The 57671-nt window shown below is 38.7% G+C and carries 59 protein-coding genes (1 of these 59 only partly in view); 41 read left to right on the top strand and 18 right to left on the bottom strand.

Annotated features, from left to right (window positions below; genetic code table 11):
• Positions 1 to 87: 87 nt before the first annotated feature.
• The 21 genes from CXF85_RS14095 (at position 88) to CXF85_RS13995 (ending at position 12758) form a co-directional block, all read left to right on the top strand.
• On the top strand, positions 88 to 987 hold the full coding sequence (locus CXF85_RS14095; RefSeq protein WP_232771204.1) for a virulence factor BrkB family protein: 900 nt from the start codon (positions 88 to 90) through the stop codon (positions 985 to 987).
• Entirely contained in the window at positions 984 to 1421 is a 438-nt protein-coding gene (dtd, locus tag CXF85_RS14090) for a D-aminoacyl-tRNA deacylase (protein ID WP_101229282.1), read from the top strand. Before CXF85_RS14095 ends, dtd begins: the two co-directional genes overlap by 4 nt.
• Before the next feature lie 269 nt (positions 1422 to 1690).
• Complete coding sequence (gene rplN, locus CXF85_RS14085; protein WP_101229281.1) at positions 1691 to 2059, top strand: 50S ribosomal protein L14; 369 nt, start codon at positions 1691 to 1693, stop codon at positions 2057 to 2059.
• A 12-nt stretch (positions 2060 to 2071) separates the two neighbouring features.
• Positions 2072 to 2386, top strand: coding sequence for a 50S ribosomal protein L24 (rplX, locus tag CXF85_RS14080; RefSeq protein WP_101229280.1), 315 nt, complete (start codon positions 2072 to 2074; stop codon positions 2384 to 2386).
• 12 nt (positions 2387 to 2398) lie between these two features.
• Positions 2399 to 2944 (top strand): 50S ribosomal protein L5, encoded by a 546-nt coding sequence (rplE, locus tag CXF85_RS14075; RefSeq protein WP_101229279.1) that lies wholly within the window; start codon positions 2399 to 2401, stop codon positions 2942 to 2944.
• A 4-nt stretch (positions 2945 to 2948) separates the two neighbouring features.
• Positions 2949 to 3254, top strand: a complete 306-nt coding sequence (rpsN, locus tag CXF85_RS14070; RefSeq protein ID WP_101229278.1) for a 30S ribosomal protein S14 — start codon at positions 2949 to 2951, stop codon at positions 3252 to 3254.
• Between the two features lie 19 nt (positions 3255 to 3273).
• Positions 3274 to 3663, top strand: a complete 390-nt coding sequence (gene rpsH, locus CXF85_RS14065) for a 30S ribosomal protein S8 (protein WP_101229310.1) — start codon at positions 3274 to 3276, stop codon at positions 3661 to 3663.
• A gap of 10 nt (positions 3664 to 3673) precedes the next feature.
• Complete coding sequence (gene rplF / locus CXF85_RS14060; RefSeq protein WP_101229277.1) at positions 3674 to 4207, top strand: 50S ribosomal protein L6; 534 nt, start codon at positions 3674 to 3676, stop codon at positions 4205 to 4207.
• Between the two features lie 9 nt (positions 4208 to 4216).
• Entirely contained in the window at positions 4217 to 4570 is a 354-nt protein-coding gene (rplR, locus tag CXF85_RS14055; protein WP_101229276.1) for a 50S ribosomal protein L18, read from the top strand.
• A gap of 9 nt (positions 4571 to 4579) precedes the next feature.
• Positions 4580 to 5089, top strand: coding sequence for a 30S ribosomal protein S5 (gene rpsE / locus CXF85_RS14050; protein ID WP_101229275.1), 510 nt, complete (start codon positions 4580 to 4582; stop codon positions 5087 to 5089).
• A 6-nt stretch (positions 5090 to 5095) separates the two neighbouring features.
• Positions 5096 to 5275: a 50S ribosomal protein L30 gene (rpmD, locus tag CXF85_RS14045; protein WP_033094751.1), complete on the top strand. Its 180-nt coding sequence runs from the start codon at positions 5096 to 5098 to the stop codon at positions 5273 to 5275.
• Positions 5276 to 5277: 2 nt separating this feature from the next.
• Positions 5278 to 5712, top strand: coding sequence for a 50S ribosomal protein L15 (gene rplO / locus CXF85_RS14040; protein ID WP_101229274.1), 435 nt, complete (start codon positions 5278 to 5280; stop codon positions 5710 to 5712).
• 6 nt (positions 5713 to 5718) lie between these two features.
• On the top strand, positions 5719 to 7056 hold the full coding sequence (gene secY, locus CXF85_RS14035) for a preprotein translocase subunit SecY (protein WP_101229273.1): 1338 nt from the start codon (positions 5719 to 5721) through the stop codon (positions 7054 to 7056).
• A gap of 30 nt (positions 7057 to 7086) precedes the next feature.
• Complete coding sequence (gene rpmJ, locus CXF85_RS14030) at positions 7087 to 7200, top strand: 50S ribosomal protein L36 (protein ID WP_011041472.1); 114 nt, start codon at positions 7087 to 7089, stop codon at positions 7198 to 7200.
• Positions 7201 to 7352: 152 nt separating this feature from the next.
• Complete coding sequence (rpsM, locus tag CXF85_RS14025) at positions 7353 to 7709, top strand: 30S ribosomal protein S13 (protein WP_011041473.1); 357 nt, start codon at positions 7353 to 7355, stop codon at positions 7707 to 7709.
• Positions 7710 to 7722: 13 nt separating this feature from the next.
• Positions 7723 to 8112, top strand: a complete 390-nt coding sequence (gene rpsK / locus CXF85_RS14020) for a 30S ribosomal protein S11 (RefSeq protein ID WP_011041474.1) — start codon at positions 7723 to 7725, stop codon at positions 8110 to 8112.
• Between the two features lie 31 nt (positions 8113 to 8143).
• Entirely contained in the window at positions 8144 to 8764 is a 621-nt protein-coding gene (gene rpsD, locus CXF85_RS14015) for a 30S ribosomal protein S4 (protein WP_011041475.1), read from the top strand.
• A 28-nt stretch (positions 8765 to 8792) separates the two neighbouring features.
• A complete protein-coding gene (locus tag CXF85_RS14010; RefSeq protein WP_101229272.1) occupies positions 8793 to 9782 on the top strand; it encodes a DNA-directed RNA polymerase subunit alpha in 990 nt (329 codons plus the stop codon).
• A gap of 43 nt (positions 9783 to 9825) precedes the next feature.
• A complete protein-coding gene (gene rplQ, locus CXF85_RS14005; protein WP_101229271.1) occupies positions 9826 to 10230 on the top strand; it encodes a 50S ribosomal protein L17 in 405 nt (134 codons plus the stop codon).
• A gap of 508 nt (positions 10231 to 10738) precedes the next feature.
• Positions 10739 to 11638, top strand: a complete 900-nt coding sequence (locus CXF85_RS14000; protein WP_101229270.1) for a phosphoribulokinase — start codon at positions 10739 to 10741, stop codon at positions 11636 to 11638.
• A 139-nt stretch (positions 11639 to 11777) separates the two neighbouring features.
• Positions 11778 to 12758 (top strand): FAD:protein FMN transferase, encoded by a 981-nt coding sequence (locus CXF85_RS13995; RefSeq protein ID WP_232771203.1) that lies wholly within the window; start codon positions 11778 to 11780, stop codon positions 12756 to 12758.
• A gap of 324 nt (positions 12759 to 13082) precedes the next feature.
• Here CXF85_RS13995 and CXF85_RS13990 read toward each other — a convergent pair whose 3' ends face one another.
• The 3 genes from CXF85_RS13990 to CXF85_RS13980 all read right to left on the bottom strand — a co-directional run bounded on the left by CXF85_RS13990 (position 13083) and on the right by CXF85_RS13980 (position 18486).
• Complete coding sequence (locus CXF85_RS13990) at positions 13083 to 14666, bottom strand: general secretion pathway protein GspF (RefSeq protein WP_101229268.1); 1584 nt, start codon at positions 14664 to 14666, stop codon at positions 13083 to 13085.
• A 92-nt stretch (positions 14667 to 14758) separates the two neighbouring features.
• Positions 14759 to 17212 carry a LamG domain-containing protein gene (locus CXF85_RS13985; RefSeq protein WP_232771202.1) on the bottom strand — a complete coding sequence of 818 codons (2454 nt, stop codon included), beginning with the start codon at positions 17210 to 17212 and terminating at the stop codon, positions 14759 to 14761.
• On the bottom strand, positions 17212 to 18486 hold the full coding sequence (locus CXF85_RS13980) for a hypothetical protein (protein ID WP_232771201.1): 1275 nt from the start codon (positions 18484 to 18486) through the stop codon (positions 17212 to 17214). Before CXF85_RS13980 ends, CXF85_RS13985 begins: the two co-directional genes overlap by 1 nt.
• A 216-nt stretch (positions 18487 to 18702) precedes the next feature.
• Between CXF85_RS13980 and CXF85_RS13975 the strand changes: the two genes are divergently transcribed.
• The 15 genes from CXF85_RS13975 to CXF85_RS13905 all read left to right on the top strand — a co-directional run bounded on the left by CXF85_RS13975 (position 18703) and on the right by CXF85_RS13905 (position 34931).
• Complete coding sequence (locus CXF85_RS13975; RefSeq protein ID WP_101229267.1) at positions 18703 to 21417, top strand: hypothetical protein; 2715 nt, start codon at positions 18703 to 18705, stop codon at positions 21415 to 21417.
• Between the two features lie 8 nt (positions 21418 to 21425).
• Positions 21426 to 22211 (top strand): SH3 domain-containing protein, encoded by a 786-nt coding sequence (locus CXF85_RS13970; protein WP_101229266.1) that lies wholly within the window; start codon positions 21426 to 21428, stop codon positions 22209 to 22211.
• On the top strand, positions 22181 to 22879 hold the full coding sequence (locus CXF85_RS13965) for an outer membrane beta-barrel domain-containing protein (RefSeq protein WP_101229265.1): 699 nt from the start codon (positions 22181 to 22183) through the stop codon (positions 22877 to 22879). The genes CXF85_RS13970 and CXF85_RS13965 overlap by 31 nt, the downstream gene beginning before the upstream one ends.
• A gap of 56 nt (positions 22880 to 22935) precedes the next feature.
• Complete coding sequence (locus tag CXF85_RS13960; protein WP_101229264.1) at positions 22936 to 23472, top strand: TlpA family protein disulfide reductase; 537 nt, start codon at positions 22936 to 22938, stop codon at positions 23470 to 23472.
• A gap of 12 nt (positions 23473 to 23484) precedes the next feature.
• Positions 23485 to 23724 carry a DUF4266 domain-containing protein gene (locus CXF85_RS13955; RefSeq protein ID WP_101229307.1) on the top strand — a complete coding sequence of 80 codons (240 nt, stop codon included), beginning with the start codon at positions 23485 to 23487 and terminating at the stop codon, positions 23722 to 23724.
• Positions 23711 to 24868 (top strand): DUF3570 domain-containing protein, encoded by a 1158-nt coding sequence (locus CXF85_RS13950; RefSeq protein ID WP_232771200.1) that lies wholly within the window; start codon positions 23711 to 23713, stop codon positions 24866 to 24868. The genes CXF85_RS13955 and CXF85_RS13950 overlap by 14 nt, the downstream gene beginning before the upstream one ends.
• Positions 24869 to 24935: 67 nt before the next feature.
• Positions 24936 to 25502, top strand: a complete 567-nt coding sequence (locus tag CXF85_RS13945) for an AraC family transcriptional regulator (protein ID WP_101229262.1) — start codon at positions 24936 to 24938, stop codon at positions 25500 to 25502.
• Between the two features lie 6 nt (positions 25503 to 25508).
• Positions 25509 to 27611 (top strand): tetratricopeptide repeat protein, encoded by a 2103-nt coding sequence (locus CXF85_RS13940; RefSeq protein WP_101229261.1) that lies wholly within the window; start codon positions 25509 to 25511, stop codon positions 27609 to 27611.
• On the top strand, positions 27611 to 30889 hold the full coding sequence (locus CXF85_RS13935) for a tetratricopeptide repeat protein (RefSeq protein ID WP_101229260.1): 3279 nt from the start codon (positions 27611 to 27613) through the stop codon (positions 30887 to 30889). The genes CXF85_RS13940 and CXF85_RS13935 overlap by 1 nt, the downstream gene beginning before the upstream one ends.
• Positions 30867 to 31754 carry a tetratricopeptide repeat protein gene (locus CXF85_RS13930; RefSeq protein WP_101229259.1) on the top strand — a complete coding sequence of 296 codons (888 nt, stop codon included), beginning with the start codon at positions 30867 to 30869 and terminating at the stop codon, positions 31752 to 31754. The genes CXF85_RS13935 and CXF85_RS13930 overlap by 23 nt, the downstream gene beginning before the upstream one ends.
• On the top strand, positions 31751 to 32098 hold the full coding sequence (locus CXF85_RS13925) for a hypothetical protein (protein WP_101229258.1): 348 nt from the start codon (positions 31751 to 31753) through the stop codon (positions 32096 to 32098). Before CXF85_RS13930 ends, CXF85_RS13925 begins: the two co-directional genes overlap by 4 nt.
• 125 nt (positions 32099 to 32223) lie before the next feature.
• Positions 32224 to 32877 carry a MotA/TolQ/ExbB proton channel family protein gene (locus CXF85_RS13920; RefSeq protein ID WP_101229257.1) on the top strand — a complete coding sequence of 218 codons (654 nt, stop codon included), beginning with the start codon at positions 32224 to 32226 and terminating at the stop codon, positions 32875 to 32877.
• Positions 32878 to 32881: 4 nt separating this feature from the next.
• Positions 32882 to 33436 (top strand): biopolymer transporter ExbD, encoded by a 555-nt coding sequence (locus tag CXF85_RS13915; protein WP_101229256.1) that lies wholly within the window; start codon positions 32882 to 32884, stop codon positions 33434 to 33436.
• On the top strand, positions 33433 to 33963 hold the full coding sequence (locus CXF85_RS13910; RefSeq protein WP_101229255.1) for an ExbD/TolR family protein: 531 nt from the start codon (positions 33433 to 33435) through the stop codon (positions 33961 to 33963). Before CXF85_RS13915 ends, CXF85_RS13910 begins: the two co-directional genes overlap by 4 nt.
• Entirely contained in the window at positions 33963 to 34931 is a 969-nt protein-coding gene (locus CXF85_RS13905) for an AgmX/PglI C-terminal domain-containing protein (RefSeq protein WP_157829109.1), read from the top strand. The genes CXF85_RS13910 and CXF85_RS13905 overlap by 1 nt, the downstream gene beginning before the upstream one ends.
• 149 nt (positions 34932 to 35080) lie before the next feature.
• Here the strand turns inward: CXF85_RS13905 and CXF85_RS13900 are convergent, their stop codons facing one another.
• The 11 genes from CXF85_RS13900 to CXF85_RS13850 all read right to left on the bottom strand — a co-directional run bounded on the left by CXF85_RS13900 (position 35081) and on the right by CXF85_RS13850 (position 48182).
• Positions 35081 to 36685, bottom strand: a complete 1605-nt coding sequence (locus tag CXF85_RS13900) for a putative bifunctional diguanylate cyclase/phosphodiesterase (protein WP_101229253.1) — start codon at positions 36683 to 36685, stop codon at positions 35081 to 35083.
• A 338-nt stretch (positions 36686 to 37023) separates the two neighbouring features.
• Entirely contained in the window at positions 37024 to 37854 is an 831-nt protein-coding gene (locus CXF85_RS13895; protein ID WP_101229252.1) for an S-adenosylmethionine decarboxylase, read from the bottom strand.
• Positions 37855 to 37868: 14 nt separating this feature from the next.
• Positions 37869 to 38273 (bottom strand): OsmC family protein, encoded by a 405-nt coding sequence (locus tag CXF85_RS13890; protein WP_101229251.1) that lies wholly within the window; start codon positions 38271 to 38273, stop codon positions 37869 to 37871.
• A gap of 295 nt (positions 38274 to 38568) precedes the next feature.
• Positions 38569 to 38913: a DUF3802 family protein gene (locus tag CXF85_RS13885; RefSeq protein WP_101229250.1), complete on the bottom strand. Its 345-nt coding sequence runs from the start codon at positions 38911 to 38913 to the stop codon at positions 38569 to 38571.
• Between the two features lie 203 nt (positions 38914 to 39116).
• Entirely contained in the window at positions 39117 to 40280 is a 1164-nt protein-coding gene (astE, locus tag CXF85_RS13880; protein ID WP_101229249.1) for a succinylglutamate desuccinylase, read from the bottom strand.
• Positions 40281 to 41759: a succinylglutamate-semialdehyde dehydrogenase gene (astD, locus tag CXF85_RS13875; RefSeq protein WP_101229248.1), complete on the bottom strand. Its 1479-nt coding sequence runs from the start codon at positions 41757 to 41759 to the stop codon at positions 40281 to 40283. It abuts the gene before it with no gap.
• 130 nt (positions 41760 to 41889) lie between these two features.
• A complete protein-coding gene (gene astA, locus CXF85_RS13870; protein ID WP_101229247.1) occupies positions 41890 to 42906 on the bottom strand; it encodes an arginine N-succinyltransferase in 1017 nt (338 codons plus the stop codon).
• 137 nt (positions 42907 to 43043) lie between these two features.
• A complete protein-coding gene (locus tag CXF85_RS13865; protein WP_101229246.1) occupies positions 43044 to 44255 on the bottom strand; it encodes an aspartate aminotransferase family protein in 1212 nt (403 codons plus the stop codon).
• 665 nt (positions 44256 to 44920) lie between these two features.
• Positions 44921 to 46066 (bottom strand): HDOD domain-containing protein, encoded by a 1146-nt coding sequence (locus CXF85_RS13860; RefSeq protein WP_232771199.1) that lies wholly within the window; start codon positions 46064 to 46066, stop codon positions 44921 to 44923.
• 116 nt (positions 46067 to 46182) lie between these two features.
• Entirely contained in the window at positions 46183 to 46782 is a 600-nt protein-coding gene (locus CXF85_RS13855) for an anthranilate synthase component II (RefSeq protein WP_101229245.1), read from the bottom strand.
• A 203-nt stretch (positions 46783 to 46985) separates the two neighbouring features.
• Entirely contained in the window at positions 46986 to 48182 is a 1197-nt protein-coding gene (locus CXF85_RS13850) for an alginate export family protein (RefSeq protein WP_101229244.1), read from the bottom strand.
• 365 nt (positions 48183 to 48547) lie between these two features.
• Here CXF85_RS13850 and CXF85_RS13845 point away from each other — a divergent pair, with 365 nt between their 5' ends.
• Together CXF85_RS13845 and CXF85_RS13840 are read left to right on the top strand one after the other, a co-directional pair.
• Positions 48548 to 48778, top strand: coding sequence for a hypothetical protein (locus CXF85_RS13845; RefSeq protein ID WP_101229243.1), 231 nt, complete (start codon positions 48548 to 48550; stop codon positions 48776 to 48778).
• Between the two features lie 44 nt (positions 48779 to 48822).
• Entirely contained in the window at positions 48823 to 49047 is a 225-nt protein-coding gene (locus CXF85_RS13840; protein ID WP_101229242.1) for a glutaredoxin family protein, read from the top strand.
• A gap of 162 nt (positions 49048 to 49209) precedes the next feature.
• Here CXF85_RS13840 and CXF85_RS13835 read toward each other — a convergent pair whose 3' ends face one another.
• The 4 genes from CXF85_RS13835 to CXF85_RS13820 form a co-directional block, all read right to left on the bottom strand.
• Positions 49210 to 50541, bottom strand: coding sequence for an O-antigen ligase family protein (locus CXF85_RS13835; protein ID WP_101229241.1), 1332 nt, complete (start codon positions 50539 to 50541; stop codon positions 49210 to 49212).
• Between the two features lie 135 nt (positions 50542 to 50676).
• Complete coding sequence (locus CXF85_RS13830; protein ID WP_101229240.1) at positions 50677 to 51210, bottom strand: hypothetical protein; 534 nt, start codon at positions 51208 to 51210, stop codon at positions 50677 to 50679.
• A 24-nt stretch (positions 51211 to 51234) separates the two neighbouring features.
• The gene (locus tag CXF85_RS13825; protein WP_101229239.1) at positions 51235 to 53328 is read right to left on the bottom strand and encodes a bifunctional diguanylate cyclase/phosphodiesterase; all 2094 of its coding nucleotides are present in this window, start codon (positions 53326 to 53328) and stop codon (positions 51235 to 51237) included.
• A gap of 60 nt (positions 53329 to 53388) precedes the next feature.
• On the bottom strand, positions 53389 to 54063 hold the full coding sequence (locus tag CXF85_RS13820) for a transglutaminase-like cysteine peptidase (protein WP_232771198.1): 675 nt from the start codon (positions 54061 to 54063) through the stop codon (positions 53389 to 53391).
• Between the two features lie 527 nt (positions 54064 to 54590).
• Between CXF85_RS13820 and galU the strand changes: the two genes are divergently transcribed.
• The 3 genes from galU to CXF85_RS13805 all read left to right on the top strand — a co-directional run.
• Positions 54591 to 55487: a UTP--glucose-1-phosphate uridylyltransferase GalU gene (gene galU / locus CXF85_RS13815; protein WP_101229237.1), complete on the top strand. Its 897-nt coding sequence runs from the start codon at positions 54591 to 54593 to the stop codon at positions 55485 to 55487.
• A 250-nt stretch (positions 55488 to 55737) separates the two neighbouring features.
• Positions 55738 to 57012 (top strand): lipopolysaccharide biosynthesis protein, encoded by a 1275-nt coding sequence (locus CXF85_RS13810; RefSeq protein WP_101229236.1) that lies wholly within the window; start codon positions 55738 to 55740, stop codon positions 57010 to 57012.
• Positions 57009 to 57671, top strand: partial view of a glycosyltransferase family 4 protein gene (locus tag CXF85_RS13805; protein ID WP_101229235.1) — the 5' portion only. The gene runs 465 nt beyond the window's last position; the window shows 663 of its 1128 coding nt (coding positions 1–663); it begins with the start codon at positions 57009 to 57011; its stop codon lies off the right edge, out of view. The genes CXF85_RS13810 and CXF85_RS13805 overlap by 4 nt, the downstream gene beginning before the upstream one ends.

Here is a 57671-nt window from a genome sequence, read left to right as displayed (position 1 = left end):
TATGAACACCAGCATAAGCTAGCTTATTAATGTGGCCTATCTTAATATATGCGCTATCTTAGCGAAATCAGTAAATTGTTAACAAATATGAGTTTATTCAAAGAAACATTAATTAGTAAATATTGGCAAGAACATAAAGGGTTGTTATTTTATTTTATTCGCCGAGTTAAACGTGAACAAATACAAGTGGTAGCAGGCTATTTATCTTATGTTTGCTTAATGTCTTTAGTACCTTTGATTGTTGTCATGTTTTCGGTAATGACAGCATTTCCTCTTTTTGCTGAATTACAGGAGCATATAGAACAATTTGTTTATCAAAATTTCGTACCGTCAGCAGGCGATGTGCTTCAGCAATATTTAACTGGCTTTGTTGATAATGCCTCTAAAATGTCGGCGGTCGCGATATCGTTTTTGTTTGTCGCGGCTCTTCTGTTAATTTCATCTATTGATACTACCTTTAATAAAATTTGGCGAGTAACAGATAAACGCCGAAGTATTACGTCGTTTGCTATGTATTGGATGGTCTTAACGCTTGGTCCGATATTAGTCGGCGCAAGTATTGCGTTATCTTCTTATATGGTTTCTCTTGTCGCAGTTGATGAGTATGATGTATTAGGACTATTTGATATCTTTTTACGCTTATTGCCGCTGCTTTCTTCTATTATCGCTTTCATCATCCTTTATATAGCAGTACCCAATAAAGCGGTACCTTTTAAATTTGCTTTATCGGGTGCTATTGTTGCCGGTGTTTTATTCGAGCTCGCTAAAAAAGCGTTTGCACTCTATATAACCGCTTTTCCTTCATACCAAGTCATCTATGGCGCACTGGCCGCAATTCCTATTATATTTTTATGGGTTTATGTTTCTTGGCTTATTGTGCTTACCGGTGCCTTAATAACAGTGTCGTTACAAGAGCATGCAATGTTGAAAGAGCAAAAACCGAAAGAGGGCAGTAAGCCACAAGACAACGATGAGAAAATATTATGATCGCTTTAATGCAACGTGTCAGCCAAGCAAGTGTCACGGTTGACGGAACAATCATTGGCCAAATTGAAAAAGGCTTATTAGTTTTCCTTGCTATTGAGCCATTAGATACAGAACAAAAGGCAAAGCGCTTAGCTGAGCGTGTCGCAGGTTATCGACTTTTTAATGATGATAATGACAAGATGAACTTAAATGTTAAACAAGCAGGCGGCGAACTCTTAGTTATTTCACAATTTACCTTAGCTGCAGATACTTCAAGTGGTATGCGCCCCAGCTTTACATCGGCGGCAAAACCAGAGTTTAGTAATCACCTCTATCAGTATTTTGTTAGTCAATTACGCGACAAAGGTTTTGAAATACCGACAGGGGAGTTTGGTGCTGATATGCAGGTTGCGTTGATTAATGATGGCCCCGTTACTTTTACTTTAACAATCTAGTCGAGCAGGGCACTGTTTATTTTTTAGCTAATTAAACTATCTCTTTTAGATTAGTGGTGTTATAATCTCGCGCCCGTTAAGTTTGAGTTGTGACGTTAATGCCTAAGTAATGTTTAAACATTGTTTAAGTAATGTCTAAATTCTAACCGAAATGGGAGTCTTTCAAAAGGCAGTGACGGGTCGATTTTTGGCCTTAAATTTTATATTATCTTATTGTTTATCTTGTATTTTGCAAGATTTAGAAAAAAGATAACAATGGAGCAAAATCAATGATCCAAATGCAATCACAGCTGAATGTTGCTGATAACAGTGGCGCTAAGCGTGTTCAATGTATAAAGGTTCTTGGTGGCTCGCACCGTCGCTATGCACGCATTGGTGATATCATCAAAGTTGCCGTAAAGGAAGCAAGTCCTCGCGGTAAAGTAAAAAAAGGTGATGTTCACACTGCGGTAGTGGTGCGCACTAAGAAAGGTGTTCGTCGTACAGATGGTTCTGCTATCCGTTTCGATGAAAACGCGGCTGTAATGTTAAATGCTAACTTACAACCAATTGGTACTCGTATTTTCGGGCCTGTGACACGTGAACTTCGTAATGAAAAATTTATGAAGATCGTATTATTAGCACCAGAAGTACTATAAGGAGTCACGATAATGGCATCTAAAATTCGTCGTGATGATGAAGTAATTATACTTGCAGGTAAAGACAAGGGCAAAACTGGTAAAGTTACCAAAGTTCTTGTTGAAGACGGCAAAGTATTCGTAGAAGGTATTAACCTAATCAAGAAACACACTAAGCCTGTACCTCAGTTACAGCAGCCTGGTGGGATTGTTGAGAAAGAAGCACCTTTACAAGTTTCCAACGTAGCGATACTTAACTCGGCAACGGGTAAAGCAGATCGTGTTGGTTTTAGAATTGAAGACGGCAAAAAAGTACGTTTTTTCAAATCTAATAACGAATTAATTTAATTGGAGTAAACGATGGCGAAACTGCATGATTTATATAAAGATACAGTTGTAGCTGAATTGCAAAAGCAATTTGGTTATAAAAGTGTCATGCAAGTCCCTCGGATTGAAAAGATCACCCTTAATATGGGTGTTGGTGAAGCTATTTCTGATAAAAAAGTTTTAGAACACGCCACAAATGATCTTACTGCAATCTCAGGGCAAAAGCCGATCACGACAGTGGCACGCAAATCAGTTGCGGGCTTCAAAATTCGTGAAGGCTACCCTATTGGTACGAAAGTAACTCTACGCGGCGAACGTATGTGGGAATTTTTAGAGCGTTTAATTTCGATCTCTATTCCTCGTATCCGTGACTTCCGTGGCTTAAATCCTAAGTCATTCGATGGTCGTGGTAACTACAGCATGGGCGTTCGTGAGCAAATCATCTTCCCTGAAATCGAATACGATAAAATCGATAAGATTCGCGGATTAGATATCACTATTACTACTAGCGCGAAAGATAACGAAGAAGGACTAGCACTATTGTCCGCCTTTGAATTCCCGTTCAAGAAGAAGGTGTAGAGTTATGGCTAAAACGTCAATGAAAGCTCGTGAAGCTAAAAGAACCAAGTTAGTAGCACAATATGCTGAAAAGCGTGCTGCATTAAAAGCAATCATTTCAAGCGCAGAATCTTCTGAAGAAGCTCGCTGGGAAGCTGTATTGAAACTTCAAAGTTTACCTCGTGATTCGAGCAGTAGTCGTCAACGTAACCGTTGTAACATTACTGGACGTCCACATGGATACTTACGCAAATTTGGTTTGAGCCGTATTAAATTACGCGAAACTATGATGCGCGGTGAAGTTCCAGGTCTGAAGAAAGCTAGTTGGTAATTCACGGGAGTAAATGGTTATGATGACTGATCCTATCGCGGACATGTTTACACGCATCCGCAACGGTCAAACTGCAGCAAAAGTTGCAGTATTAATGCCATCTTCAAAAGTTAAAGTTGCAATTGCTACTTTACTTAAAGAAGAAGGTTATATTTCAGAGTTTTCAGTAACAGGCGAAGTTAAACCTGAACTTGCTGTAACTTTAAAGTATTTTGAAGGTAAAGAAGTAATCGAAAAGATCAAACGTGTATCACGTCCTGGTCTTCGTATATACAAAAGCTGTGATGAACTTCCTAAAGTTCTTGCAGGTATGGGTATTGCGATCATTTCGACTTCTAAAGGTTTGATGACTGATCGCGCCGCTCGCAATGCGGGTATTGGCGGTGAAGTTCTTGGTTTCGTAGAGTAAGGAGAATAATATGTCTCGTGTTGCAAAAGCACCTGTCGTTGTTCCTGCTGGCGTTACCATTACGTTATCAGGTCAAGACATTACAGTTAAAGGTCCAGTAGGCGAATTATCTCGCACGATCCATAGTGACGTTGTTGTTTCTCAAGAAGAAAACAACATCATTACTAATATCGTTGCTGATGTTAAAGGCGCTTGGGCTCAAGCCGGTACTACACGTGCTTTAATCAATAATATGGTTGAAGGTGTTAGTAAAGGTTTCGAAAAGAAATTAGTTTTACAAGGTGTTGGTTACCGTGCTAAATCTGCAGGCAAGTCTTTAGACTTATCTTTAGGTTTCTCACACCCAATTAAACATGCAATTCCTGAAGGAATTACTTGTGAAACTCCTAGCCAGACTGAAATCACTCTGAAAGGTTGTGATAAGCATTTAGTTGGCCAAACCGCTGCGAACATTCGTGCATACCGTAAACCTGAGCCTTATAAAGGTAAAGGTGTTCGTTATGTTGATGAATACGTTCGTCGTAAAGAAGCTAAGAAGAAGTAGGGTAACACTATGGATAAGAGAACATCTCGTTTGCGCCGCGCTAAACGCGCTCGTGCAAAAATTAGCGAGTTGGGTGCGAATCGTTTAGTTGTATTCCGTACTCCTCGTCACATTTACGCTCAATTGATCGCTCCTACTGGATCTGAAGTAATTGCATCTGCATCTACTTTAGAAAAAGAGTTAAGTGCTGAGATTGAAAAAACAGGTAATGTTGCAGCAGCAACTGCAGTAGGTAAAGCAATCGCTGAACGTGCTGTAGCAAAAGGTATCACTAAGATAGCTTTTGATCGCTCTGGTTTCCTTTACCACGGTCGCGTAAAAGCGTTAGCAGAAGCAGCTCGTGAAGCTGGTCTTCAATTCTAGGGGTTGATAATGGCTAATCATAATCAAGAAAACTCACAGCAAAGTGATATGGCTGAAAAGCTAATCGCAGTTAACCGCGTTTCAAAAGTGGTTAAAGGTGGTCGTATTTTCAGTTTTACTGCACTAACAGTAGTTGGTGATGGTAACGGACGTGTTGGTTTTGGCTACGGTAAAGCACGTGAAGTGCCTGCTGCAATCCAAAAAGCAATGGAAAAAGCGCACCGTAACATAGTAACAATTGACTTGAAGGGTACTACTCTTCAACATGTTATTACTGGCAAACATTCTGGTTCTAAAGTCTTCATGAAACCAGCATCAGACGGTACAGGCATCATCGCCGGTGGCGCTATGCGTGCAGTACTTGAAGTTGCAGGCGTTCAGAACGTATTGTCTAAAGCATACGGTTCTACTAACCCAATCAACGTAGTTCGCGCTACTGTTTCAGCTTTAGTGAATATGCATTCACCAAATGGCGTTGCAGCTAAACGTGGCAAAACCGTTGCAGAAATTTTGGGGTAATTGAGAATGTCTAAAACAGTTAAAGTAACTCAACTAAAAAGTTCTATCGGTCGTTTACCGAAGCATAGAGCTACATTAAGAGGCCTTGGTCTACGTCGTATCAATCATACAGTTGAGTTAGAAGATACTCCATCTGTACGTGGTATGATTAACAAGGTTTACTATATGGTTAAGGTAGAGGATTAATTATGCATTTAAATACTTTATCCCCTGCACCGGGATCTCACAAAGCTAGAAAACGCTGTGGTCGTGGTATTGGTTCAGGCATCGGTAAAACTGGTGGTCGTGGTCATAAAGGTCAGAAGTCTCGTTCTGGCGGTAGTGTACGTCCAGGTTTTGAAGGTGGTCAGATGCCATTGAAACAACGTTTACCTAAATTTGGTTTTACTTCACGTAAATCTTTAGTTCGCGCTGAAGTTCGTTTACACGAATTAAACCTAATTACTGGTGATGTTGTTGATATTCACGCACTTAAAGACGCTGGCCTAATTACACGTAATATCGTAGCTGTTAAAGTTATGTTATCGGGCGAAATTACTCGTCCAATTACTTTACGTGGAATTTCGGTTACTAAAGGCGCACAAGCAGCTATTGAAGCTGCTGGTGGCAAAATAGAGGAATAATACACAATGGCTACACCAGGAACGGCTACTTCACAAGGTAGTAAAGGCGCAGGCGGTTTGTCTGAGCTAAAACAAAGATTATGGTTCGTATTCGTTGCATTAGTAGTGCTTCGTTTAGGGTCTTTTGTGCCAATCCCTGGTATTGACGCCGCTGTATTAGCTCAGTTCTTTGAACAACAAAAGGGCACCATTGTAGAGATGTTTAACATGTTCTCCGGTGGTGCACTTGAGCGAGCCTCAGTATTGGCACTTGGTATTATGCCGTACATCTCAGCTTCGATTATTATGCAATTGCTTACTGTGGTTCATCCCGCAATGGCAGAGCTTAAGAAAGAAGGTGAAGCTGGACGTCGTAAAATCAGTCAATACACACGCTACGGCACTTTAGTTCTAGCAACAGTACAATCGATAGCGATTGCCAGAAGTTTACCGGATATGATGCAAGGGCTTGTTGTAAATGCAGGCTTTGGTTTCTATTTCACCGCAGTCATTAGTTTAATCACGGGTACCATGTTTTTAATGTGGTTAGGTGAGCAAATTACTGAACGTGGTATTGGTAATGGTATTTCGATTATCATTTTTGCTGGTATTGTTGCTGGCATGCCATCCGCGGTTGGTCAAACAGCTGAAATGGCGCGTCAAGGTGAAATACACTTATTAGTATTATTGCTAATCGGCGTTGTGGTATTTGCAGTAACTTTCTTAGTAGTATTTGTGGAACGTGGTCAACGACGTATTGTTGTTAATTACGCTAAACGTCAGCAGGGCCGCAAGGTGTTTGCTGCACAAAGTACACATTTACCTTTGAAAGTGAATATGGCCGGTGTTATACCGCCTATCTTTGCCTCAAGTCTAATCTTGTTTCCAGGCACGCTTGCGAGCTGGTTTGGTCAAGGAGATGGCCCGGTTGCTGATTTCTTACAAGGTGTTTCAGGAGCTATGTCTCCAGGACAACCTTTATATGTAATGATGTTAGCGGCAGCAATTATATTTTTCTGTTTCTTTTACACGGCTCTTGTTTTCAATCCGCGTGAAACAGCAGATAACTTGAAAAAGTCAGGTGCATTCATTCCAGGGATTCGTCCGGGTGAACAAACATCCAAATATATAGATAAAGTCATGACACGTTTAACCCTAGCGGGTGCAGCGTATATTACCTTTGTCTGTTTGGTTCCACAGTTTATGATCATGGCATGGGACGTACAGTTCTATTTCGGCGGGACATCTTTATTGATTATCGTGGTTGTGATTATGGACTTTATGGCACAAGTACAAACGCATATGATGTCTCATCAATATGACAATGTACTTAAAAAAGCGAACTTAAAAGGCTACGGTCGTTAGACCGAGCTGATTTAGTTAACGGAGTATAAAATGAAAGTACGTGCATCCGTAAAAAAGATTTGTCGTAATTGTAAAGTGGTAAAGCGTAAAGGCGTAATTCGCGTTCTTTGTGTTGAACCTAAGCACAAACAAAGACAAGGTTAAGCTTAGCTTTTAATCTATAATCTTTTAAAAGTGGCATTATGTGGATTAGTCTGTATAATGCCGCTTTGATTTGCAGAAAAAGAGAATGGTTGGGTATCCTAACGGGCTTTCCAACCAAAGTAATTTTAATTATAAAATAGGAGATGTGATTAGTGGCCCGTATCGCTGGCATTAACATCCCTGATCGTAAGCATGCAGTAATCGCCATTACTGCGATTTACGGTATCGGAGCTACACGTGCGAAAGCAATTTGTGCAGCTACTGGTATTGCTGAATCAACGAAGATCAGTGAATTAGACGAAGCAAAAATTGATTTGCTACGTGCTGAAGTGGACAAGTTTACCGTAGAAGGTGATTTGCGCCGTGAAGTTTCAATGAACATTAAACGTCTTATGGATTTAGGTTGTTACCGTGGCATTCGCCATCGTCGCAGTCTTCCTCTACGTGGTCAACGCACTAAAACAAATGCGCGTACCCGTAAAGGTCCTCGTAAGCCAATTAAGAAGTAAGAGGAACTAGACAATGGCTAAAACACCAGTTCGTACGCGTAAACGCGTAAAAAAACAAGTTGCTGATGGCATGGCTCATATCCATGCTTCTTTCAACAACACAATCGTGACTCTTACAGACCGTCAAGGTAATGCTTTATCTTGGGCGACTGCAGGTGGTTCAGGTTTCCGTGGTTCACGTAAATCTACCCCTTTCGCTGCGCAAGTAGCTGCAGACCGCGCTGGCGCTGTTGCAAAAGAGTTTGGCTTGAAGAATATTGAAGTTTTCGTTAAAGGTCCAGGTCCAGGTCGTGAATCTGCTATCCGTGCCTTAAATGCTGCTGGTTTTAAAATCACCAACATTACTGACGTTACACCTATTCCTCATAATGGTTGTCGTCCTCCTAAGAAACGTCGCGTTTAATCGCTCTTTTTAGGATAGTTGGAGAAAGAAAATGGCTAGATATTTAGGTCCTAAGTTAAAGCTTAGTCGTCGCGAAGGAACAGATTTGTTCCTAAAAAGCGGTGTTAGAGCAATTGACACTAAATGTAAAATCGAAACAATACCAGGTCAACACGGCGCCCGTCGCGGTCGTTTGTCTGATTACGGTGTTCAACTTCGTGAAAAACAGAAAGTTCGTCGTATTTTTGGCGTGCTTGAAAAACAATTCAGTAATTACTACAAAGAAGCGGCACGTCAAAAAGGCAACACAGGTGAAAACTTGTTACAGCTTTTAGAGACTCGTTTAGATAACGTAGTTTACCGTATGGGTTATGCAAGCACTCGTGCTGAAGCCCGTCAATTAGTTAGCCATAAGGCTATCGTGGTAAATGGCGTTGTAGTTAATATTCCATCTTTCACTGTTAAAGCTGAAGATACTGTTTCTGTTCGTGAGAAGTCTAAAACTCAAGCGCGTATTATCGCTGCTTTAGAATTAGCTGATCAACGTGAGAAACCACTTTGGGTTGAAGTAGATACTAAGAAGCTTGAAGGCGTTTTCAAACGTGTTCCAGATCGTGCTGACTTATCTGCCGAAATTAATGAACAGTTGATTGTTGAACTTTACTCTAAATAGTAAAGTTGCACTTTAAGAGAGGACATATATGCAGGGTTCTGTAACCGAATTCCTTAGACCACGCTTAGTTGGCATTGAAACCCTTAGCGCTCGACGTGCGAAGGTAACTTTAGAGCCACTAGAACGTGGTTTTGGTCACACTTTAGGTAATGCGTTACGCCGCATTCTTTTATCTTCAATGCCGGGTTGTGCCGTAACTGAAGTAGAGATTGACGGTGTTTTACATGAGTACAGTAGTAAAGAAGGTGTTCAAGAGGACATCATCGAAATATTGTTAAACCTTAAAGGGCTTGCAGTTATACTAGAAGGCAAGAATGAAGCCGTTCTTACCTTAACTAAGTCTGGTGAAGGCCCTGTAACGGCAGCTGATATACAACATGATGGTGATGTAACTATTGCAAACCCAGACCATGTTATCTGTACCTTAACAGGTGAAGGTTCTATCAGCATGCGCATTAAAATTGAAATGGGACGTGGTTACGTTCCTGCTTCAGCGCGCCGTGATGCCGAGGAAGAAGATCGAGCTATTGGTCGTTTGTTGGTTGATGCTTCATTCAGCCCAGTAGTTAGAATTGCTTATGATGTTGATTCTGCACGTGTTGAACAACGTACAGATTTAGACAAATTAGTTTTAGATATGGAAACCAATGGTACATTGGATCCGGAAGAAGCTATCCGTCGTGCTTCAACTATTCTTGCTGAACAGCTTGATGCGTTTGTTGAACTTCGTGATATCAAAGAAGTAGAGCAAGTGGAAGAAAAACCATTGTTCGACCCAATCTTGCTTCGTCCTGTTGATGATCTAGAATTAACTGTTCGTTCAGCTAACTGTTTAAAAGCAGAAGCAATTCAATACATAGGTGACTTAGTACAACGTGCTGAAGTTGAGCTTCTTAAAACGCCTAATTTAGGTAAGAAGTCTCTAACAGAAATCAAAGACGTGTTAGCGTCTCGTGGTTTGTCTCTAGGCATGCGCCTAGAAAACTGGCCACCTGAAAGCATTGTTGACAACGACTAGTTCGATCATCATTTTTTTAACAGTTAGAGAGAAGGATTAACTTATGCGTCATCGTCAAAGCGGTCGCCAGTTAAACCGTAATAGCAGTCATCGTCAAGCGATGTTCCGCAATATGGCTAGCTCATTAGTTAAGCACGGAGTTATTAAAACTACCGTTGCTAAAGCTAAAGAACTACGTATGGTAGTAGAGCCATTAATTACATTGGCTAAGATCGATAGTGTTGCAAATCGCCGTTTGGTATTTGCACGTACACAAGACAAAGAAGTAGTAGGTATTTTATTCAACGAACTTGGTGCTCGTTACCAAGAACGTCCAGGTGGATATACTCGCATTTTAAAATGTGGTTTCCGTACTGGTGATAAAGCTCCTATGGCTTACATTGAACTTGTAGATCGCCCAGTAGTAGAAGATGCTCCTGAAGTGATTGAAGAAGTAGCTGAAGCATAAACGAAAGTTTATTCTTCAATTAAAAAACCGAGCTTAGGCTCGGTTTTTTATTGCCTGAAATTTGATAAAGATATTATACCAATTACACTAATAAATTGATCAGCTTAGAGTTGTATTAGCGAGCTTAGAACAAGCAAAATTACTTAAACATAGTTATTCTATATTTCTTTAATTTTGAGCAGTTATTAGTTTGCTAATAAACTCCCAAAGGGCGAGTTTATAAGGCTTATATGCGGCGTTATTAATTTTGAGAAGGACGCTACATGGATGTAGCTTCTTAGAGAATGCAGGAGCACATTCTCCTGAATAACCATTATCTTCAATCAATGCCTTGCCTCTAAGCCTTTTAATTCTCGCTAAGTGGTCAATTAATTAATGTACTTGGTATTATTGGTGAATATAGTGACTATGCAGCCTTCATCTGCAAACTTGTCGCTTTCTCCTTGACCTAAACGTTAATTCACCGTATAAAATATCTATTGTACTTTAGTTTACCTTTTGAGCATTTATGTCGTCACGAAATCCTATAATAGCAGTCACCGGTTCATCCGGGGCTGGTACCTCTACAACGACTGCTTCATTTGAGCATATCTTTAGAACGCTTGGTATAACCTCTGTTAATGTAGAAGGTGATAGCTTTCACCGATTTTCACGTCAAGAAATGGATATGGAAAAGCGAAAGGCTAAAGAAGTTGGTAACAACATCAGCTATTTTGGTGATCTTGCTAATGACTTCACCGCATTGGAAAAACAATTCCGTGACTATAGCGAAACAGGTAAAGGACAGATCAGGCGTTATTTACATACGTTTGATGAAGCGGTTCCATACAATCAAATGCCGGGCACTTTTACTCCATGGGAAGACTTCGGTGAAGGTACCGACTTGTTATATTACGAGGGACTTCACGGCGGCGTAGTAACCCCTGACAATGATGTCGCTAAGCATGTTGATTTGCTCATTGGTATGGTACCCATTGTTAATTTAGAGTGGATTCAAAAGATTATCCGGGATACCAATAAGCGAGGTCATTCTCGAGAAGCCGTAACCGCAAGTATTGTCAGAAGTATGGAAGATTATATCTCTTTCATCACACCACAGTTCTCACGTACTCATATCAACTTTCAGCGTGTACCTACAGTAGATACTTCAAACCCATTTAGTGCTAAGGCCATTCCTAGCTTAGATGAAAGTTTTGTGGTGATTCGCTTTCGAGAAGTTAAAAATGTAGATTTTCAATATTACCTACGTATGATCGATGGCTCTTTTATGTCACGAATTAATACCCTTGTCGTACCTGGTGGTAAAATGGGTTTAGCGATGGAGTTAATTTTAACACCTCTTATACGTGACTTAATTGATCGTAAAACCCAAGCAAACAAACAGTTAGATTGGATGAGCGATTTATAACTCACTTGTGCAGATTATAATACTCCATGTCAGCGTTGCTCTAAACCCAATAGCTAGCTATTGCTCAATCGAGCGCCTTGCCTTGATGTGTTTTTCTATGCACAACAACCCCAAAACTTAATTAAGAGGGTATAACTCTTTGAAATACCTCATTCCTGTTATAGCTTTTGCAGTTCTTTTTCTACCTTTTCAGTCTTGTGCTAAATGGTACCAGCATACTTTTAATACTATGGGTACACGTGCACATATTGAATTTTGGCTGGATGAAGAAAACGCTTCGGCTAGTCATGCACAAAAATTAATTAGTGCAGTTATGGCGGAAATGGATCGATTAGATAAGTCGATGAGTCCTTATATTGCAAGTAGCGAACTGAGTCTGCTTAATCGCGAGGCAGGTAATAGAAAGGTTGGTGTTTCACAAGAACTGATAACTTTATTAGCTACAGCCCATGATATCTCGGTGATGAGTGAAGGTGCTTTTGATATAACCTATGCTTCTATAGGTTATCAATACGATTATCGAGAAAATATACGACCTGCGCAATCAGCTATTACTAATGCGTTAGCGGCGATAAATTACCAAGCTGTTACTTTAGATGAAACAAATAACACAGTTAAGTTTGCTAACAGCGCGGTTAAAATAGACTTGGGTGGCATAGCTAAAGGTTATGCGATAAAACGCTGTATTAGTATTCTGAAATCTGCAGGAGTTAATTATGCACTAATGAGTGCCGGTGGTGATACTGCCTTATTAGGCGACCGTAATGGTAGACCTTGGTTAGTAGGTATCAAGCATCCAAGGGCGGAAGAAAAGAATGCAGTACATATTCCGCTAACTGATGAAGCAATCTCTACCTCTGGGGATTATGAGCGTTACTTCATTGAGGATGGTAAACGTTATCATCATATCATTAACCCAAAAACGGGGGACTCAGCGCGAAAAGTTGTCAGTGTCTCCGTTATTGGTAAAGATGCTACGGTTGTTGATGCTTTATCGACTACTATCTTTGTTAAGGGCCTTAAAGAAGGTATGAATATAATTAACAAACTATCTGAATATGAAGCCATTATTATCGATAATGAACAACGTTTACACTTCTCTAAGGGGTTGCAGCAGTAAAATATTTATAGCGCGAATAAATTATCGGTTAAAAGATGCGCGAACAAATTCTCGTTTAAAAGATGCGCGAATAAATTCCCGGTTAAAAGATGCGCGAATAAATTCTCGTTTAAAAGATGCGCGAATAAATTCCCGCCTACGGAAAATTATGTTGTAGGCGGGATTTTAATCCCGCGGTATTAAGGTTTTAAGCGGTAATAATGGGGAATAAATTCTCGTTTAAAATATGCGCGAATAAATTCCCGTTTAAAAGATGCGCGAATTAATTCCCGCCTACGGAAAATTATGTTGTAGGCGGGATTTTAATCCCGCGGTATTAAGGTCTTAAGCGGTTATAATAGGTTGAAAAGCGGTAAGTGAGTCTAACATCGTAATATTGCCAAGGCCTTGGCCAGGTACTAGCGTTGAAAACTGACCTTGTTGGCCATGCAGCGCCATATAATTTAATAGCACGGTTTGTACCAGTAGATTGACATTGTTTGCCGATGGAGCTGAAGCTGTTTCAACAGACGCATCTGGTCTCATAAAACCTATTTGTTGCTGTATAGCATTTTGTTCAGCGGTAGCCCCCATTAATTGCGGTTTGCCGGTTGGGTTATACACTAAGAAAAATGATGCACCTGTTGATGAATTATCGCCGGTCCACTGTCCTTTACCACGACCATCGGCTGATTCATCTATTTGTCCGTTACTTGCCACAGAGCCATCACTGAAGACATACATCATCAGAGGTTGGTTACGTCGTGCAGCATACTCTAAACAAGCGCCCATACAACGTCCTGCACGTAAGTCGCGTAATTCTCCTGTGCTTCGATCGCCGGTATGATAATCAAAGCCGCCCATAGTAATCGTTCCCGCACCAGAAAAACCATTAACAACTAACTTCATGATAGAGGCGGTCTTTTGAAATTCGTTTTCATTATTATATTCATCGTTAGTGAATATTGCTCCATCGCCAACAATATCCAAATCAGAACTTGGATCTAACGTTGAAGGATCGCCAAAGCGATCGGTAAGATCTGCACTTTTAACATAGCCACAATTAACCATATCTTTAATCACATCATCACGGGTAACTTGGCTATTTACCTGTGTCATTTTTTGAGCACTAACACGTTGTATGCTTTCCATCACTGCTACAGCATCATCTTTATTGAAAATTTCAAACAAATCGCCAACATCAACTAAGCCAGTAACATCGCTTGGGCGATCAATTTTAGTAGGGCGTTTGCTTAAATCGATAAAGCTCGCTGGAGCCATGGAGTTACCGCCAGAATCGGTATTACGAGAGCCGATAAGTGGCATTAATGAGCCATTTGCACCAGCGGCTGCAATTGCATACATAGGGTTATGTGGATTATTAGAGGTATCATTGTCAGAACGGCTTGGAATAACCGCGCCATTTATATTGGCTGCTGTTTCAGGTGATACTTTTTCTAATATGCCCCGTAAAAAAGCGGAGTCGGAATGAAAAGCTAATCCTAAATCGGTATTAATAAAGTCTGATAGCATAGTGTCAGGGTTAGCAATGTTAGGTGCCATATCACCAGGTATCCCCAATTTACTGTAACCTGCGGTTGAGAGAAAATCTTGCTGACCACCTAGGCCACCGACTAAAACATTAGATCCTGAAATATTAGCACCGCCAGCTAGGTCGAAACTGATGAAGGGTATTTTCCCTGCACCTTGTGCACTGATGCCGCAACTGTCTCTTAACGCTTCCATATCACTTGAAAGTGCAGCATTAGCTTTGTTTGGGTTTGCTAAAAGACTATAGAGTGATAATCCAGCAACTGCATGACCACCTGTCTTAAGGCCAGCAGAGATAAAGTCTCGACGAGTCATTGGTTTTTTGTGATCGCCAAATAATAAAGGACTATCTGGATGTAAGTGTTTAGTTTTTTTCATGTGATTCCCTATGCTCCATAACTTTTCTGCTTATCAGTCACTCTTTTTTACTTAGTAAACAATTTTCCTACTGAGTATTTATGACGAGAAGACTATTGAACAAGCATTACAGCACTGCCTAATACAGCTGCACAGCTTGCTTTGGCAATGTTTTTAGTTCGATTAGTGTCACAACTACTGCCGCAAACAGCGAGTCTGCTAATAAGGTTATCAAGTTCAGAATATACCGTTGCCTTATCAGGTTGAGTGCCAAGTGTTGAGGGCATTAACTGATCTAGTAGCGGGTTAAGCAGGTTTGCTCTGCCTGTTCTGTCCAAAGCAATGTCTGGTGTATTACTGAAATTGACATCGGGAAACCAAGCCATGCGTAAGTTTTCATTTTCAAGGGCTGTATCACAGTAGGCTATTGCTAGTTGTGTGATGCCCATTTGCTGTGCAGAGATAAAGGTTTCTATATTGGTTAACGTTGGTAATTGTTGTTTAACAAGCTGGTAGGTTGTAGCAACGTTAGTAGAGTCTTTATTAACACCTGTTAATACACTCATACTGCCATGAATTTGTGCGAAGTTTCGCAGACCAATTCTAGCACTATCATTATCAATAAATGTGTCATCCGGTGCGATAAATGTTGCCGGTAAAACCACATTGCTATGTTCACCCAATTGCTCAAAAGTTAAGAAAAACTCGTCATTATTAGCCCCTTTTTCTAGCGCTATAATCGTGCCCAAAGGTGAAAGGCCTACAGGCTCTGTAATAACATCGTCAGTAGTAAAACTTTGATTGAGATTAGCATAGGCTTGACCTTGAGCACTTTCTTTACCATTAACACCAATACGCATTTTACTCAGGGCTGTAGTTTTGGGAAGGGAGTTACCGTCAAGGTTGACCAAACTTGGGTTGGTGAATAAATAGCTGTAATTGTCATACTGGCTAACTTCAAATAAAATATAAGTATTTGCTAAATCGACTAAATCACTTATTGAAAATAATAAGAAAAATTTCTCACCTACGCCGACATCATAATTTTGCGAAATTTGCTCTTGCGATAACGTGCGGTTATAAATGGCTAACAAACGTATATTACCCTGCCATACGTGATTATTTGAAGCTTCCCTACCTAGAATTAACGCAAAACTATCATCCCACGATGCTAATGGTGATATCGCTTCATCAACAACCTCAATTAGTTTGCCGTTTACATAAATTCGACGACCATCGGTAGCTGAATAGGTAAGTACTACATGCTGTAATGTCGCTTGCAATACTTCATCATCATCTGGTGTACTTAATGCTGGCTCACCATTACTGCTACTACTCGCTGTTTGCAGCATAAAATCATAATTATATTGGCTTTGCCCTAAAGTAAAGTTTCTATCATTATCCCCTGCAGAGTAGCTGATTATTCTAGCTGGACCTTCTTGCACTACATTATTTGGCGTGATCCAAGCTTCAATGGCGAATTCATTGGTGGATGTTATTAAGTCATGTATTTTCTTGCTGTTGGCGGTACTTGCTTGAGCCTTACCGTTAGTAAAAGATAATCCCCAACTACCAAGCCATTCTACGTTACCGGTTAGTGTTAAGTTCGCTGCTGGGGAAATACCTGAAGTATCATAGGCGGTATTACCATTGCCGGTTTTAAATTGATATAACGCAATAATGTCAGATTCAAATCGACCACCACTCGAGGCGACAAGACCATCAGTTAATAAGAGTGATTTCGATACCACCATCTCAGGTGCTATAACGTCAACAGTAATCTCATCACTTAGCGCTTGAATGCCAGCTTGCATCTCAGTGCTATTCGTTTGACAATCACTCCAGCAATTATGAAATTCATTGCTTAAACGAATGACTAAGCGCGATTTATTGGGCTCTTCTAAGTTAATAACTTGTCTAGCAGCTTCATAGGCTTTATCAATATTATTACTGGCAAAAAAGGGTGACTGCGCTGTACTAGACGATTCATTATGACAATCTACGCAATACAGGCTGACGATAGGATAGACATGGGTACTGAATAAGGTATTTTCACTCGGGAAATTTTTACTGGTTCCTGGCTCTTTAATAACCGGTGGCTTTAATACAATAGCATTGGCTGTGCTTACTCGATCATCGGCCCAAAGTTTGACCCATTGTTGCATCGTTTCGCCACAAGCTTGATCGCTGTCGAGCCAGCAGTTATGTCCACCGGCAACTTTTTGTACCAAGCGTGATTCTTCTGGTTTACTTAAGCTAACGAGAGGATTGGTTGCTGCATAAGCATCGTTAACGTTTTCTCGACTGGCAAAATAGGGTGCTTGATTACCTTCGGTATGACATGAACCACAACGGTCTGTCGCAGAAATGTTATCCCAGAGTGAGGTTTTATATTTTTGAATATCTTCGGTTGTCGGTGCCGGACCGGTATATTCAGTGTTACTGTTATCCGGAACTATTGGTGGTTTTTCTTCTACGGTAGAGTCACCACAAGCACTGACTAATAAAAATAGGTTAACGACGAGCAACGTTTTAAAGCTGTTAAATAGTGAAGGGAAAACCATCATTATTCTCCCATGCAATAGGCACCAACTTCAGCAAATACTTGCTTTAGTTGATATGAATGTTGTTGAAAAGATGTTGTGGTTGATTTTATTTGTGTTAAATCAGCGGAGTTTTCAGCATCCCGTAAACAAACGGCTTTAAATACCTTTTTAACTTGGCATTGTGCAAAAGCTTCACTGTTTGCTAACTCTTCTCCTAAAGACTTCATACCTGTGCCTTTACCCGCAAGAGCACTATCCCAACCGAGTTTTTGATTAATGCCTTCACGCCAGTAATTTTGCCAATCGTCATTTCGAGTGACAAAGCCAAAAGGAAAGCTGGTGGCATTGTTATGATATTTGGCTTTTACTCGTGTGCCGGTAACCGCATCAATATTCACCGATTGGTTGTAACTAATTTCACCGTTATCTGCTTGTGGATCAGTTTCTGCGTCAAACTGGTAATCATAATAAGCAAATGCTTGTGCTAGCGGATCCATGCCTGTGTGGCAACCTGAGCAGTTATTAATAAATAAGCGACTATCTCCACCAGGGCTGCGACTTACATCTTGGCGGATCCTATCGGGTGGCAGTGTATTATCTTTTAATGGTTCTAAATCGGTACATAGGTGATTCATCAAAGTAAAACGTAACATTGCTCTGTTGGTACCTAGATAGAAAAAAGCTTTAGCAGCGGCTCTTGAAGTTAAAATACCTGCCGTGGCTTCACTGGGAAAACCATTCAAACTTGATTGGGTAACTTGCACTAAACCGTCGGCCAAATTAATAAAGTTACTTTCTAATTCTTGGTAATGCGTGTTATTCAGCTTGCTGTAAGGAGTTAAATTAAGGTCACTATTTCCTACATAGGTAATATCACCTTGTAATATTTGTCTGAAGTCTAGGTCATCGCGAACAGCACCAATGATGGTAGCACTGTAATCATTTAGCGGGAAAAAAATGTCTTGGTCTTTATTGGTCCAAGGGCTAGCAAAGACCTTTAAAGTCGTTGTATAAAATTCAGGTGATTGCATGGCCGCATAAGCGGCTTCGGTAACTTTACCTTGGTCAATTAAATTACTCATCTCGATAAGGGTGATCACTGATGGTGGAACACCGGTGATACGGTCATGAAGTCGTTTTGCTTGCTCTAAGCTGGATGAATTTGCTTGCGTAATACACAATAAAGTACAAAGAATACTATAAAAAGCAGTATAAAATTTCTTTGAAAATGAACCGCTCGTGTGCTTTTTGAATAGTGTTTTATTGTTAGTAATGCATAGGAGTGACATCTCCATACAGCCTCCTTTAAGATGTAATATTTGTAACTTAGTTGTGATAATGTATGGTAACAATGTTGTCACAGTGTATACTAATGTTGCTTAAACGAGCAAACAAATTTATTTTTAGTGGTGTCTCAAATATGAGACAGATCAAGGGACTAGGAAGATTTTCATCATTAAGAAGTTAAATGTTATGTTGTTATTTATTAACCGTTTATTAGGTATGTTGCGATGAATCCAATGTCATGGGTTTGCGTTTCTATCGTGGTGTTTTTTTTACTTACTGGCTGTAATGAACAGGCAATAAAGTCAGATGAACAAACAGATCCTGTATTAGTTGAATACCCCGTTGTTTATATTGAACGCAGTATTAATCGAATGGTTGACGACGATATATCATCAGTCGCATTTTCCCCACGTAATCCTGCCGAATTTAACGCGGGCGCACAACTTATTGTAAAAAACAATGCTTTTTCGGACTCCCCGAGTAACATACTTACCGCTGATTTATTCACTGATGAACAAGGCGTGACTCAAGCTATAGATATTCGCGATTTAAGCGTATCTGCCGATGGTCAGTCATTTTTAGTTGCTATTAGGGCACCAGAAATCACTGATGCCGATGAAAATGAACAGCCGAAGTGGAATATCTGGCGTTATCAGTTAGCAGATAAAAGCTTTCAACGGCTCATAGAAAGTGATGTTATTGCCGAACAAGGTGATGACCTTATGGCGTCTTTCTTACCTGATGGCCGTATTATCTTTGCCTCAACACGACAGCGTTTAGCTCGAGCGATTTTATTAGATGAAGGCAAGCCGCAATACACTGCACTGAATGAGATAGGGCAAGAATCAGCTTTTAATCTTCATATCATGCAAGCCGATGGTAGCGATATTAAGCAAGTTAGTTTTAATATGAGCCATGATTTTTATCCACTAGTTTTACAAGATGGTCGAATCCTGTACAGCCGTTGGGATACTATGGGTGGTATTAACAAAATTAATTTGTACCGAATGAACCCTGATGGTACTGATAATCAACTGGTCTATGGCTGGCATTCACATCAATTGACGTTAGACGATGAAAATCACGTGATTGAATTTGTTAAACCTCAACAAATGCCCAATGGCGAAATATTGATGTTATTGGCTTCCGCAGATGATGGGGTTTATCAAAAAAGACCGGTATTGATTAACATTGAACAATTTATTGATAACCAACAAACCTTGGATAATGAAAGCGCAGCCGTTACTGCACAAATAGGGGCACAATCAGCGGCACAGAGTGATTTATTTACCGATGACCTATATAACTTTAATTTCTCTGAAGAAATTAATACTGCGGGGCGGTTAAGTCATTTATTTCCCTTACCTGATAGTAGTGAGCGCTACCTATTAAGTTGGGATTTATGCCGAGTTACTGTGGATGAAGAAGTAAAAGCCTGCGGGCAATTAACAGAAGATGAATTAGCACAAGAAGGGCTTGAGTTAGCTTCCCCTTGGTACGAATTGTGGCTTTATAATGGTCAAACTAATACTCAGCAAGTTGTCGCTAAAACCACTGAAGGTAACATGCTCAGTGAAGCGATTGTCATGCAAGCAGCCGAGAATCCTCCCGTTTTTGTAGCCGATAAATCTTTTGGTGCTGGGCTTATTGCTGAATTAGCTAATGAACAAGCCGCCGCTATTCATATTCGCAGCGTTTATGATATGGACGGTGTTGACTCATCAATACAAGACAGCAATGCTCAAGGCATCATTACTTTACGAGACCCAGCATTAACAAAGGCGGAAGATTTACCTGCACGATTTTTACGTATTGTTCGCGGCGTACCACTACCTCCTAGAGAAGTAAGACAGATTAGCAATACAGATTTTGGCCGAAGTCGAAATCAACTCATGCGAGAAATTATTGGTTATACGCCTATTCAGCCTGATGGCTCAGTTAAGGTGAAAATCCCCGCTAATGTACCCATAGCACTGAGTATTCTTGATGCTAATGGTCAACGCATTGGTGGCAGGCACAGACAATGGATAAGTGTTAACGCAGGTGAAACATTAGAATGTCAGGGTTGTCATAGCCAACAAAGTGAATTACCACACGGTAGACCCGAGGCTCAAGCCGCGAGTATTAATGCTGGCGCTGATCCAGGAGGTATTGCTTTTACTAATACCAACCCCGAAATTATTCCTTTGCAAGCACAAACCATGGCCGAAGCCGATGAAATGGTTAATGGCTTAGCTCAGCTTTCAGCCGATCTTCACTATATTGATAAGTGGAGTAATCCGGCTATTTCTGCGCAAAACCCTGAAATAAACTACAGTTATCAGCAGTTATTAACACAAGCTCCAGCAGGAGCGGACTGCTTTACTCATTGGAATGCCTATTGTCGATTACAAATTAACTATGTCGATAACATCCAACCGCTATGGCAGTTAACTCGACAGGTTTTTGATGAAGATACCGCTGAATTACTCAGCGACAATACGTGCTCAAGTTGTCATGGTCCACTTGATAGCGATAACGTAGCGCAAGTACCTGCAGGTCAGTTAGATCTCAGTGACAGTGTCTCTGTCGATGAAGTCGATCATTTAACGGCTTACCGTGAATTATTATTTAACGATTCAGAACAAGAAGTCATTGAAGGTATAGTGGTTGATAAGTTAGTTGAAGTACTTGATGTTAATGGAAATATTGTTTTTGAAGTTGATACTGAAGGAGAGTTAATCCTAGATCCAGAGGGGAGTCCCATTCCGGTACTAACCAAGATTACTATTCCTGCTATTTTATCAACTAACGGTGCTCTGCAGAGTAGCCGTTTTTTTCAGTTGTTTCTCGAAGGAAGGCATAAAGGTATGTTATCTGATCATGAATTAAAGCTGCTTAGTGAGTGGCTTGATATTGGCGGTCAGTACTACAACACTCCATTTTATAGCCAAGATTAAGTTAATAAATGAAATCATTATATTTAAATAGCCATAAAAATCGTATTTTCTCAAAAATAACTCAAACGCTGCTGTGCTTATTGGCATGTCTTTTCAGCGGTAAATTATTGGCTGAAGCGCTCGATACAAGTGCTTTGTTAATTGAGGTTGCGTTTGTTGAGTTGCATTCAGGTCCGGGTGTTGGTTATCCAGTTTTGCATGTGGTTGAAAAAGGTGAGTATTTAACGGTACAAGTAAAACGTACCAGTTGGCTTAAAGTGACCGACAAACGTAACAATACCGGCTGGCTTCATCAAGATGAGTTATTGGGCCTAACAACACAGCAAGGTGAAAAACTAACCAATGCTGAAATATCATGGCGTGATTTTCAAGACAGAAATTATGAAGCGGGTGTTATGTATGGCGACTTTGCTGGCGCACATTTTTACAACGCCCAATTCGCTTACCTTTTTACTTCAGTATTTAGTGGTGAGGTTTCGGTAGGTAAAGCATTAGGCACTATTTCTGATAGTGATTTATATGAAGTCATGTTGATCAGTCAGCCAATGCCAGAATTATTTATTTCCCCTTACCTTGGTATTGGCGGTGGGATTATTAACACTAAGCCACACAGTGTTCTCGCTGATAGTGAAAAACGACAAGATACCTTAATGAGTGCCGCCTTTGGATTGAAATATCACTTAGCGCGTAACTTCTTATTACGAGCAGAATATAAGTATTCGTTAGTCTTAACGGATAGAGATGACAATGAAGAGATTAAAGTATGGAAATTAGGTTTCAGCGTATTCTTTTAGTAACACTATTAGGTTTACTGGTAAGTATTTGTTTGGTTGCACCAACGAAAGCGAATGAGTCAGTAGGGCTTGTTCTGTTCAATGAAGACTCAACAAGTGATGCTTCTATCATTAATAGTAATGTTGATGTCGATGTTGGTAGACGAACTGTGCTTGAAGATATCCTAGATAATGAGAATTTTGAACTGGGTGTACAAGTAGGCGTTATGTCTATTGAAGATTTTGAAACTAATGCGTGGATAAGTGCTCACTTCGCCTACCACATTACAGAATACTTCTATGCTAAAGCACGTTATGGACAATCTGAAGCGGGTCAAACTAGTTTTGAAAAACTCGTTAACGTACCGCCTTTACTCACTGATGAAGAAAGAAAGCTAGGTTATTATGGCTTGAGTATTGGTTACAACTTAATGCCAGGTGAGGTGTTCCTTGGTAGGGACTTTGCCCTAAACAGTGTTTTTTCAGTTGAATTGGGTGGTGGTACAACGGAGTTTGCTGGCGATGAAAAATTCACTGTTAACCTTGGCGCTAATTACCGGGTATTTCTAACTGATTGGCTCACTTGGGATATTGGTATGACTGATTATATTTTTGATACGGCTATTACCGGTGAAAGTAAGACTAGTCATAATCTGAATTTTACTACGGGCTTTGCTTTTTACTTTTAGCTGCTTTTTACTTCGAATAGAAGTTTGCCGTGAAATAACCTTTAAGGATGAATTGAATGACTACACTCTCTACTATGAAACCTAACATTAAAGCTAAAATCAAAACGCTGCTAACGAAGAGCTTATTGGCAAGTTTTTTCTTTATCGCTACAAGTGTTAACGCGCTAGAGATAGGCCAGCCGGCGCCAGACTTTACCTTAAAAAGTATGGCAGGCACTAACCTTAAGTTAACTGAACAGCGTGGTAAAATAATAGTCATCAACTTTTGGGCTTCTTGGTGTGGACCATGCCGTAAAGAAATGCCCGTATTACAAAAGTTTTATGACAAATACCAAGAGTTAGGTGTGTCTGTATGGGGCGTTAATGTTGAACAAGAAAACCAAGCGGGCCGAGATTTTTTAGCGGACTTAAATCTAAGTTTTCCAATACTTTTTGATGCCAGTAATACCATCTCAGCGATGTATCAAGTTGAAGCGATGCCAACAACTATCATTGTTGATAGAGATGGTTTGGTCAGGTATGCCTTTAAAGGTTACAAACCGGGTTATGAAAAAAAATATGCCAAAGCTATTAAAAAGCTGATCAGAGAATAAGTGATGGGTAAGATGATAAAACTAACATTATTACGAACTATACTGTGCTGCAGCGTAGTCAGTGTAACGGGCTGTGCAAGTATTAACATTGAACCTTGGGTCAAACCCTATGAACGTCAAAATTTAGCGGACCCTATTATGAGCAATAATCGACATCCTATTGCCAATATGCACATTGCTCATGTTTATGAAGCGAGAGAGTCTTCAAGAGGAGCTGAAGGAACAGGCGGGGGCGGTTGTGGCTGTAATTAGTATACGTCTGGTATTACTCTGCTTTGTTGTCAGTTTATTGGCTATTGGCATCACAAGTAAGCAAGCCCAAGCGGCGGTCTTACAAGCGGACCGTGTTGATGTGCTCTATCATAGCTATGATGGCGGGGGCATGAAAATTGATGGCCCAGCAATATTATTGCGTAAAAAAACAAGTGAAAGCTTTGCTGTTTCGGCCTATTACTATGTTGACAGTATATCGTCGGCCTCGGTCGATGTGATGAGTACGGCAAGTCCTTATACTGAAAAGCGTAAAGAGGCACAGTTAGGCCTCGAATATTTACATGAAAAAACCTTGATGGATATCAGCGTTAGACAAAGTGGCGAAAGTGATTATTTAGCTAAATCGGTAAACCTAAATATTTCACAAGATACCTTTGGTGATTTAACTAACCTAAGTTTAGGGCTAGCTTATAGCGATAATGAAATTAAACGTAATGGCGATGAGTTTTTTGCAGAGCAAAGTCAGCAATATCGTTTAAGAGCCGGCATCAGTCAAATATTAACGCGTAACTTGTCAATGAACTTAAACTTTGAAGCGGTTACTGATGAAGGTTATTTAAATAACCCCTATCGTAGTGTGCGTTATGTTGATAATACTCAGTCTTCAGGCGTAGGTTATCAAAGTGAAGTTTACCCGAATACACGTAATTCTTTTGCCAGTAAAATTTCAGCCAGTTATTACCTTCCTTATAGAGCCGCACTCTTTGTTCATTACCGCTATTTTAGTGATAGTTGGCAAATAGATGCCACTGATGTTGAGGTTTCTTATCGACATCCGATAGCTGAGCTTTTTGAAATTGAACTGAAAGTTAGACATTATCAACAAAGCCAAGCAAGTTTTTACAGTGATCTTTTTGCTTATCGTGATGCACAGAACTATTTAGCCAGAGATAAAGAACTCAGTGAGTTTGAAGATCTTACTTTGGGTTTAGGTCTGACATTTTTAGTCCCGCAAAAGTATTCTTTTGGTGATTTACGTTCAGAAGCTTCATTGCAATGGGATTATATTAAATTCGATTATAAGAACTTTAGAGACCCAACTGCCGGCGAAGGTGTAGGCACAGAGCCTGCTTATGGTTTTTCAGCGAATGTTATTAGAATTTTTTACAGTCTTTACTTTTAAAAAGCCTTTAAAAAGGTTTTAAACGTTTTTAAAGGCTTTTCCAAGTCATGCTAGGTACTTATTCAATATGAAAACATGTAGTTTTTTTAAAACAGTCACCGCTTTATTACTGGTTATAAGCTTCAACAGTTATAGCGTTGCTGCTGATGCTCTTTCTATCCAAGGCAATTCAACAGCCGACTCTAGCAGTGAGTTAGCACAGCAACTTGAACAGTTAAAATCGCAAGTACTGCAACTTAACCGAGAGCTATTTATCTTGGAGGAAGATTTGTTATTTCCTGCCAGTACTCAAGTTGCCTTTTTTGTCTCTGTGGATACCGGTAAATTTTTTGCCATTGATAGTGTTGAAGTTAAAATTAACGATAAAGATGTCGCTGGTTTTTTATATACCAAACGACAACGTGAAGCATTAGAGCAAGGTGGTATTCAAAAGCTGTATTTAGGTAATTTGAAAATAGGACAATATCAATTAACGGCAATCTTTACTGGTATTGATCCTGAAGGTCGTATGGTAAAAAGAGCTGCTGAGTATCAATTTGAGAAAGATGATGAGGCTTTGATGATTGAACTTAAGGTTATGGATAATACTAAAACGTATAGAAGCCAAGTTGTTGTTGAAGAATGGATTTTATAAGTCACTATGGGCATTAAAGTAAACTTTACGCTATTAGTTAAATTGTTGCTGCTGGTCTTATCTAGTCAAGTATCGATGATCTATGCACAAAGCGGTCAGAGTGATGAAAGTACAGTTGTTATCAAAACTGATCTACAAGATAAGTATTACCGCCAAGCGCTTTATTTTTACTTTCAAGATGACCAAGAGCAGGCGTTATCTCAAGTAGAGCAGAATAAGGCTAAATTAACGTCTTTAGATAGTCGTGCCGCTTTATTCGAAGCGGGTTTGCAACTTTCAGTGGGTTTATTACAGCAGGCAAAAACTACATTGGTCAATTTTGATGGCTTACTTGATGCTGAAAAAAACTCAGAGAAGCATAACAAAAAATCAGCCAAAGCGAGTGAGTTACGACTAATCGCCTTATTGTCATTAACTAATCAATATCTATCGCAAGGCGACACTAGCCAAGCTAAGGAAACTCTAGGGAGAATAACATCTGTTTCCTCGAGTTATTACCAAGAATATCATGTGCTCAATCAATTAGCCTATTGGCCTGAAAATAACAGTGATTTACTGGCTAAACCTGCAACAGAATCAGGTGCTAATACAAGTTCTCCATATATCCAGTTGAATGAGGCATTAAGGCTAATTGAGTTAGCTCGGGTTGATGCTGCACAATATGATTTAGCCATCAATAAATTAAAGACGATAAAAATAACAACTTGGTATCAAGAGAAGCATAACTTTTGGACGCGTTTATTTTTGGATGAAGACACTATTTCTTCTGAAAGTGAAAAGAGAGAAATGGCCGTTTTGCAAAGGCAAGCGATTCAAGACTATGCGCAATTGTTACTTGCACAAATATATATTAGCCAAGAACGTTATAGCTTAGCCTTTAGCGAGTTAAAAACCTTTCCAGAACAAAGCCCCTACGCAGAATCAGCGCTATTTTTATTCGCCTTTGCCAGTCAACAAGTTGATCAATACGATATCGCCTTTAATTTATTAAACTTACATTATAAAAAATATCCTTACTCTCAGCTAAGTTGGCAGTCAGCTGAATTAATGGCAGAGCAAGTGAGCGATCAAAAATCACTGGCCCAAGGTGTTAGTGCTTATCAAACAGTGGAAAGTTTCTTTTTACAACGTCAGCAAGATCTTGCTGAATTCTCTATCGCTTTTGATAAAAGTAAAAATTTACTCGACTTCTCTCCATCCGTTCAGTCAAATTCTATCAGCCAGAATGGTAAGTTTAGTCAGCCGAATTCAAATAAAACACTCGATTATCTCCCTCAGTCAGTTTGGCTACAACAAGCTCTGTATAATGCAGAGCTAGTGAGTTTATACCAAGGTTTAATTGATGTTGATGAGCTAACAGGGCAGTTACAAGGTTTACTCGATAAAACAGTTTGGTTAGCTGAAATAATTAGTCTTAATCAACAGCGAAAGAAAAATATTATTGCCGCTCAAGCAACACGTGATAAACAAAATGTTTTTGCACAGTTGAAAGGTGAACGAGACCGTTTGGCTAAATTACTGTCGAAGCAATTAGCGAATAAACAGAGTTCAGCATTTTCTAATGAAGAAGAAAGTCAGTGGCTTGATCGGATTGTACGTAGCAATAGCGCCTTGACATCGATTGGTGATAAGAAAAATACAAGTGAATATAAACAACGCTTAGCGCGAGTTACAGGGGTATTATCATGGCAGCTCGCAGAGCAATATCCTCAGCGCGCTTGGCAACGTAAAAAACAATTACAGCAATTAGATAGTGCCATTGCTGGCGTTACTCTTCAGCAGCAAGAAGTAGCGAAAATATCAAACACACAAGGCTCTCTCGAACTCAGTATCAAAAAGCATAACCAGGGTGAGCAGCAACTTAAATCCCTACTAACACAATCGGCTCAATTACGTGAAAAGCTCAGTGTGAAAATAAGAGAGAAAGTTAAACTTTATATTGATGAGCAGGACGTTGTTTTAGCTGAACACTTGTTAAGCACTCGTCAAGGTATGGCGAAAGTATTAGAACGTATGGCGAGAGCAGATAAAAGGTTATCTATTAAATTAGTGCCATCAGCTAAGTTAGCTGTTTCTGAAAAAATATCGGCTATAGCGGGTGCTCATTAATGTTATTTAAAGTAGTTAACCCAATATTTAATACAATAGTTAATAAAGGTTTATTCGTAATATCCTATTGGTTAAAATTTGCCTTTATTACTGTATTTTCAATCGTGTTAGTGGGTTGTCAAAGCACTGAACAAAATGAAAATTCAACACGAAAGACCTTAGCTGACTTAGCCAATGAACAAGCAAGTATTGAAATTGACAGTATTACCTTAAGCCGATCTCAAAGAGCGAGTAAACTAGCTGAATTATACCAAACAATACTTACCTTAGAGCCTGATCTAGAAGTGAGGGCACAAATAGAATACCGCTTGGTTCAAATGAATACTCAAGCGTATGAGTTAATTGATGATGAAGATTTGACTGATGCCCAAGGTTTACAAAAATCTGATGAAGCCTTGAATGCCTTAGTATTGTCTTATCAAGATTTAATTACACGCTTCCCAGAGCGCAGCGATAATGAATGGATGCAATATCAATTGGCTAAGTCACTTGATTTGCAGGGCAAGTCTAAAGAAAGCTTACGACAAATGGAGGCTTTACTCGCTAAATATCCGAACAGCCAATATGGCGCTGAATTAAACTTTAGGCGTGGCGATATTTATTATAATTTTCAAGCCTATCCTGCTGCACTGGAAGCATATTCCTCGGTAAGTAACGCAGCGAGTACAGCGGTAAATAATGAGACTTATTATGTTAATAGTCGCTATATGTCTGCCTGGGTATTGTTTAAGCTTAACCGTTTAGCCCAAGCGGATATTGAGTTTATCTCGTTACTTGATTACTTAGTCGACCAAGAAGATATGCGACGTTATCAAGATGATTTTAGCTTTGAGAAGCTCGACCCTCGCTACGCTAGTTTAGTGGCTGATGTACAGCGGGTATTAAGTATTTCATTGAGCCAGCAGCAACAGTCTGCATCATTAGTCGCCCTAACAAAACAGCAACAAGGACTCACTAACTTAACTCTTTATCGTCATATCTTGTTTAAAAATTTAGCTGACTTCTTAATCAAAAATGAACTTAAATATGATGCTGAATTAGCCTATAAAGCCTATATCACTCTAGCGCCAAATACTATTTGGGCGGCGAGATATTCATTGGCATTGTTAGAATTACTTGAGCAGCAAGGGAAATACAGCGCAAGTAGAGCATTAAAACAAAACTACGTGAAACAATTCGGTCTTAACAGTACTCTTTGGCAAAAGGCACATGCAGCTAAAAGTAACCAAAGTTTAACTCAGCGTGAGATTAATGATGAAATATTACCTAACTTATTGCGTTTTAGTTACCAACATAGCCGTCGCCTTTATGCTAACGCGCAACGTTTAACTGCTAAAAATAAGCGACGCTTAGCTTTTGTTAATACCAGTCTAGCACTGGCAACCTATTTAGAATTGGCTAAACTTCCGCAAGCTAATTACCAGAAAAATAAACCTAAATTGAGTAAAAGCCTGTTAGCGGATGAACTTCTTTTTGCCGATGCTAATTTTGAGGCACAGCAATATCAGCAGGCGTTAAAAACTTATCAATTGATAGCCTATAAAAAAGAGTTAGAAATCTCAGTCGTTGAGCACGATGAAAGCAAGCTAGGGTTAAAGGGAAAATCAACACAGCTAACGTTTTATCCAAGCGCAACAAAGTCATTTAATGAGAACGATAAAATAGATGAAGCTAGTGTAATCATTCGTCTTGAAGCTGCTTATGCGGCAACATTAACTACTCGAGAAATGCTTAAAGTCGGTAAAGTTAAAACGACAGACTCTTTGCATACGTTTGGTTTAAGTGATGAACAAAAATTGCTGTTACTGACACGTAATCAATTAGACCAACTTTTTGTAGCTAGTTATCCAAAAGATAGTCGAGTACTTACCTTAGCGACACAGGCTGCACAATATGCCTATAGTGCTAAAGACCATCAAGCAGTCAAATATTACAGTGACTTCATTTTACAAAGCCATTTGGTTATTCCTATAGATTCCCAAGCATCGGTACCAGTTTCAGCAAAGAAATCATATGTGCCAATTAAGTTAACTAAGTTAAATAAGCTCGCCCTGAAGCAGGTGCAAATTGCCAGCCAATTACAGGCGAATAGTCTGTACCAGCAAAAGCGTTATCTTCAGGCTGAAGCGGCTTATCAATTAGCATTAACCTATGTAGCTAGCACCAATAAAAGACAAATAAAGAAACGCAAAGAAATACGCGAACTATTAGCATCATGTATCTATTTTCAAGCGCAAGGTTTAGTAAAAGAGCAACCATTGCTAGCGGTTCAAGATTACTTACGTGTCGGCAAAGTAGTACCAGAATCTTCATATAGGTTAAACGCAGAGTTTGATGCCGGTAATATTTTGCTGGCGCAGAAGCAGTGGCGACAAGGTATTAAAGTATTATCTGATTTTAAAAAACGCTACCCAAGTCACGAATATAGCCGATCAATTTCGGCAAAGTTAGCCAAGGCTTATGAAAATACCCAGCAGTGGCAGTTAGCAGCGGCGCAATTATTAGCCATGATTAATGGACCTGAATCGATTGGCTTTTCTGATGAATTAAAGCGTGAGGCACAATATACCGCAGCTGAGTATTATCAAAAAGCGGGTAATACGGATAAAGCATTAACCACTTACCGAACTTATGCCCATAAATACCCTAAGCCTTTTGTTGTAGCGCAGGAAGTACGCTTAAAGCTCAGTGAGTTTTATCAAAAGAAAAAGGATAGCAATAAGCAGTATTTTTGGTATCGCAAGATTGTTAAATACCATGATATTAAGTTAAGAAACTCAGCAAGTAGTATTACCGCTAGAACAGAATACTTAGCGTCATATGCCGCGTTAGGTTTAGGAAAAGCGCATCAACAAACGTTTACTTGGGCAAAGCTTAAATTACCGCTCAATAAAAGTTTGAAACGAAAACAATCAGCGATGAAGTTAGCGATTGGATATTATCAAAAAGTGTTGTCCTATCAAATGGCTGAGTTTGTGCCACAAGCATCATTTAATTTAGCGACCATGTATGGTCTATTGGCGAGTGACATTATGTCTTCAGAACGGCCTAATGATCTCGATGAGCTAGCGTTAGAAGAGTATGAATTATTACTGGAAGATATTGCTATCCCATTTGAAGATAAAGCGATTGAAATACATACCAACAATGCTCAACGAGCTTGGCAAGACGTATTTGATGCTTGGGTTGAGCGGAGTTTCAGCGCATTGGCTGAGTTAGATCCTGGCCAATATAATAAACAGGAGCGCACAAGTCATGCTATTCAAGAAATTTACTAGCGCTGCTGGAGGAAAACACTTTTTTCATACAAGTAAATCTACTAAAGCGGTTGTTATAGCGATAACGCTATCACTATGGCTTAGTGCGTGTAGTTCAAACCCCACTGTAGATGAAAGTAAGAAAAATTCAGTGTCAGCGGCTCTTGTTACTGGTGAAAGCATTGTAGACGAAGATATTGCACAAGGTAATAAAGCTCCTGCAGTTAATCTGTATTTACAGCAACAAGCTACTAAACCCATTCCTGTGCCTGACAATGTGCTTAAAGATTACCAACAAGCCATTAGCTTGATGAAAGATAAAAAATGGCAACAAGCGCAAAGTTTATTTGATCAAGTGATCCTTGCTCAACCGCAATTATCGGGAAGTTATGTCAATAAAGCCATCATTGTCAAAGAGCAAGGTAAGCTAATTCAAGCGCAGGTATTACTTGATAGGGCTATTACCGTTAACAATCTTAATTTGTATGCTCATCACTTACAGGGACAAACTTATCGATTACAGGGACAATTTGATAAAGCCGAACAGAGTTACTTGGCGGCGTTAGCTATTTGGCCCGATTTTTCTGAAGCGCAAGCAAGTATGGCTATTTTATTAGAGCTTTATCGTGGACGTTTACTTGATGCTCATGGTTATTATCGTTCCTACCTGTTACTCAACAGTAATGATGAAGAAGTTAAACGTTGGCTGGCTGGATTAGAAATAAAAATAAAACGAGCGGGGCTAGACGTTCCAACCGTTGATAAATCTGCCCCTAAGCTGGTTGAGCCGGAGATAATAAAAGCAGCAGTTGAGCTTAAATTAGATGAACCTGAGGTTGATGATCAAACGGGCGCTGTAAATCATACGCAGGAGGAAAAATCATGAATAAATTTTCACCACTTCTAGTATTAACTTTAGCTGGATTCATCTTGCTGACTCAAACGGTACAGTCTGCCGAGGTTATGCCATTAGCCGATAAGAGCAGTAATAAAGCGAGTAAGACTGAACCATTGATCATTCAAAGCCAGGTGAAAGGATCGCAAGAACAACCTAATGTTATTTACATCATGCCGTGGAAGGGTGTTGATCAGGTCATTGAAGTGGAAGGTAAAACCCGCACAATAAAGTTACCCCATTTCAGTCCTATTAACCCTAAGGTATTTAAAGAGCAAGTACGATTTTTTGCTAATAAATCGTTAGCAGTGAAAGCTAAAGCGGAACCTAACTAAATAGTAATAGTAATAGTGATGAAAACAGCATAATAAATTATTAGAAGCATTACAGAAACTAAGTACGTAAACATCAGTTACATAAAACTAACCGCAAAAATTATAAAAATATAAAGGAAAGCAACATGGGTATTTTCGACAGCATAATCACTTTTTTACAAACGGGTGGAACATTTATTTACCCTATCGCCTTAGTGCTAGTAGTTGGTTTAGCGATTAGTATAGAACGTTGGATATATTTAAGTTCCGCGTTAAGGACTAACCGTAAAGCCTTTGCTCTGCTGAAGGATTCACTAAAAAAAGGTGATATTGAGACGATCAGTAAATATGCAAATGAAAATTCAGCGCCAGTACTTGATGTATTGCAATCCGGCATCGCGCGTTTATCGTCGGTAAAGCGCAGAGAAGATGTAGAATACGCCATGGAAGAAACCATGATGGAGTATATGTTACGTCTTGAAAAACGTACGCCATTTTTAGCTGTTTTAGCAAACATTGCTACACTGCTTGGTTTGCTTGGTACTATCATGGGCTTAATCGCCGCTTTCTCTGCGGTTGCTAATGCGGATCCAGCTGAAAAGGCGAACTTACTGTCTTCAAGTATTTCAGTGGCTATGAATACTACGGCTTTTGGTTTGATCACCGCAATCCCGCTAATATTACTTCATACTAGTTTAATGGGTAAAACAGCCGCAATAGCTGACTCTTTAGAAATGGCAGGCATCAAGTTATTAAACTCGCTTTCTTTTGGTCAGTCGTCTGACGAACACCGAGGCTAAGAAAATGAGACGTCGTCGTCGCATTAATGCCCCTGAGGCAGAGCTCGACATCACTTCATTTATGAACTTGATGATTGTGCTCGTGCCGGTATTGCTTTTGAGTTTGGTATTTTCTCAGGTACGTATTTTAAACTTACAACTACCTGTTGCCGCGCAAGCTGCAAATAATCCTAATGATGAACCTAAAGTTTTAGAGTTAGTGATAAGTCAAACAGGCTTTGACTTGAATTATCCAGCAGGTATTTTATTGAAGAAATTTGATAAAACAGAGAACGGTTATCAGTTTTCTAACCTGTCGATTTATTTGCAAGATTTGAAACTAACTTTTCAGCAAAATAAGCAAGAAAAAAGTGACATTGTGTTGTTACTTGCGCCAGATATCGATTATCAAACGATTATATCTACTATGGACACTGTACGCTCTTTTAAAGCAGTAGTTGCAGCTAACTTAGTTGATGCTGAGCTTTTTCCACAGATATCTTTAGGTGATGCGCCAGAAACTCTAACGAACTCTCAAGTAGGCACTAACGTAGGGACTCAATCAGGAGGAAAACCATGAAACAGTCTTTTAAAGCTAAACGTTTAGCAAAACATCATAAGCGCTTTAGTGCAGGCTCTAAATTGAACCTTGTTTCTTTGATGGATATATTTACTATTTTGGTATTCTTTCTCATTGTTAATCAATCAGAAGTACGAGTACTGCAAAATACGAAAGAAATAAATCTTCCTGTCTCTATCGCTGAAGAAATGCCGGCTGAGAATGTATTAATTACCGTGCTACCACAGAGTATAATGATACAAGAACGCGTCATATGGCAGCAACAAAGCGCCATAACAGAGCTAAGTGATGAGCTTAATTCGGGCCTTATCAAGGCGATAAAAACTGAATTAAGTTACCTGTCAACTAAGCGGCCCATATTAACTGACAATGAAACCAAAAATGGTCGTTCGGTAACTATTATTGGAGACGCTAGCGTACCTTATCAAGTGTTAAAGCAGATCATGGCAGCGTGCGCTGACAGTGATTATCGTAATATGTCATTAGCTGTGAAGCAGGTAGCTAAAAGTAAGATAAAAGGGGGCTAATGATGACATCAGCCACTTTTGAATCGAATCCTTTACCTAATCATGCAACTAAGAAAAATGATGAGTCCATCAACGTATTTCAAGATACTACTCAAGATAAAAAATTCACAAGAATTTTACAGATTCTGGTAGGTGTTTATCTACTAATAGCGGTAGTAGTACCGTTTATTGAGCAGGTTGAAGTATCACGGGAAGTGAAAGAAAAGGTACCGGTACAGCTAGCAAAAATTATGTTGAAAGAAAAAAAATTACCGATTCCTGAGAAACCCAAAGTAAAGCCAATAGAAGAGAAAAAACCAGAAGAGCTAAAAGACAAACCAGAGAAAAAAGTTGAGCCACCAAAGACCAAGCGACAAGCGGCAAAACAAAAAGCACAATCATCAGGTTTAGCAGCCATGAAAGATGAACTTTTTGCGATGCGTGATGCCTTTGAAGTAAAGCCCGCGAGCACAACAAAATTGAATAAAACCAATGTTGCTGAAGTAAAAGTTCAACGTAAGTTACTGGCTAGTGCAGCTAACACACAGAGCTCAACCTTATCTGCCGCTAATACCACTCAAACCGTGGTAAGTGACGAACTTAGTACTAGAAACACCAAACAAGTACGTTTATCAGCAGAGGAAGTGTTAGCGAGTACTGATACTGCAGCCGCAGAGATATTAGCAGCGCAAAAATCCGGGCAACGTTCTGAAGTGGTTTTGAGACGAACACTTGAAGCGAACAAATCTCGTCTTTATGCGCGTTATAATCGTGCGTTACGTAAAGATCCTTTTTTAAAGGGTAAGGTATTATTTGAGATAGAAATTTTATCATCGGGAAAAGTAAATAAAGTTACTATTAAATCAAGTGAGTTAAATAACGCCAAACTAGAGCGTCAGCTGACGAGTATTTTACGTGCTATTAAGTTTAGCGCGGAAAGTGTGGGTACTGTTGTGACTATCTGGGCAATTGATTTCTTACCGAGTTAATAGAAGTTAATATTAATTAACGCACGGTAGAAATTAATTTTGTCTATGATCAGGGTTAATAAGCTTGTATAACAAAGTACAAAAAAGGCGTTAGATAATTAAATTGTCTAACGCCTTTGTTATCAGTAGTATAGCCATAAATGGTATGACTATGAGCTTAATAAAGTAACGTTCTCAAAAGCATGTTTCGCTAACCAAAGTTCAATTGCATCACTATTTAACGGGCGAGATATGCCATAGCCTTGTAAATAATCACAACCCATATCTAACAAAAGGGCTGCAACTCTTTCATTTTCTACGCCTTCAGCAACGGCTCTTCGTCCTATGCTATGGGCTAAATCAATCGTTGCTTTCACAATTGCTGCGTTGTCCGTTTCACTTTGTATCGTACTAATAAAAGAACGATCAATTTTGATCACGTTTGAAGGTAATTCTCTTAGTAATGAGAGCGAAGAAAAACCGGTACCAAAATCATCAACGGCGAAATCAATGCCTAACTCACTCAGTTCATTGATGACCCTTTTGACACGCTCAACATTTACCATCATGGCACTTTCGGTAATTTCAAAAATCAACATGTTGGCAGGTACTGCGAAGCGGTCTAAGAGTTCTTTTACCTTATTTGGAAAGTTAATATTTCTTAAATCTAATACCGATATATTGATACTGATCTTTAAATTGGGATAATCAATAGACCATTTTTTCACTTGCTCTAATGCTTCATTTAATACCCAAAGGGTTATGTCATTAATAAGGTTAACTTCCTCCGCTAAAGGAATAAATATATCAGGTCCAATACCTTTTTTTGGCCAGCGAATTAATGCTTCAACAGCCCGTATCTTGTTATTTTTTGCATCAATGATCGGTTGGTAATAAAGCTCAAACTCGTGGTTTATTAATGCTTGTTTAATACCTGAAATTAGCTCTAAACGCTGTAATGAATCACGATTTAAATATTCATCATATACAAAGCTATCCACTTTATCTTTCTTTGACTGATACATAGCGACATCTGAATTTTTTAATAACATGCGTATATCTGTACCATGTTTTGGATACATAGCTACGCCAACACTCATATCAACTGCTAAATCATAATTTTGAACTGATATCAGCGTATTTAATGATTCATGTAATGCCATACAAACTGCTATAGCCTGCTTGTTATCTACATCAGGTATGACAAGAGCAAATTCATCACCGCCAAGGCGAGCGACAAATTGTTTTTTATTGGTTACTTCACTAAAGCGTTTGCTAATTTCAACCAAGACACCATCGCCAATGTCGTGGCCTAATGTATCATTTATTTCTTTAAATCGGTCCAAATCAATCATTAAAACAGCAAAGCTACTGTTGGTTTTTTTACTCAATGCGATGGTTTTATTGATATTGATAGAAAAGAATTTACGGTTTGGTAAACTCGTTAAAGGGTCATGCAAGGCCTTATATCTTTCTTTTTCTGCGAGTTCTTGAGCTTGAGTAATACTCATTAATGAAAGCCTAATGACTAAAAATACAAAGCCTCCCCCTCCAAAAAGAATGAGTGAAACAATAATATCAATTTGTTCAACTATGACTTTATTGAGGAGTAAAAAGAGAAAAAATAAATAGCCGAAAGAGAAGAGTACGATAAGACTAAATAATGCACGCCAGCCAAACTGTTTATCACTACGACATATTTTCATCGCCGGAATAACCGATAGTAAAATTAATAGGGTTCCGGTTAGCAGTAATAACGCTAAAGCAAGTTTCATAAAGGTTTCATTAAATAGATATATCTAAAGATCATAAGTAATATTGTCTATATTTTCCACTAAATTAGTGCATGTAACACATTATGTTACAGAGACAATTAAGACAAAGCTGAGTTTGGTCCAAAATAAAAAAATGGCTTACTATAGAAAGTTTTAGGTTGCTTTTAGTAAAAACTATAGTGGGTTGAATGCTTTAGTAAAACTTAAATTGATGGGAATCGTTTACTTAAAAATTATATTATCTATCTGTAATAATGATTAATTAAAGAAAAAATAGTGACGGGATATAAATAAAACCTGTGCATAGCCAAGGTTTTATTTAGTTGCTTTACAGTCGGTTAGCTACCGATAAAAAGCTCATTTAACTCAGTAGTGAGTTGTGCTTTTATTTGTCTTTCGTCCTGAGAGGATATTGCATGCGTATCTAAATAAGAGCCTAAGTCAGATCCAACATTGAAGATATGTTGTGTTAAGTCGATTGACTGTCTTGCTAATTTACAATGAAACAAGTTATGTGTCGCCATAACGCTATCTTTAACCCTATATGTATCAAGTGTATATTTAGTCAAATGATCACTAATTTGACTAATGTCACGATCACTAAAGTGCTTTGCACCATGTAGATCACGAGTCATGCCTCGAACACGATAATCAATATCAATAACATCTGCTGAGAAAGCCTCAATGACATAATCTAATACTTTTAACGGTGATATAACACCACAAGTCGATAACTCAATATCAGCTCTAAAAATAGCGATGCCGTTTTGTGGTGTTTCTTCTGGGTAGGTATGAATACATAAGTGGCTTTTATCTAAATGTGCGACTAACGATTCAGGTTTTGCTTCTTCAGAAATCATTAAGGTGACACTCGCCCCTTGAGGTGTGTAATCTTGGCTTGCTATATTTAAGACATTGCCACCGATGGCATGACAAACCTTAGTCAGTAGCACTTCAAGACGCTCACTGCTATACGTTTCATTGATGTAAGCATTGTAGCTTTCAACAGTTTGGCTAGAAGGTCGGTTTAAAGTTGTGTCTAAAGATAAGTCTAAAGGTTTATCTAAAGGTTTACTTAAAGGTAAGTAATGCACCCTGTATAACGAAAAACTCAAACTTTTCGTTAAATTATTAAAGCCATACAGGGGGATTTTAGAGTCAATGTGCATAAGGAGGAATAACTTTATCCAGCAACAATTTCAAAATCATGAGTAATGTTAACTTTAGCATTTAACATTAAGGCAACTGAGCAATATTTGTCTGCCGATAAACTTACTGCGCGCTCTACGTGTTTAGCTGCAACGTCAGTACCGGTGATAACAAAATGAAGGTGAATTTTTTCAAACAGTGCAGGCACGCTATCAACACGAGTACCATCAATCTCAACATGACAACCGATTATGTTTTGTCGCGCTTTTTTTAAGATACTAACAACATCTACTGACGAGCATCCACCAAGAGAAATTAGCACGCCTTCCATAGGGCTTGGGGCTAAGTTACCACCATTAGCATCTAAAACCAGAGTATGGCCACTTTCTGAGGTGCCCATGAACAATTCTTCGCCTAACCATTTTACTTGTGCTTTCATAATCGACTCAATTTACAATAAATAGGTAGGGATTCTATCGAAGTTGAAGCATCTCCACCAGTTGTAATGTGTAATACCAATTCCATTAAATTATTGCCCACCTGTGCTGGTTAAAATATACCATGTCTGCGTTCCTCTCAATCCCAATAGCCAGCTATTGCTCAATCAAGCGCCTTGCCCTGATATATTTTCCCTATGCACAACAAGTTCACAAACTTAATGGGATTGATATAATAGAAATCTTACAAGAAGGCGGCGTTGTTAACTTGAGGTCATAGCTAGTTTACATAATAAGCTAATCTTTATGGATAACGGTATCAAAGAGGTTTTTTATTAAACTGGCAAACTCAATAATGAAGGCTTGTTGTGCGGCATTAACAGGATTATTGATAACACCAGAAAGGATTTCTTCTAAATCATATACGATGGCATCAACTTCACGAATAATGGCATTACGTTGGTTAAAGGTTAAGTCTTCGTTTTGGCTGCAAACGCTAATGATTTGTTCGCACAGTTCAACTTCAATCGCTGACATTACTGTTTCGCTAGCTTGGGCTGGCGCTGTTGAATTTTCAAATAAACTAAGGTGCTCGGTAAGGTACTCAATAACTTGAATGTAACCGTCAGTATCTGTAACCATAATAACTTTACTTACCTGTGCTGATGAAGTGTAGTCTTGCTTAGTATAGCAGCTAGTGTAGCGTTTTTAGTCTTAGTGAATCAATAGATAGAATTTTTATACGAAGCACTTATAAAAAATAAGCCCTTATTATTAAAACTTATGTTTAAATTATAAGGGCTTATTAAAATGATGTTGTGACAATGGGTTTTATCACCACATTTCTATGACAATGTTGTAGGTACAACCATTAATACCGCGCGCTGACCATTACCGACATTGGCATTAGGGAATACTATGCTCTCACCAGGAAGGGTAGTGCGGTATTCTTCACCGTTATCGCTTGATAATAAGGTACCAATTGGATAATCAGTAAAGTTACTCGCTTCATCCGCAATGTAAAGTTCAAATTTATCACTAACTTTAGTGATATCACCTAACGCTTTAAATAAATTGAAATCATCATTATCAAAATTTTTCAGTGATATTGCTTCATCGCTAATAAGAGCGCTTAGGTTATTAGTCATGGCTTGAAAGTTAGTCATGTCGTTTTCACCAAAGGCTCTTACTTTACCTAGTTCAACAGTAAAAGCATGTGCGGCAAAGTTTGCACTACTGAAGTAGGAAAATGTACCACTAGGTCCATGTCCAAATAAAATAGTATTAACACCAGAACTAGCCATAAAGCTTAACTGTTCTTTATCCCATGGTTTACCTGCTTGGTAAGGATAAATAGCAAACTTTTCATATTTAGAGTTTCGAATAGCGGTATGTAAATCGTAATGGTAGTTTGTTGCTTTACCTTCACTAGCATCAGCGCCAGCGTTAAAGAAATCACTAACGTAACCCTCTAACTTTTCTGCACGATACTTTTCAAAACACGGGTCTATATCTTGGTACTTGCCACAAAATAATCGGTTTAAGTTCTCTGTTTGAAAACGTTTTGCGATATTCATAGAAACAGGGTTACCCATAATTAATAGGGTACGATGTTTCACTTGAATCTTTTGCGCAATAATATCACTAATCAACTGTTGTACTATTTCAATCGGAGCCGTTTCATTACCATGAATGCCCGATGAAATAACAATACTCTTACATGGTGTAGCCAACTCTTCGTTAACCAGTTCAGGGTTAACTAGCTCAGACTCAGCTCTTTCAGGTTCAATTAATAGCACCCCAGTATCGAGTAAGCTAACTTTCGCTTGTTTGACCTTAAAACTTAATTGGTTATCGGTGCCCGTTTGAACAAAACCTTGCTCAAATTGGCGCGTTAACGCGATAAAGTCACCTTCTTCGACAAAGTGTCGATAAGCTTGGGTAAAGTTATCAGCCGAAATGTCGGTTAAGTTTTGCGTTTCTGGCGTAAGAGTATTGTTGTTTTGCATTTAGAATTTCATACCTGGTGTTAATGTTTCAGGCAAGCTTACTTTAGTCGCTTCTACTGAAGCGATAGGGTAAGCACAATAATCAGCGGCATAAAATGCGCTGGCTCTGTGGTTACCACTTGCACCAATACCACCAAACGGTGCAGCGCTGCTTGCGCCAGTAATTGGTTTGTTCCAGTTAACGATACCAGCACGAATGCGAGTAAAGAAGTGGTTGTAAGACTCTTCACTGTCAGATAACAAACCAGCAGATAGACCAAAGCCAGTATTATTCGCTTCATCAATCGCTTTATCAAAATCGGTGTAACGATATACTTTAACTAATGGACCAAAGTATTCTTCATCAGGAATATCAGCAATAATATCACTCACATCAATAATACCTGGAGAAACAAAACCAGTACCTGCTTCTAGATGCTTAAGTTCAACAATTGATGTTGCACCAAGAGCGAGTAATTTCGCTTGTGCGTCTACTAAGCTAAGAGCTGCCTTTTCTGAGATCATAGAACCCATAAATGGCTGTTCTTTATCGTCAAAATAACCAATCGTTAAGTTTTTAGTGACTTCGATAAGGCGTGCTAAAATTGCATCACCTTGTTCATTGGCTTCAATGAATAAACGACGAGCACAAGTACAACGTTGACCCGTAGTAACAAAAGCAGATTGCACTATGTCGTGCACAACCGCATCAATATCGCTAACATCTTTAACAACAAGTGGGTTATTACCACCCATTTCTAGTGCAAGAATTTTACCCGGTTGTCCAGCAAACTGTTCATGTAATACATGACCTGTAGTTGAGCTACCCGTGAAAAATAAACCATCAATCATTTTATGGCTTGCAAGGGCTTTACCTGTTTCTACTTCACCTTGAACTAGGTTGATAACACCGTTAGGTAAACCAGCCTTTTCCCAAAGTTTTAACATTTCTTCTGCAACGCGAGGCGTTAATTCACTTGGCTTAAATACAATAGTATTACCGGCAATTAATGCTGGCACTATGTGGCCATTAGGTAAGTGACCAGGGAAGTTATAAGGACCAAATATAGCAACAACACCATGTGGTTTGTGACGGATAAAGGCCTTAGCGCCAGGCATTGGGTTTTCAACCGTACCAGTACGTTCGTTGTAAGCTTTAAGTGAAATAGCTATTTTAGCTACCATTGCGCCTGCTTCACCAGTAGTTTCCCACTTTGGCTTGCCCGTTTCTAAAGCAATCGTTGTTGCTAACGCATCTTTGTTCTCAGCTAATAACTCAGCAAATTTTGTTACCACAGCTACACGTTCTTCTAAGCTAATATTTGCCCAGCTTTCGAATGCTTGACGAGCGCTTAATACGGCATCGTTTACTTGATCGGCACTGGCTGTTTTACCTTGCCAAATTACTTCGTTACGAGCTGGGTTAGATGAACTAACATCATGACCTAAACCTGCTTGCCATTGACCATTAATAAATTGAACTGGATTTGTGTGAGACATGGTATTTCCTTCTCATTGATAGTGGTGACAGAGAGTGTCGCTGTCACCATTAATAATTTGATGAGTGGCTAGTATCAGCCACGCTAAATCTTGAAGTTGTTGTGCTAAGTAAGTCGTTAAGAGCTAACTACTAGTTTGAGATTAAACGAACCCAGTCGCCTTCATTGATCATTAAAGCATCAGCAACGTCTTGGCTAATCACAACTTGATTTGCGGTATCACGTAATGAAAGCGGCGCTTGAGTCGCTCTAAAGTCTGCAACTTTACTATTACAAATAATGTAATTATCTGTTGATTGCACTTCACCAATAATGACTTGGCAGCGCTTACTTTGATTAACGGTTCTAATACTGTTGATATTCGATTCAACGGTAGGGCCGGCGTCAAAGATATCAACATAACCACGTCTTGCAAAACCTTCAGCTTCTAATAAACGAAGTGCAGGTACTGTTTGTGGATGAACTTTGTTGATAACGTCCTGTGCATCTTTGCTTAGTAAATTAACGTAAATTGGGTATTTAGGCATTAACTCAGCAATAAATTCCTTTTTACCTATACCTGTTAAGTAATCAGCGGTAGGGAAGTCCATCGAGAAAAAGTGCTCTTCCAGCCAATTCCAAAAGGGTGAACTGCCATTATCATCTGAAACACCACGCATTTCTGCAATAATGGTGTCAGAGAAGCGTTCTTTATGTTCCGCGATAAATAGAAAGCGAAAACGTGATAGAAAGCGACCATTGCTATTTTTACGATGGCTGTCACTTAAAAATAACGTACAAATTTCACTAGCACCGGTGTAGTCATTACACAGTGATAACGTTTCTACGGTATTATAAATATTAAGTTCGCGTGAGCTATGGACAACTTTACCTAAGTGATAGTGATAAAAAGCATCATCTAAGCCTACCGCTGCCTCAATACCACTTGTTCCAACAACTTCACCAGTTTCGGTATCTTCCATAACAAAAAGATAGCCTTCGTTTCCTGCTTCAGTCACTTCTTTAGCAAATGACTCTTCAGCATGGTTAATACGTTGTTGAAGTAGTTGGTCATTCACTGGTAGTGAAGTGAAGCCGTGGCCAGAGTCTACCGCAATGCGATATAGGGCTTTTTGGTCACTTTTTTTAATAGGACGTACAATGATCATAAATGCTCTCGAAGAAAGGGAGTGGTGTATACCAATCAGACTGATTTACTGTTCAATAAATCAGTCTGATTGGTACTATCTGCTCAAACCTTGGCGGTATGAGCAGATACTTTTAGCATTAACTAAATTAGGCTAAATTAAACTAAGCTTGCAATCGCTTTTTCAAAGCGTGCTAAACCAAGAGTAATATCTTCATCAGGAATAACTAATGAAGGTGCGAAGCGAATAATGCTTGCGCCAGCAACTAATACCATTACGCCTTCGTCCATAGCAGCATTTAAAAACGCTTTAGCTTTGCCTTGGTAGTTTTCGTTTAATACCGCACCAATTAGCAAACCTTTACCACGGATTTCAGAGAAAATATTATATTTAGCATTAATTGCGTTTAAGCCAGCAACATAAATTTTAGCTTTAGCTTTGATGCCCGCTAATACTTCTGTCGTGTTTACTGTATCTAATACTGCTTCAGAAACAGCACAAGCTAATGGGTTGCCGCCGTAAGTACTACCGTGAGTACCTATTTTAAGGTGCTTAGCAATCTCAGTAGTAGTAAGCATAGCGCCGATAGGGAAACCACCGCCTAAACCTTTAGCTGAAGTTAAGATATCAGGAGTAACACCAAGGTCCATATAAGCGTATAACTCACCTAAACGGCCAACACCTGTTTGTACTTCATCAAAAATTAATAGTGCATTGTGTTGATCACATAAAGCGCGAACACCTTTAATGAATTCATCTGTAGGTGAAACAATACCGCCTTCACCTTGTAATGGTTCAATCATTACCGCACAAGTTCTATCAGAAATTAACGCTTTTAAGCTATCAAGGTTATTATATTCTGCATGATCGATATCACCTGGTTTAGGACCAAAGCCATCAGAATAAGCAGCTTGACCACCAACAGTTACGGTGAAGAAAGTACGACCGTGGAAACCTTGCTTAAACGCAATGATTTGTGATTTATCTGCACCATGTACGTCTAATGCCCAACGACGAGCTAACTTAAGTGCCGCTTCATTTGATTCAGCACCTGAGTTACAAAAATAAACTTTTTCAGCAAAAGTACTATCAACTAATTTTTTAGCTAAACGTAACGCTGGTTCGTTTGTTTGAACATTTGATAAATGCCAGATTTTCTCGCCTTGCTCTTTTAAAGCACCAACTAATGCTGGGTGACAGTGACCTAAAGCACTAACGGCAATACCGCCGGCGAAATCAATATATTCTTTGTCTTGTTGATCCCACACTCGAGAGCCTTGACCGCGAACAGGAATAACCGCTGAAGGTGCATAGTTTGGCACCATTACATCATCAAATAAGCCGCGTTCAACTGAAAAATGTTCTGACATTTTTAAAATCCTCATTTATAAGTGGGTAATGTTTTTAACAGCCTATACCAATTGGACTTATTTATTAATCAAATTAGAACTGCATCAATGAGCTTAGAACAAGTAAAATTATTTAAACATAGTTATTCTATATTTTACTAATTTTTCGATGTTATCAGTTTATTGATGCGTTCCCAAAGGGCGAGTTTAAAAGGTTTATATGCATCGTTATTGATTTCGACAAGGGAGTAACCATTCTCTTCAATCAATGCCTTGCCTCTAATCCTTTTAATTCTCGCTAATTGATAAATTAATTAGTTCACTTGGTATCCTTGCAAAATCTAGATAAAGCTTAACTAATACCTAATATATTGCGAAAAATAATTACAGCGCGTTAAAAGTAGAGCGATAGTATGACAGAAAATAGACGACTTGTCTTGTTGTGCTACTCTGTAGGCCAGATAAAACAAAGGCTTAGCTACTTTTATGCATTAAAAATGAATATTTATTGAGTCTGATTGTTTTGTTGGAATAAGGGGGGAAGTGAGGGAGTAGTGCTTGCTTGATAAAATCCATCAAGGTGATTTTTTAATAATTAATCAGAAAAAAATCACGGTAAAAGCTGAATAGTGTTGCAAATTAGCGACAATATAGCCGTTATTGATCTTTCAAGGCAGTTTACAGTGCTAATTGAAATTAAGCTTAATGTGGTCAATGTCGCTCTTTTTCAGTAGCGTTATTTCTGCAGGTGTTAAATTAACCGAGCTGAGTAAAGCTTTGCTTTCTTCGCTGTCAATTAGCTCTTCTTTTGCCAAAGCACGAAATGCTACATAAGCTTTAGCTTTGGCAACAAGTTGTGCAACAGGGTGCATTTTTTCAATACTAGTAGCATAGGCTAAATCAAATATAGGCTCGGTTATAGCCAATCGTTTAAAATGCATTTTTTCAATTAAATCAGCAGATAGTTGCGCGCTTCGCATAACAAGTTGCTCAAGCAGTATCTCTTCACTGGCTTCAATTTTGGATAATACATTATGCAAACGTTTGTCTTTATTTTCAAAAGCTTTGCGTACTTCTTTTTTATACATCTCGCTAAACGTTGTTAAATAGCAACGAGTGACAGCAAGTCTACCTATATTTGATAACATCGCGGTAGTAAAAGCGGTAAATTCATCAAGCCCTTGCGCTTTGGCTAATACGCGGGAAGCTAGCGCAATAGATAAACTATCATTCCATAACTTTCTCTTCATTAGACCATAAGGTGCTGTGCTTGTTGGTAACCAATGTTTAAGGGTAAAAGTAGGCATAACTAGTTTTAAGTTATCTAAACCAATATAACTTAATGCTAGTTTAGCATCTGTCACTTGCACGTCTGCTCGTTTTCGGTATTGCGGTTTGTTCACCAATTTTACTAAGTCAGTGGCTAACCAAGGCAATGAAGCTGCAAGGTTTTTAATTTGGTTAACTGACGCTGCGCGAGCAGATAAAATATCAAGAATAGCAGGGCAGGCATCTTCAATACCTAAAATGTGATGGTAAAGCAGCTCTTTATTGTCAAAGTCACTATTGATTTGCGTACGAACCTGGTTAAAAAAGCTCTGTTCAGTTTGTTTACGAAAATGTTCTTCACCATGTTCAGCAATAATTTTCTCTTGTTGAGCTTGTACTTCAACAGATAACAACTCTCGGCGGCGATTTTTTTGCTCGCTACCTTGATGATCAACCATGGTGATTTTACCACTTTGCTTTTCCGCAAAACCTTTACAGATTGAGAGGCTAATAGCGCGTTGGAATATAATGGCGACAGTGTGATTGTTTTCAAAAATTTGCATAGAGAGTTTATTGCTAACCTAGGGGTGAACTTGAGCTTTGAAGAATACGTTAAGTCTAACGCTTAAAGGCAGTAAATTACTACTTTATCTGGCTTTAATCTACAAAGGGTCTGTTATTAGTTTATCGGATGATTTTTAAATTGCTTGATAAAATTTGCTAATAAATTTTGACCTTGCTCTGTAAGTATCGATTCAGGATGAAATTGTACGCTGCTAATGGCTAAGGTTTTATGTTCGAGTGCCATAATTTCATCAACGTTACCTTGTTCATCTTGGCTCCATGCCGTCATGGTAAGTTCTGCAGGTAATGATTGTTTGCTGACAATTAATGAATGATAACGAGTGACTTGTAGCGGTAGATTTAACTGACTAAATAAACCTTGTTGATTATGGATAATCTTAGAGGTTTTTCCATGCATTACTTTTTTTGCTTTTTCGACGCTTGCGCCAAAGTGCTGTGCAATGCATTGATGTCCTAAGCAAACACCTAATAAAGGTATTTTACCGGCGAACTCTTTCACAACGGCAAGGGAGATTCCTGCAGAGTCAGGATCACAAGGGCCAGGAGATATAACAATATATTGCGGCTTTAATTGTTCAATTTCTTTAAGGCTAATTTCATTATTTCTATAGACAACAACCTCTTGACCTAGTGCTTGAAAATAATGCACTAAGTTAAAAGTAAATGAGTCGTAATTGTCGATCATTAATAACAAAAAAAATTCGCCTAACAGCTGATAAAATCCGCGGCTATTCTAATGCTTTTATTGACATGGGGCAATGCAGTGGCAGGATAAAAAGTAAGAAGCCAGCGTGTTTGCTGGCTTCTTACTATATTACTTAAGTTTTTATAACGGCTAGAGTAAATAGCTAAGTAGTTACTTAATTACTTATCTAGCTATTTATCACCAAGCAATGTTTAGAACTTAGCTGTCATTTGAACCCAAACTTTGTTGGTATCAGTTGGTTTTTGGTCAGCATCACCTTCGCTATAATTGGCTGCTTTAACTAAAACACCATAGTTTTTGTTAATTTGATAAGTTGCCACTAAGTTAAGCTCGCTACCAAAATCAATGCTATCTACATCTGATGAAAAATCATGGTAAGTCGCTGCCCATTTTACGCCAGATACTTTACCTTTAGCTGTTAAATAAAGGTCTTGTAGACCTTCTTTTGGTGTACCTAAGAATTTATCAGCCCAACCATTAAACTTATGCTTAGTTGCTAATGGCGTGTTAAATGCAACTTTACCATCATCGCTACCCAATAATTCATAACCAGCTAATACCGTTACAGCACCAAAGTTATACCCACCTTCAGCATTGATATACATAGCAGAATAGTTATTTGTATTGTCACCATTATCACTTTGACTTGCTAAGCTAGCATTTACTAGGAACTTACCAAACTTACCGTTATATAAAGCGCCTAAGGTACTACTAGAGTTAGTTACGGCTGTGTCGTAATCTAAAAGGTAAGCAAAGCCTGAAATCTTATGGCTTTTGTTAATGTTGTAATTAGCATTAGCTAGGTGAAAGTCACCTTTAATGTTGCCGCCTTTAATATCATTGATGTTTTGGATGTAGCTATAATCTACAGAGAAAGCATCAGCTTTATATTGTGCACGTACTCCATCATATGTCTGTTCATTTTGACGCCAGCCAACACCACCAACGAAACGTTGATTATTGTGTAAAACACGTTGACGACCAACAACAGCACTAAAACCATCGTTTGCGTATTTAATAAAAGCTTGGTTTACATCAGTACCTTGTGGATCCGCAACTACGGGGTATTGAGTTTGACCATTTTGTGTGTTGTTATAGTTATCCGCTAAAGCGTCAACTTTATCCACTTCCAAACCAAGAGAGAAATTACTGTAACTACCCGTGTTAACAGTGATACGACTTTTCAATGTTAATGCTGATGCATGATCCTCTACGCCATCTTGACTTACACCTTCATAACGAGCACGTAAATTAACTTTAACAGTACTATCGCTAAGTGCTTTAGTTATGCTATTGCCGTGCTCTGTTTCACCAGCAAAAGCGGTAGGAGCCGTTAAAATTGCTGCAGTGATTAATGATAAGGTAAACTTATTTACTACTGTTTTCATAATAATATCCTGATTTCATGTTTTAAAAGAAGGTACGTTAGCTTTGTTATTATTATTGGTCTAGTTAACTGATAGGGGGATTTTTGCACCGCATCGAGTTGAATAGTTTGATTTACATCAAGTTGTTAATATATGTATTCAAAGGATAAGTGAATAGCTGCGATAAGTTGATTTGCATCAAGTTCTGTTACGATTTAAGTTAAATAACTTTAGCTCAGCTTACTTAATCGTCAAACATGAATTAATCCCTGCATATTGCAAGGGTACTTTGTGTCGTGCATAAAACACTTCTATAAAAGTTGCGTTATTTAATATAGTGAGCCATTTTTATTACAGCTTATTATGTTTAATGCAGGGTGAATCAAGTGCCAGAAGAAAGACGTAAAATAGAGGCGAAAATAGAAAAGTTATTGAGAGAATTAACTGTTGCCCAACAATGTTCCTTAAGCAAAATAAGTAGCTATGGTTATACTTTATCTTTTGTTCGCACAACACCGGATGGGAAACTTGCCGTTGTTCAATTAGATGATAGCGCAATGACGGTTGATGATGAAGGCGAAATAGATCATCATCCGAATATTAAAATTCGAGATTAAACGTTCAGCTGTTAGTTGAAACACACCCACATAAAAGGCTATAAATGAAACGCGTTGTCCTATATACCATGGAAAAATGTCCACATTGTCAAACTGCAAAACGTTACCTAGAACAAGAGGGTATTGCTTTTAGGTTATGTAATATAAAAACTGCCAAGGGGCAAAGAGAGTTCGCTGGTACGGGTCTGCGAGGCGTACCTGTTTTAAAGGTAGGAGACCAATTGCTTAATGGTTTTTCAATAAAAGATTTTACCGCACTTTATAAGTAAGCGTTCGCGGCTAAAGCCAGCTCCTACAGTAAATGTTCGGGCGTAAACACCCTCCTACAGTAAACGCTCGGGCGTACACACCATTTTACAGTGCGTGTCTGTAGGAGCAGGCTTTAGCCGCGAACATTGCTTTAGCGAACATTTCTTTAGCCGCGAATATTGCTATACCCGATTAGACTCTTTTTTTAAGTTTGAAGCGATTAAAGTAAGCGACAATATACTGATAAAGAGCAAAGCGATAGCGGGTGACTGTAGTGAAAAGTCTACTGTTGAATGTAATAGCATATGAATAATAGCGGCTGCACAGCCAAACGAGACACCTTGATACAGCGCTGTTTTACGCTTTACCAAGGTCTTCAATGCAACAAACAAGCAATACAGCACCATCGCACCTAATAAAAACGTGATAGGTAAACCTAATTCAGCCGAAAATTGAATGTAATCATTATGGGCATGGTCATAAAAACCAGAGTAGGGTTGTGCTTGGTATTGAGAAAAGCTTGAATAGAAACTCCCACCGCCTGTACCAAATACAGGGTAATCTAATATCATAGGTATTGAATCACGTATCACCTCATCTCTTGTTTCAGAAGCTAAACTAGTTTCTAACAAACGTTGTTTGACCTTTTCAACACCAAAAATAGCACCTACTAAAATAAAGTCGAGAATAAAGAAGCTCAATATCAAAAGGCGCAAATTCTTAGGTTTACGATTATAAAAGAAATAAGAGAATATACTGACCGCAGCTAAAGCTAAGAAAAATGCCGAATTACCCATGCGTGATCGCGTTAAAATCAAAGCAATGATCATAATAATCAAACTTATTCTAATCAGCATCTTAGGACTTAATAAAACCATAGAAAAATCACGAATTTTATGTCGTACTTGATGACCTCCTTCCTTTAAAGAGAGCTGACTGATCAATACACCAATACCAATAGATAAACACAACGCTAAGTAATTCGCCAATTGGTTCTTATAAATAAAACTGCCTACCGCTTCTTTTGAATAAGGGATATAAAAAATAGGTGTCGCCATGCCCACATTAAGATTTAACCAGCTGGCGTATAAAGCTTGAAAGAACCCAGATATAAGAATGGCTATGGCAAACTTATAAAGCATGGCTTTGGTATTCACATAATAAAAAACTAACCAAGAAAATTGCGTTAAAGCGATCGTCTTTAATAGCATGATATGCGTTAAAGAAGGATCAAATGAAAGCGTTGGTAATGAACGGCCTAAAAAAGTGCCCAAACCAGGAATCATCTGAAATGCTAACCATAATGTGGTGATGGTTAATGGCACAAGAACAGCCAGAGAATACCTAGGAGCAAGAAAACGTTGTTTACTTGTGAAGGTATACATCAAGTGAACTAAAAATAAAGCAAAGATCAAAAATGTTAACGAAGAGCTTGCCCAAATTCTATTGGCACCTAACGGTATAGGAGCATAAATAATAAGTGCACAAAGGCTATAAAATATAAAATGATTCAATGGAGTCTTATCTTTGCATAATTGATAGTTAATAGTGGCATAGCAGTAAGATTAAAAAGATAAGCTTACTCTAAAACCATAGAGCTAATGGTAAAAAAGATCCCGTAGGATCTTTTTATACAGTGAATCAGCTACTTATTGGTTTTTTGAAATACCGCCACCGCCACCGCCGCCACCAGAATTTCCAGGGCTAGTATAAGTTGGTGTTTTATTCGTAGGTGTACTGCTAATAGGGCTACTATTAGCAGGAGTAGAGCCCGCTGCAGTTGCTTCAGAAGCAATTGTCGCATCAACACCACTTGCAATAGCGATAGACGTAACTGTATCGCTATTTACACCTGCTTCAGTTGCAATATTTAATATATTAGCAATTTGAGGTGAGTCGGCACCAAGCGCGATTATTGCTGTTGCAATGATCGTTTCAGCAGCTTCACTGTCTTCGCCTACAGCAGCAATTGCTGCAGCAACTAAAGATTCAGCCAAAGCTGGATTGTTAGTAATTGCAGCAGTTATTGCTGCTGTAAGATCACATCCACCAGAGCTACATTCATTTGCTATGGTAGTATCAATGATTTTTTGCGCTGTCGGAGAAATCTCTATAGCGCTAGCTGGCATTATTGTTGTGCCTAACAAGGCAAAAGTTACTGCTGCTAGAGTGGTTTTGTTCATTATGTCGCCCTAATTCTTGTACTATTATTTGGTATTTTCGGCCATGCTAACTAACATGGGTGAGTAAATACATGTTAAGTCTCTATCTAAGTCTTTATCTAAATATCTATCTAAATCACCTTCCTTCAATGGCAATGTCTTCTGTATGTAATTTCCTTGAAGTCCATCACAATGTAAATCTACCAATAATTGCTTAGTCGCTAAGCTTTCTACATGGCTGGTTAGTATTTTAATTCCTAAGCCATGACCAATTTGTGTTACTGCTTGAATAAAAGGTTTATTCTCAGTATGCAGTTCTAGTTCATGTATATAAGCGCCATCAATTTTAAGATAATCAACATCTAAACCTTTAAGGTATCTAAAAGAGGTAAAGCTTGAGCCAAACCTATCTATACATATTTCAATACCTAACGATTTTGCCGACTGTATAAATTGAATGCTTGAATCAATCCCAGCAAGAATGGCCTCTTCATTAATCTCAAACACCAAACTGGGGAGATTATTTTTATTTTCTTCAATAAAGCAGGTAAGCCAATGTCTAAATTCAGTACTATGTAATGATTGATGAGTAAGGTTAATAGCTATTTTACTCTGTGGAGTGAGATGCGTTAAATTGGCTAATTTACTCAATACCAATTTATCTAACTCTTGAGATTTGTTGGTACGCTCAGCCATAGAATATAACTGGCTATTAGCGATAATTTCATCGTTGTTTAAAAGCTGACTAAACAATTCATAATATAAAACGTTATCACCATTCTCAGACCCGCTACTCTCTAAATCATGAACAACAGAATGATCAATGCTAGAAATTACCGGTTGAAAGGTAAATTCAATATGGTTTCCTTTCAACCAACCATCAATGATCTTTGACCACTCTTGTAAACTGTGCGTTGTTTGGGTGTTATTATCGCAATAAACGCCACCTAACGAAGTTGCAGAACTTTCTTGTATTAACAAGGTGTCTAATCTTATTAATAAATCGCTCAGTGCTTCGTTACTGTTATAAGTAATGGCAACTAACTTACCAAAACCATCGTCATAATAATCTGAATTTAAAGTAGAGAACTCACTATTAATATTTTCACAAAACTTTACTACGTCTTCGCCAACACTATTAATGGTAAAAAAGAAACTGCCACCATTTACGCGATACGCTTTAGCACCATTAAAAGAAGTTAACTGCTCGGAAAGTAATTGGGCTGCTTGGCAAACATAATCATCACCAGCTTTATAGCCTAGCTTTGTATTAATACTTTTTAGGGAATGTAATTGCACTAATCCCAGGGTGGTAAAATCATCAGGCTGCATATCATTATTAGCGGTTGTAAACTGACTTTGAAAAGCACGACGATTACCTAATTGAGTTAAGTCATCAACAAAGATTTCATGAGTAAGCTTATTCGCCTGCTTACTGACAAGGTCAAAAGAGGCTTGTATGTTACTCACCATAGTATTCATGGCATTAATAACGGTTTTAAGCTCACGTGTCGTGGGAATATCGCTAATAAATGTGAAGTCTTTTCGACTCACCGCTATTGCTTGCTCTTCTACTTGAGCTAACGGCGTTAAAACAGATCGTAATATAAAGTGCGCAATGAAACACGAAAGTACAGCAATGAGTAAGGAAGATAAGAAGTTATTAATGGCACGTTGCCAAAGTTTTTCATAAGAAGCCCCCACATGACTTTGAAAACTTAACGTTCCGCCAACATTCCAGCCATTACTTACTTCGCTTGACATTACTGGCGGCGTTAATTCAAAAACGTTAATAAACCAGAGGGGCACACCATCAATAATATTATTATTTTCACGAGACATTATAATATTATTATTAACGTCTGTTAGGCTTACTTTCTGATAATAACCAGAGTCAAAAATGGCCACTATCATCGTCTCAGCAACCATCAAGTTTTCTTCATCCATATAGGGTGAAATTGATAATCCGACACTGGTTGCTGCATCTTGGGCGTGACTTTTCATTTGATCATTTAAATAAGAGCGAGTTGCCTCGACACTAATCCAAGATGCACCAAAAAAATTAACTAACGCTATACCAATGACTAAGCTATAGAGCAGTGTTCTTAAACTTATTCCAGTGTTAATTGAAACAGTCATATTACGTATTTCCCAAAAAATTATTTTTACTCAAAGTCACAGCTTTTATATTTGTTATGATTAATTAATGCTAGTTAAGGTATGCATTTCACCGTCTTCAATACGTTGTACTAAACCATTCCAAGCGGAAACTCCTTTACTCTTTGTTACCTTTCTACCTAACCCTTTGGCTTTCGCCATCCATAATCCCTGGGCATTAAAACTGTAAATAGGCTTTAAGTCTCGCCGCTTCGTTGCGGGTAATACCTTAGAGTTAAAATTGTCTAAAACAAAAGGCACATCTTTTGGGTTTTCAAAATAAATTAACACCATATGTGGCTGGTTTACTGTTAGCTGGCGAACATACATTAACCGTAATTTATTTTCGTTCACCCCTAAGGAGGTTAAGCTAAAATATTTTGCAATGGCAAAATCTTCACAATCACCCATACCACGACCAATGGTTTCAGCGGGTGAAGCCCAATAATCCTTTTTTCCCCATAAGGTAAGGTCGTCTTGGTAGGTGATTGTTTTATTAAAAAAAGTATTCACTTTATTAATTTTAGACCAATCACTATCAGTTTGATTATCAAGCATAACACTACGCCACTTCTCAGCACGACGCTTCGCTGCGTCACCATAGGTAGACGTTAGTTTTTGATAAAATGAATCGGAAAAAAAACCATCTAATTGACTAGAAGATGGGCAAGCATACATGATTAAGAATAACCAAAGTAGAGTATAAATGTTTTTCAAAACACGCCTTATTACCGTTTCTGTATCATTGGTGGATCTAGTCGTTACAAAGTATTAGATAATGTTAACCGTTATAAATCAACAACGTTCTAATACCTGCAGAGGGAAAAACGGTGAGGACTCATTATTTGTAACCAACCTTTAAATCAGCCAGCATTAGCCTTACTCATTCTTCGCTTATACCAATGGGTTTGTAAAGCTGTTTTGCACATTTGTAACATAAAAAGGGCTCGGTGTTTTTGTTTAATACCGCTACATAATATGAACATAATTATGGCTTCTTGATTAAACCCACTGTAACCAAAGTGTGTATCCCTGTTTTTGTCTTGTTACGCTCGTGTGTTGATTTGTTTTCCTGGTATAACCCTTTGTTGTAATCACCTTATCGGCTTAATATAATTTCTTTCCTTATTTAAGTAAGGATGTGCTGCAGGAAACGGATGTTTATTTACGTTAAATTTATCTTTTATATTTAACAAAAAATGAATCACCTCTCAGCTGATTATAACCTCAAAGCAAGATTAACAATGAACGTTCAAAAAGCAGTTTTACCCGTTGCCGGTTTAGGCACACGCATGTTACCCGCCACTAAAGCTATTCCTAAAGAGATGTTGCCATTAGTAGACAAACCACTTATTCAATATGTCGTTAATGAAGCCGTAGCTGCAGGTATTAAAGAAATTGTTTTAGTCACTCATTCGTCTAAAAACTCGATTGAAAATCATTTTGATACCAGTTTTGAGCTTGAAGCAACACTAGAAAAGCGTGTAAAGCGTAGCCTGTTAGACGAAGTACGTTCAATTGTCCCAAAAGGCGTCACTATCATCTCTGTTCGTCAGCCCAAAGCATTAGGTTTAGGCCATGCCATTTTAACGGCTAAACCGATTATTGGTGATGAACCTTTTGCTGTATTACTGCCTGATGTAATTATTGACCAATATATGTCTGATCTTAAAACAGATAATTTAGCTGAAATGATTAAACGTTTCGATGAAAGCCAACAAAGCCAAATAATGGTTGAACCTGTGCCACAAGATAAAGTAAACCTTTATGGCGTGGTTGATTTAAGCGGTGTTGAAATTAACGCCGGCGAAAGCGCAATAATCACCAACATGGTAGAAAAACCACCGGTTGATAAAGCGCCAAGTAATTTAGCCATTACCGGTAGATACGTACTATCACCAAAAATTTGGGATTTACTTGAATCTACCCAACCAGGTGCCGGAGATGAAATTCAATTAACCGACGCCTTACATCAATTACGTTTATTAGAGCCGTTAGAAGCATACCAAATTAAAGGTAAGTCCCATGATTGTGGCTCAAAAGTAGGCTACTTAATGGCCAACGTCGAATACACCTTAAAATGTGGAAAAATCGGTGCCGATTTCAAACAAGAACTACACGAGTTCTTAAAGATAAAATAAATACATTGTAGGAATACTTTGTAGGAGGGCGCTTTAGCCCCGAACAGCCGAACAGCCGAACAAAGAACAAAAATAACACGGGCTTCAACCCAAAACATTGCTCTACCCAAACAGTTACACACAAAGGTTTACAAAATGAAAGTTACAATGGCAGGTACAGGTTACGTAGGTTTATCAAATGCAGCATTGCTTAAGAAACACTTTCAAGTTGTAGTAACTGAATTTTATCATAACGTAAATTTATAACACCATGCGTGTACTTTTCAAATTATTAAATAAACATAGCGACCTAAACCTAACACTTATCGATCAAGCGATCGTGAGTGGTGTTAATTTTTTAACAGGGCTTTTACTTGCGCGCTTTTTAGGTTTAGAGGCATTTGGCGTATTCACCATGTTGTGGATGGTGGTGATGTTTGTTAACTCTATTCAAATGGCGGCTATTAGCGCGCCTATGATGACTATAGGAGTTAAATACGAATCTCAAAAAGAGCGTGATGAATATTACTCGGGCGTTATTGCCCAGCAGGGCGTATTTTCACTGATAACATTCGTAGCTATTTTGGTAGGGGTGAAGCTTACTGCGCATTTTAAACCTGAATTGAATATTGAAAACCTAGCGCTGCCACTGGCGCTAGCGGCTTTCTTTTTTCAGAATCAAGATTTCATGCGCCGCTATTTCTTTTGCCATGAAAAAACCTCGCTAGTACTTATTAGTGACGTAATTAGTTATTTAGGGCAGCTAGCTTTTATCCTTATCATGTCTGCATTTTTTGAATTATCACTTGTGGGGGTGTTGTGGGTTATTGCCTTAACATCCGCAGCGGCGGTTGTACTTTTATTATCAAAAGTTAATATTGTTGCCATTAGTCTAAAAACACTGCTCAACAGCATTCAAAGGAATGTCCATTTTTCTAAATGGCTAATCGCATCTGCCTTAATGCAGTGGACAAGCGGTAATTACTTCATCATAACCGCGGGCGTATTACTCGGCCCTATCGCTGTAGGGGCGTTAAAAGCCGCACAAAATATCGTGGGGGTAACCCACATATTATTTCAAGCGCTCGATAACATAGTACCAATTAAAGCAAGCCAAGCACTAATCAATAGTAAAAGTGATTTAACAGCATACCTGAAAAAAGTAGCACTAATAGGTGGAGTATTTGTCGGGATGTTGTGTCTGGTTATTGGTATGTTTTCATCACAAATCATGAGCTTAATTTACGGCGCGCAATACGCTGATTATGGATTGGTGCTGAGTGCCTATAGCGCTATTTATATGGTTATTTTTTTATGCTTGCCGTTAAGGGCTGGTTTAAGAGCACTAGAAGTTACCAAGCCGATTTTTTACGCTTATATCGTTATGAGTGTTTTTTCCCTACTTACGGCAGCAAGCTTAATTGTGAAGTGGGAATTAATAGGCGCCCTGTTGGGAATATTGATAACGCAGTTATTAATGCTGGTTATACTGTGGCTGGCTTTTGTTATGCCGAAGCATAAAGAAAAGGAAAATATAAACGCATGAAAATAATTCACGTTCTTCTTGGTAAAGCAAACCCTAATACTATGAATGGGGTTAACAAGGTTGTTCATAACTTAGCAACAGAGCAAATGAAGCTAGGTTACGATGTAGAAGTTTGGGGGCTTACGGGTACTCCTAGTAAAGTAAGCCACGCGCATGATTATAATTTAAGATTGTTTACAGTTCAGAAGATTCGTTTTCTTCTATCGGCATCGTTAAGCGATGCAATTAAAGAATTAAAAAATACCGATGTGATTGTGCATCTTCATTCGGTGTTTTTGCCTGAACTTTATGCTGTAAGTCGTAAGCTAAAAGCAAATAATATCACTTGGGTTTTATCTCCGCATAGTGGTTACAACTTTAACAGTCTGAAAAAAAACAAGTACATGAAAGCTATTTACATAGCCTTGTTTGAAAAAAAATTAGTGTCGCAATCAAAAAGAATCCACGCCATAGGCCAATCAGAGATTCAAGATATTAAAGCAATATCTCCCTCGTCTGAAATCGTACTTATTCCAAACGGTCAATCACTGTTGGATGTTGAGTTTACGCCGCAACCTGTTATTAAAGAAGTAGAAAAGCCTGTATTTGGTTTTTGTGGGCGTTTAGCGAAAGATCATAAAGGATTGGACCTATTGATATCAGCGTTTTCTCAGTATAAA

The sequence above is a fragment of the Colwellia sp. 75C3 genome (genome assembly GCF_002836255.1).
In the GTDB taxonomy this organism is placed as follows: Bacteria; Pseudomonadota; Gammaproteobacteria; order Enterobacterales; family Alteromonadaceae; genus Colwellia.
This window is presented reverse-complemented; position numbering and strand designations above follow the sequence as displayed.

Excerpts from the sequence above, each read along its gene's own strand:
- CXF85_RS14095 (WP_232771204.1), top strand. The coding sequence starts at position 88 with ATGAGTTTATTCAAAGAAACATTAATTAGTAAATATTGGCAAGAACAT.
- dtd (WP_101229282.1), top strand. The coding sequence starts at position 984 with ATGATCGCTTTAATGCAACGTGTCAGCCAAGCAAGTGTCACGGTTGAC.
- rplN (WP_101229281.1), top strand. The coding sequence starts at position 1,691 with ATGATCCAAATGCAATCACAGCTGAATGTTGCTGATAACAGTGGCGCT.
- rplX (WP_101229280.1), top strand. The coding sequence starts at position 2,072 with ATGGCATCTAAAATTCGTCGTGATGATGAAGTAATTATACTTGCAGGT.
- rplE (WP_101229279.1), top strand. The coding sequence starts at position 2,399 with ATGGCGAAACTGCATGATTTATATAAAGATACAGTTGTAGCTGAATTG.
- rpsN (WP_101229278.1), top strand. The coding sequence starts at position 2,949 with ATGGCTAAAACGTCAATGAAAGCTCGTGAAGCTAAAAGAACCAAGTTA.
- rpsH (WP_101229310.1), top strand. The coding sequence starts at position 3,274 with ATGATGACTGATCCTATCGCGGACATGTTTACACGCATCCGCAACGGT.
- rplF (WP_101229277.1), top strand. The coding sequence starts at position 3,674 with ATGTCTCGTGTTGCAAAAGCACCTGTCGTTGTTCCTGCTGGCGTTACC.
- rplR (WP_101229276.1), top strand. The coding sequence starts at position 4,217 with ATGGATAAGAGAACATCTCGTTTGCGCCGCGCTAAACGCGCTCGTGCA.
- rpsE (WP_101229275.1), top strand. The coding sequence starts at position 4,580 with ATGGCTAATCATAATCAAGAAAACTCACAGCAAAGTGATATGGCTGAA.
- rpmD (WP_033094751.1), top strand. The coding sequence starts at position 5,096 with ATGTCTAAAACAGTTAAAGTAACTCAACTAAAAAGTTCTATCGGTCGT.
- rplO (WP_101229274.1), top strand. The coding sequence starts at position 5,278 with ATGCATTTAAATACTTTATCCCCTGCACCGGGATCTCACAAAGCTAGA.
- secY (WP_101229273.1), top strand. The coding sequence starts at position 5,719 with ATGGCTACACCAGGAACGGCTACTTCACAAGGTAGTAAAGGCGCAGGC.
- rpmJ (WP_011041472.1), top strand. The coding sequence starts at position 7,087 with ATGAAAGTACGTGCATCCGTAAAAAAGATTTGTCGTAATTGTAAAGTG.
- rpsK (WP_011041474.1), top strand. The coding sequence starts at position 7,723 with ATGGCTAAAACACCAGTTCGTACGCGTAAACGCGTAAAAAAACAAGTT.
- rpsD (WP_011041475.1), top strand. The coding sequence starts at position 8,144 with ATGGCTAGATATTTAGGTCCTAAGTTAAAGCTTAGTCGTCGCGAAGGA.
- CXF85_RS14010 (WP_101229272.1), top strand. The coding sequence starts at position 8,793 with ATGCAGGGTTCTGTAACCGAATTCCTTAGACCACGCTTAGTTGGCATT.
- rplQ (WP_101229271.1), top strand. The coding sequence starts at position 9,826 with ATGCGTCATCGTCAAAGCGGTCGCCAGTTAAACCGTAATAGCAGTCAT.
- CXF85_RS14000 (WP_101229270.1), top strand. The coding sequence starts at position 10,739 with ATGTCGTCACGAAATCCTATAATAGCAGTCACCGGTTCATCCGGGGCT.
- CXF85_RS13990 (WP_101229268.1), bottom strand. The coding sequence starts at position 14,666 with ATGAAAAAAACTAAACACTTACATCCAGATAGTCCTTTATTATTTGGC.
- CXF85_RS13985 (WP_232771202.1), bottom strand. The coding sequence starts at position 17,212 with ATGATGGTTTTCCCTTCACTATTTAACAGCTTTAAAACGTTGCTCGTC.
- CXF85_RS13980 (WP_232771201.1), bottom strand. The coding sequence starts at position 18,486 with ATGGAGATGTCACTCCTATGCATTACTAACAATAAAACACTATTCAAA.
- CXF85_RS13975 (WP_101229267.1), top strand. The coding sequence starts at position 18,703 with ATGAATCCAATGTCATGGGTTTGCGTTTCTATCGTGGTGTTTTTTTTA.
- CXF85_RS13970 (WP_101229266.1), top strand. The coding sequence starts at position 21,426 with ATGAAATCATTATATTTAAATAGCCATAAAAATCGTATTTTCTCAAAA.
- CXF85_RS13965 (WP_101229265.1), top strand. The coding sequence starts at position 22,181 with ATGGAAATTAGGTTTCAGCGTATTCTTTTAGTAACACTATTAGGTTTA.
- CXF85_RS13960 (WP_101229264.1), top strand. The coding sequence starts at position 22,936 with ATGACTACACTCTCTACTATGAAACCTAACATTAAAGCTAAAATCAAA.
- CXF85_RS13955 (WP_101229307.1), top strand. The coding sequence starts at position 23,485 with ATGATAAAACTAACATTATTACGAACTATACTGTGCTGCAGCGTAGTC.
- CXF85_RS13945 (WP_101229262.1), top strand. The coding sequence starts at position 24,936 with ATGAAAACATGTAGTTTTTTTAAAACAGTCACCGCTTTATTACTGGTT.
- CXF85_RS13940 (WP_101229261.1), top strand. The coding sequence starts at position 25,509 with ATGGGCATTAAAGTAAACTTTACGCTATTAGTTAAATTGTTGCTGCTG.
- CXF85_RS13935 (WP_101229260.1), top strand. The coding sequence starts at position 27,611 with ATGTTATTTAAAGTAGTTAACCCAATATTTAATACAATAGTTAATAAA.
- CXF85_RS13930 (WP_101229259.1), top strand. The coding sequence starts at position 30,867 with ATGCTATTCAAGAAATTTACTAGCGCTGCTGGAGGAAAACACTTTTTT.
- CXF85_RS13925 (WP_101229258.1), top strand. The coding sequence starts at position 31,751 with ATGAATAAATTTTCACCACTTCTAGTATTAACTTTAGCTGGATTCATC.
- CXF85_RS13920 (WP_101229257.1), top strand. The coding sequence starts at position 32,224 with ATGGGTATTTTCGACAGCATAATCACTTTTTTACAAACGGGTGGAACA.
- CXF85_RS13915 (WP_101229256.1), top strand. The coding sequence starts at position 32,882 with ATGAGACGTCGTCGTCGCATTAATGCCCCTGAGGCAGAGCTCGACATC.
- CXF85_RS13910 (WP_101229255.1), top strand. The coding sequence starts at position 33,433 with ATGAAACAGTCTTTTAAAGCTAAACGTTTAGCAAAACATCATAAGCGC.
- CXF85_RS13905 (WP_157829109.1), top strand. The coding sequence starts at position 33,963 with ATGATGACATCAGCCACTTTTGAATCGAATCCTTTACCTAATCATGCA.
- CXF85_RS13900 (WP_101229253.1), bottom strand. The coding sequence starts at position 36,685 with ATGAAACTTGCTTTAGCGTTATTACTGCTAACCGGAACCCTATTAATT.
- CXF85_RS13895 (WP_101229252.1), bottom strand. The coding sequence starts at position 37,854 with ATGCACATTGACTCTAAAATCCCCCTGTATGGCTTTAATAATTTAACG.
- CXF85_RS13890 (WP_101229251.1), bottom strand. The coding sequence starts at position 38,273 with ATGAAAGCACAAGTAAAATGGTTAGGCGAAGAATTGTTCATGGGCACC.
- CXF85_RS13885 (WP_101229250.1), bottom strand. The coding sequence starts at position 38,913 with ATGGTTACAGATACTGACGGTTACATTCAAGTTATTGAGTACCTTACC.
- astE (WP_101229249.1), bottom strand. The coding sequence starts at position 40,280 with ATGCAAAACAACAATACTCTTACGCCAGAAACGCAAAACTTAACCGAC.
- astD (WP_101229248.1), bottom strand. The coding sequence starts at position 41,759 with ATGTCTCACACAAATCCAGTTCAATTTATTAATGGTCAATGGCAAGCA.
- astA (WP_101229247.1), bottom strand. The coding sequence starts at position 42,906 with ATGATCATTGTACGTCCTATTAAAAAAAGTGACCAAAAAGCCCTATAT.
- CXF85_RS13865 (WP_101229246.1), bottom strand. The coding sequence starts at position 44,255 with ATGTCAGAACATTTTTCAGTTGAACGCGGCTTATTTGATGATGTAATG.
- CXF85_RS13860 (WP_232771199.1), bottom strand. The coding sequence starts at position 46,066 with ATGCAAATTTTTGAAAACAATCACACTGTCGCCATTATATTCCAACGC.
- CXF85_RS13850 (WP_101229244.1), bottom strand. The coding sequence starts at position 48,182 with ATGAAAACAGTAGTAAATAAGTTTACCTTATCATTAATCACTGCAGCA.
- CXF85_RS13840 (WP_101229242.1), top strand. The coding sequence starts at position 48,823 with ATGAAACGCGTTGTCCTATATACCATGGAAAAATGTCCACATTGTCAA.
- CXF85_RS13830 (WP_101229240.1), bottom strand. The coding sequence starts at position 51,210 with ATGAACAAAACCACTCTAGCAGCAGTAACTTTTGCCTTGTTAGGCACA.
- CXF85_RS13825 (WP_101229239.1), bottom strand. The coding sequence starts at position 53,328 with ATGACTGTTTCAATTAACACTGGAATAAGTTTAAGAACACTGCTCTAT.
- galU (WP_101229237.1), top strand. The coding sequence starts at position 54,591 with ATGAACGTTCAAAAAGCAGTTTTACCCGTTGCCGGTTTAGGCACACGC.
- CXF85_RS13810 (WP_101229236.1), top strand. The coding sequence starts at position 55,738 with ATGCGTGTACTTTTCAAATTATTAAATAAACATAGCGACCTAAACCTA.